Source organism: uncultured Serinicoccus sp. (assembly GCF_947487915.1).
In the GTDB taxonomy this organism is placed as follows: Bacteria; Actinomycetota; Actinomycetes; order Actinomycetales; family Dermatophilaceae; genus Ornithinicoccus.
In genome coordinates, this window is record NZ_CANKYH010000004.1 from 284,460 (window position 1) to 339,735 (window position 55,276).

At 72.7% G+C, this 55,276-nt stretch carries 53 protein-coding genes, 3 tRNA genes, 1 other RNA gene and 2 pseudogenes (2 of these 59 only partly in view); 28 read left to right on the forward strand and 31 right to left on the reverse strand.

Annotation, left to right across the window (positions count from 1 at the left end; all coding sequences use genetic code 11):
* Both Q0795_RS06705 and Q0795_RS06710 read right to left on the reverse strand, forming a co-directional pair.
* A protein-coding gene (locus tag Q0795_RS06705; protein ID WP_298888145.1) for a metal ABC transporter substrate-binding protein crosses the window boundary here: on the reverse strand, window positions 1-859 show its 5' portion. Its footprint begins 137 nt before the window's first position; only the first 859 of its 996 coding nucleotides appear in the window; the start codon lies at window positions 857-859; its stop codon lies off the left edge, out of view.
* Window positions 860-949: 90 nt separating this feature from the next.
* Window positions 950-1,291 (reverse strand): DUF6703 family protein, encoded by a 342-nt coding sequence (locus Q0795_RS06710; protein ID WP_298888147.1) that lies wholly within the window; start codon window positions 1,289-1,291, stop codon window positions 950-952.
* Window positions 1,292-1,346: 55 nt separating this feature from the next.
* Between Q0795_RS06710 and Q0795_RS06715 the strand changes: the two genes are divergently transcribed.
* Complete coding sequence (locus Q0795_RS06715) at window positions 1,347-2,744, forward strand: glycine--tRNA ligase (RefSeq protein ID WP_298888149.1); 1,398 nt, start codon at window positions 1,347-1,349, stop codon at window positions 2,742-2,744.
* A gap of 40 nt (window positions 2,745-2,784) precedes the next feature.
* Here Q0795_RS06715 and Q0795_RS06720 read toward each other — a convergent pair whose 3' ends face one another.
* Window positions 2,785-3,393 (reverse strand): LysE/ArgO family amino acid transporter, encoded by a 609-nt coding sequence (locus Q0795_RS06720; RefSeq protein ID WP_298888151.1) that lies wholly within the window; start codon window positions 3,391-3,393, stop codon window positions 2,785-2,787.
* A gap of 83 nt (window positions 3,394-3,476) precedes the next feature.
* Between Q0795_RS06720 and Q0795_RS06725 the strand changes: the two genes are divergently transcribed.
* Genes Q0795_RS06725 through Q0795_RS06735 form a run of 3 tightly spaced genes read left to right on the forward strand, consistent with a single transcriptional unit; the run spans window position 3,477 to window position 6,187 of the window.
* Window positions 3,477-4,421, forward strand: coding sequence for a LysR family transcriptional regulator ArgP (locus tag Q0795_RS06725; RefSeq protein WP_298888152.1), 945 nt, complete (start codon window positions 3,477-3,479; stop codon window positions 4,419-4,421).
* Window positions 4,418-5,617, forward strand: a complete 1,200-nt coding sequence (gene dusB, locus Q0795_RS06730) for a tRNA dihydrouridine synthase DusB (protein ID WP_298888154.1) — start codon at window positions 4,418-4,420, stop codon at window positions 5,615-5,617. Before Q0795_RS06725 ends, dusB begins: the two co-directional genes overlap by 4 nt.
* 45 nt (window positions 5,618-5,662) lie before the next feature.
* Window positions 5,663-6,187 carry a type 1 glutamine amidotransferase domain-containing protein gene (locus Q0795_RS06735; RefSeq protein ID WP_298888156.1) on the forward strand — a complete coding sequence of 175 codons (525 nt, stop codon included), beginning with the start codon at window positions 5,663-5,665 and terminating at the stop codon, window positions 6,185-6,187.
* On the opposite strand, the gene Q0795_RS06740 is transcribed toward Q0795_RS06735, so the two are convergent.
* On the reverse strand, window positions 6,188-7,066 hold the full coding sequence (locus tag Q0795_RS06740; RefSeq protein ID WP_298888158.1) for a sulfurtransferase: 879 nt from the start codon (window positions 7,064-7,066) through the stop codon (window positions 6,188-6,190).
* A 60-nt stretch (window positions 7,067-7,126) separates the two neighbouring features.
* On the opposite strand from Q0795_RS06740, the gene Q0795_RS06745 reads away from it, so the two are divergent.
* From Q0795_RS06745 to Q0795_RS06765, 5 genes are read left to right on the forward strand one after another with little or no spacing between them, the layout of a single operon-like run.
* Window positions 7,127-7,399, forward strand: a complete 273-nt coding sequence (locus Q0795_RS06745) for a DUF2277 domain-containing protein (RefSeq protein WP_298888160.1) — start codon at window positions 7,127-7,129, stop codon at window positions 7,397-7,399.
* Entirely contained in the window at window positions 7,399-7,896 is a 498-nt protein-coding gene (locus Q0795_RS06750) for a hypothetical protein (protein ID WP_298888162.1), read from the forward strand. Before Q0795_RS06745 ends, Q0795_RS06750 begins: the two co-directional genes overlap by 1 nt.
* Complete coding sequence (locus Q0795_RS06755) at window positions 7,893-9,167, forward strand: deoxyguanosinetriphosphate triphosphohydrolase (protein WP_298888164.1); 1,275 nt, start codon at window positions 7,893-7,895, stop codon at window positions 9,165-9,167. Before Q0795_RS06750 ends, Q0795_RS06755 begins: the two co-directional genes overlap by 4 nt.
* Window positions 9,164-10,183: a nitronate monooxygenase gene (locus Q0795_RS06760; protein WP_298888166.1), complete on the forward strand. Its 1,020-nt coding sequence runs from the start codon at window positions 9,164-9,166 to the stop codon at window positions 10,181-10,183. The genes Q0795_RS06755 and Q0795_RS06760 overlap by 4 nt, the downstream gene beginning before the upstream one ends.
* Entirely contained in the window at window positions 10,180-11,277 is a 1,098-nt protein-coding gene (locus Q0795_RS06765) for a hypothetical protein (protein WP_298888168.1), read from the forward strand. The genes Q0795_RS06760 and Q0795_RS06765 overlap by 4 nt, the downstream gene beginning before the upstream one ends.
* 20 nt (window positions 11,278-11,297) lie before the next feature.
* Here Q0795_RS06765 and Q0795_RS06770 read toward each other — a convergent pair whose 3' ends face one another.
* From Q0795_RS06770 to Q0795_RS06780, 3 genes are read right to left on the reverse strand one after another with little or no spacing between them, the layout of a single operon-like run.
* Window positions 11,298-12,539, reverse strand: coding sequence for a glucose-1-phosphate adenylyltransferase family protein (locus Q0795_RS06770; RefSeq protein WP_298888170.1), 1,242 nt, complete (start codon window positions 12,537-12,539; stop codon window positions 11,298-11,300).
* A gap of 52 nt (window positions 12,540-12,591) precedes the next feature.
* Entirely contained in the window at window positions 12,592-13,551 is a 960-nt protein-coding gene (gene ligD, locus Q0795_RS06775) for a non-homologous end-joining DNA ligase (protein WP_298888173.1), read from the reverse strand.
* A 4-nt stretch (window positions 13,552-13,555) separates the two neighbouring features.
* Window positions 13,556-15,091: an MDR family MFS transporter gene (locus Q0795_RS06780; protein WP_298888175.1), complete on the reverse strand. Its 1,536-nt coding sequence runs from the start codon at window positions 15,089-15,091 to the stop codon at window positions 13,556-13,558.
* Window positions 15,092-15,276: 185 nt separating this feature from the next.
* Between Q0795_RS06780 and dnaG the strand changes: the two genes are divergently transcribed.
* The 3 genes from dnaG to Q0795_RS06795 all read left to right on the forward strand — a co-directional run bounded on the left by dnaG (window position 15,277) and on the right by Q0795_RS06795 (window position 17,925).
* Window positions 15,277-17,211: a DNA primase gene (dnaG, locus tag Q0795_RS06785; protein ID WP_298888177.1), complete on the forward strand. Its 1,935-nt coding sequence runs from the start codon at window positions 15,277-15,279 to the stop codon at window positions 17,209-17,211.
* 3 nt (window positions 17,212-17,214) lie between these two features.
* The gene (locus Q0795_RS06790) at window positions 17,215-17,796 is read left to right on the forward strand and encodes a hypothetical protein (protein WP_298888178.1); all 582 of its coding nucleotides are present in this window, start codon (window positions 17,215-17,217) and stop codon (window positions 17,794-17,796) included.
* A 56-nt stretch (window positions 17,797-17,852) separates the two neighbouring features.
* Window positions 17,853-17,925 (forward strand) — tRNA-Asn (locus Q0795_RS06795).
* 639 nt (window positions 17,926-18,564) lie between these two features.
* On the opposite strand, the pseudogene Q0795_RS06800 reads toward Q0795_RS06795, so the two are convergent.
* Together Q0795_RS06800 and Q0795_RS17225 are read right to left on the reverse strand one after the other, a co-directional pair.
* A pseudogene (locus tag Q0795_RS06800) lies at window positions 18,565-19,630 on the reverse strand (IS30 family transposase).
* A 48-nt stretch (window positions 19,631-19,678) separates the two neighbouring features.
* Window positions 19,679-19,864, reverse strand: a pseudogene (locus tag Q0795_RS17225) (helix-turn-helix domain-containing protein); the annotation flags it as partial.
* A 237-nt stretch (window positions 19,865-20,101) separates the two neighbouring features.
* Here Q0795_RS17225 and Q0795_RS06810 point away from each other — a divergent pair.
* Entirely contained in the window at window positions 20,102-20,692 is a 591-nt protein-coding gene (locus tag Q0795_RS06810) for a hypothetical protein (protein ID WP_298888179.1), read from the forward strand.
* Between the two features lie 288 nt (window positions 20,693-20,980).
* Here Q0795_RS06810 and Q0795_RS06815 read toward each other — a convergent pair whose 3' ends face one another.
* From Q0795_RS06815 to Q0795_RS06850, 8 genes are all read right to left on the reverse strand, one after another.
* Entirely contained in the window at window positions 20,981-23,494 is a 2,514-nt protein-coding gene (locus Q0795_RS06815; RefSeq protein ID WP_298888180.1) for a LuxR C-terminal-related transcriptional regulator, read from the reverse strand.
* 213 nt (window positions 23,495-23,707) lie between these two features.
* A complete protein-coding gene (locus tag Q0795_RS06820) occupies window positions 23,708-24,376 on the reverse strand; it encodes a hypothetical protein (protein ID WP_298888182.1) in 669 nt (222 codons plus the stop codon).
* 879 nt (window positions 24,377-25,255) lie between these two features.
* A complete protein-coding gene (locus Q0795_RS06825; protein ID WP_298888184.1) occupies window positions 25,256-26,194 on the reverse strand; it encodes an amino acid ABC transporter permease in 939 nt (312 codons plus the stop codon).
* On the reverse strand, window positions 26,191-26,874 hold the full coding sequence (locus Q0795_RS06830) for an amino acid ABC transporter permease (protein WP_298888186.1): 684 nt from the start codon (window positions 26,872-26,874) through the stop codon (window positions 26,191-26,193). Before Q0795_RS06830 ends, Q0795_RS06825 begins: the two co-directional genes overlap by 4 nt.
* Window positions 26,875-26,961: 87 nt before the next feature.
* Window positions 26,962-27,834 (reverse strand): transporter substrate-binding domain-containing protein, encoded by an 873-nt coding sequence (locus Q0795_RS06835; protein WP_298888188.1) that lies wholly within the window; start codon window positions 27,832-27,834, stop codon window positions 26,962-26,964.
* Between the two features lie 26 nt (window positions 27,835-27,860).
* Window positions 27,861-28,634, reverse strand: coding sequence for an amino acid ABC transporter ATP-binding protein (locus Q0795_RS06840; RefSeq protein ID WP_298888189.1), 774 nt, complete (start codon window positions 28,632-28,634; stop codon window positions 27,861-27,863).
* A gap of 126 nt (window positions 28,635-28,760) precedes the next feature.
* Window positions 28,761-28,834 (reverse strand) — tRNA-Ile (locus Q0795_RS06845).
* Between the two features lie 73 nt (window positions 28,835-28,907).
* Entirely contained in the window at window positions 28,908-29,327 is a 420-nt protein-coding gene (locus Q0795_RS06850; RefSeq protein ID WP_298888190.1) for a CBS domain-containing protein, read from the reverse strand.
* A 224-nt stretch (window positions 29,328-29,551) separates the two neighbouring features.
* Here Q0795_RS06850 and Q0795_RS06855 point away from each other — a divergent pair, with 224 nt between their 5' ends.
* Window positions 29,552-30,067 (forward strand): DUF3145 domain-containing protein, encoded by a 516-nt coding sequence (locus Q0795_RS06855; RefSeq protein ID WP_201023288.1) that lies wholly within the window; start codon window positions 29,552-29,554, stop codon window positions 30,065-30,067.
* 43 nt (window positions 30,068-30,110) lie between these two features.
* Here Q0795_RS06855 and Q0795_RS06860 read toward each other — a convergent pair whose 3' ends face one another.
* The 6 genes from Q0795_RS06860 to Q0795_RS06885 form a co-directional block, all read right to left on the reverse strand.
* Window positions 30,111-31,226, reverse strand: coding sequence for a glycosyltransferase (locus Q0795_RS06860; protein ID WP_298888191.1), 1,116 nt, complete (start codon window positions 31,224-31,226; stop codon window positions 30,111-30,113).
* A 137-nt stretch (window positions 31,227-31,363) separates the two neighbouring features.
* Complete coding sequence (gene fabF, locus Q0795_RS06865; protein ID WP_298888193.1) at window positions 31,364-32,623, reverse strand: beta-ketoacyl-ACP synthase II; 1,260 nt, start codon at window positions 32,621-32,623, stop codon at window positions 31,364-31,366.
* Between the two features lie 126 nt (window positions 32,624-32,749).
* Window positions 32,750-32,998: an acyl carrier protein gene (locus Q0795_RS06870; RefSeq protein ID WP_298888194.1), complete on the reverse strand. Its 249-nt coding sequence runs from the start codon at window positions 32,996-32,998 to the stop codon at window positions 32,750-32,752.
* Between the two features lie 84 nt (window positions 32,999-33,082).
* Window positions 33,083-34,114 (reverse strand): beta-ketoacyl-ACP synthase III, encoded by a 1,032-nt coding sequence (locus tag Q0795_RS06875; protein WP_298888196.1) that lies wholly within the window; start codon window positions 34,112-34,114, stop codon window positions 33,083-33,085.
* Between the two features lie 47 nt (window positions 34,115-34,161).
* The gene (locus Q0795_RS06880; RefSeq protein WP_298888198.1) at window positions 34,162-35,091 is read right to left on the reverse strand and encodes an ACP S-malonyltransferase; all 930 of its coding nucleotides are present in this window, start codon (window positions 35,089-35,091) and stop codon (window positions 34,162-34,164) included.
* Window positions 35,092-35,218: 127 nt separating this feature from the next.
* On the reverse strand, window positions 35,219-36,376 hold the full coding sequence (locus Q0795_RS06885; RefSeq protein WP_298888200.1) for a CdaR family transcriptional regulator: 1,158 nt from the start codon (window positions 36,374-36,376) through the stop codon (window positions 35,219-35,221).
* Between the two features lie 37 nt (window positions 36,377-36,413).
* Between Q0795_RS06885 and Q0795_RS06890 the strand changes: the two genes are divergently transcribed.
* Window positions 36,414-37,478 carry a glycerophosphodiester phosphodiesterase family protein gene (locus Q0795_RS06890; protein ID WP_298888202.1) on the forward strand — a complete coding sequence of 355 codons (1,065 nt, stop codon included), beginning with the start codon at window positions 36,414-36,416 and terminating at the stop codon, window positions 37,476-37,478.
* A gap of 3 nt (window positions 37,479-37,481) precedes the next feature.
* On the opposite strand, the gene aceE is transcribed toward Q0795_RS06890, so the two are convergent.
* Window positions 37,482-40,235, reverse strand: coding sequence for a pyruvate dehydrogenase (acetyl-transferring), homodimeric type (aceE, locus tag Q0795_RS06895; RefSeq protein ID WP_298888204.1), 2,754 nt, complete (start codon window positions 40,233-40,235; stop codon window positions 37,482-37,484).
* A gap of 127 nt (window positions 40,236-40,362) precedes the next feature.
* Between aceE and Q0795_RS06900 the strand changes: the two genes are divergently transcribed.
* The 7 genes from Q0795_RS06900 to Q0795_RS06930 all read left to right on the forward strand — a co-directional run bounded on the left by Q0795_RS06900 (window position 40,363) and on the right by Q0795_RS06930 (window position 44,692).
* Entirely contained in the window at window positions 40,363-40,812 is a 450-nt protein-coding gene (locus tag Q0795_RS06900; protein WP_235585720.1) for a DUF3052 family protein, read from the forward strand.
* A complete protein-coding gene (locus tag Q0795_RS06905; RefSeq protein ID WP_298888207.1) occupies window positions 40,809-41,291 on the forward strand; it encodes a peroxiredoxin in 483 nt (160 codons plus the stop codon). The genes Q0795_RS06900 and Q0795_RS06905 overlap by 4 nt, the downstream gene beginning before the upstream one ends.
* A gap of 19 nt (window positions 41,292-41,310) precedes the next feature.
* Window positions 41,311-41,383 (forward strand) — tRNA-Val (locus Q0795_RS06910).
* Window position 41,384: 1 nt separating this feature from the next.
* Complete coding sequence (locus Q0795_RS06915) at window positions 41,385-42,284, forward strand: Nif3-like dinuclear metal center hexameric protein (RefSeq protein ID WP_298888208.1); 900 nt, start codon at window positions 41,385-41,387, stop codon at window positions 42,282-42,284.
* A complete protein-coding gene (locus tag Q0795_RS06920) occupies window positions 42,281-43,018 on the forward strand; it encodes a C4-type zinc ribbon domain-containing protein (RefSeq protein ID WP_298888211.1) in 738 nt (245 codons plus the stop codon). Before Q0795_RS06915 ends, Q0795_RS06920 begins: the two co-directional genes overlap by 4 nt.
* Window positions 43,015-43,758, forward strand: a complete 744-nt coding sequence (locus tag Q0795_RS06925; RefSeq protein ID WP_298888213.1) for a histidine phosphatase family protein — start codon at window positions 43,015-43,017, stop codon at window positions 43,756-43,758. The genes Q0795_RS06920 and Q0795_RS06925 overlap by 4 nt, the downstream gene beginning before the upstream one ends.
* A 10-nt stretch (window positions 43,759-43,768) precedes the next feature.
* Complete coding sequence (locus tag Q0795_RS06930) at window positions 43,769-44,692, forward strand: bifunctional 2-polyprenyl-6-hydroxyphenol methylase/3-demethylubiquinol 3-O-methyltransferase UbiG (protein WP_298888215.1); 924 nt, start codon at window positions 43,769-43,771, stop codon at window positions 44,690-44,692.
* A gap of 6 nt (window positions 44,693-44,698) precedes the next feature.
* On the opposite strand, the gene Q0795_RS06935 is transcribed toward Q0795_RS06930, so the two are convergent.
* Entirely contained in the window at window positions 44,699-45,451 is a 753-nt protein-coding gene (locus Q0795_RS06935) for a peroxide stress protein YaaA (protein ID WP_298888216.1), read from the reverse strand.
* A 48-nt stretch (window positions 45,452-45,499) separates the two neighbouring features.
* Between Q0795_RS06935 and Q0795_RS06940 the strand changes: the two genes are divergently transcribed.
* The 3 genes from Q0795_RS06940 to Q0795_RS06950 are packed head-to-tail and all read left to right on the forward strand — an operon-like array spanning window position 45,500 to window position 47,946.
* Entirely contained in the window at window positions 45,500-46,963 is a 1,464-nt protein-coding gene (locus tag Q0795_RS06940; RefSeq protein ID WP_298888217.1) for an RNB domain-containing ribonuclease, read from the forward strand.
* The gene (locus Q0795_RS06945) at window positions 46,960-47,790 is read left to right on the forward strand and encodes an HAD family hydrolase (RefSeq protein ID WP_298888218.1); all 831 of its coding nucleotides are present in this window, start codon (window positions 46,960-46,962) and stop codon (window positions 47,788-47,790) included. The genes Q0795_RS06940 and Q0795_RS06945 overlap by 4 nt, the downstream gene beginning before the upstream one ends.
* A gap of 12 nt (window positions 47,791-47,802) precedes the next feature.
* Entirely contained in the window at window positions 47,803-47,946 is a 144-nt protein-coding gene (locus tag Q0795_RS06950) for a hypothetical protein (RefSeq protein ID WP_298888220.1), read from the forward strand.
* 15 nt (window positions 47,947-47,961) lie between these two features.
* On the opposite strand, the gene rnpB is transcribed toward Q0795_RS06950, so the two are convergent.
* Window positions 47,962-48,347, reverse strand: an RNA gene (gene rnpB, locus Q0795_RS06955) — RNase P RNA component class A.
* A gap of 52 nt (window positions 48,348-48,399) precedes the next feature.
* On the opposite strand from rnpB, the gene Q0795_RS06960 reads away from it, so the two are divergent.
* Complete coding sequence (locus Q0795_RS06960; protein ID WP_298888222.1) at window positions 48,400-49,494, forward strand: VIT1/CCC1 family protein; 1,095 nt, start codon at window positions 48,400-48,402, stop codon at window positions 49,492-49,494.
* Window positions 49,495-49,535: 41 nt separating this feature from the next.
* Here the strand turns inward: Q0795_RS06960 and Q0795_RS06965 are convergent, their stop codons facing one another.
* Window positions 49,536-50,219 carry an MBL fold metallo-hydrolase gene (locus tag Q0795_RS06965; RefSeq protein WP_298888224.1) on the reverse strand — a complete coding sequence of 228 codons (684 nt, stop codon included), beginning with the start codon at window positions 50,217-50,219 and terminating at the stop codon, window positions 49,536-49,538.
* A gap of 38 nt (window positions 50,220-50,257) precedes the next feature.
* Here Q0795_RS06965 and Q0795_RS06970 point away from each other — a divergent pair, with 38 nt between their 5' ends.
* Entirely contained in the window at window positions 50,258-51,715 is a 1,458-nt protein-coding gene (locus Q0795_RS06970) for a GuaB1 family IMP dehydrogenase-related protein (RefSeq protein WP_298888226.1), read from the forward strand.
* 265 nt (window positions 51,716-51,980) lie between these two features.
* Here the strand turns inward: Q0795_RS06970 and Q0795_RS06975 are convergent, their stop codons facing one another.
* From Q0795_RS06975 to map, 3 genes are all read right to left on the reverse strand, one after another.
* Complete coding sequence (locus tag Q0795_RS06975; protein ID WP_298888228.1) at window positions 51,981-52,934, reverse strand: type IV toxin-antitoxin system AbiEi family antitoxin domain-containing protein; 954 nt, start codon at window positions 52,932-52,934, stop codon at window positions 51,981-51,983.
* A 200-nt stretch (window positions 52,935-53,134) separates the two neighbouring features.
* Window positions 53,135-53,896, reverse strand: a complete 762-nt coding sequence (gene ppgK, locus Q0795_RS06980) for a polyphosphate--glucose phosphotransferase (RefSeq protein ID WP_298888231.1) — start codon at window positions 53,894-53,896, stop codon at window positions 53,135-53,137.
* 76 nt (window positions 53,897-53,972) lie between these two features.
* On the reverse strand, window positions 53,973-54,833 hold the full coding sequence (gene map, locus Q0795_RS06985) for a type I methionyl aminopeptidase (RefSeq protein ID WP_298888233.1): 861 nt from the start codon (window positions 54,831-54,833) through the stop codon (window positions 53,973-53,975).
* Window positions 54,834-54,898: 65 nt separating this feature from the next.
* Here map and Q0795_RS06990 point away from each other — a divergent pair, with 65 nt between their 5' ends.
* Window positions 54,899-55,108, forward strand: a complete 210-nt coding sequence (locus tag Q0795_RS06990) for a methionine aminopeptidase (protein ID WP_298888234.1) — start codon at window positions 54,899-54,901, stop codon at window positions 55,106-55,108.
* An 86-nt stretch (window positions 55,109-55,194) separates the two neighbouring features.
* Here the strand turns inward: Q0795_RS06990 and Q0795_RS06995 are convergent, their stop codons facing one another.
* A protein-coding gene (locus Q0795_RS06995) for a TIGR03557 family F420-dependent LLM class oxidoreductase (protein ID WP_298888236.1) crosses the window boundary here: on the reverse strand, window positions 55,195-55,276 show its end. Its footprint extends 920 nt past the window's final position; 82 of the gene's 1,002 nt are visible here — the last part of the coding sequence; the start codon falls outside the window, past its right edge; it ends in the stop codon at window positions 55,195-55,197.

Consider the following 55,276-nt stretch of genomic DNA (forward strand, 5'->3'; position numbering starts at 1 on the left):
CCGTGCTGGCGATGGCGTCGCTGAGGATGGACTCGGCGTAGATCGTGCTGACGTCGAGGTCCTCGACCTGGGCGCTCACCTCGGCCAGCCGGGCGGGGGAGGGCTCGGAGTCCGGGGAGATCCCGGTGATGCCGAGCTGGTGCAGGTCGTAGCGGGCCGCGAGGTAGCCGAACGCCTCGTGCGTGGTGACCAGGTCGCGGCTCTCGCACTGCGCCAGACCAGCGGTGTAGTCCTCGTCCAGGGCGGCCAGGTCCTCGACCACGGCGGCGGCGTTGGCCTCGTAGGTGTCCGCCCCCTCGGGGTCGATCTCGGCCAGGCGGTCCGCGATCGCCTGGGCGACCTCGCCGTAGCGCTCGGTGTCCAGCCAGAAGTGCGGGTCCTCCCCCCCGTGGTCGTGGCCGTCGTCCCCCTCGGCGTGCCCGTCCTCGGCGTGCTCGTCCTCGTCCGCGTGGGCCGCGTGCTCCTCGGCGCCCTCTCCGACGGCCAGGAGATCGGCCACCGGGGTGACGTCGAGCGCGCTGTCCGGCGCCTGGGCGGCGACCGCGTCGTCGACGGCGGCCTGCAGACCGGAGGAGTAGACCACCAGGTCCGCGCCGCCGACGGTCCCCACCGCGCGAGGGCTCAGCTCGGCGTCGTGCGGGTCGGCGCCCGCTCCGGTGAGGACGGTGAGGTCGGCGCGGTCCCCGGCCACCCGCTCCACGAGGTACTCCAACGGGTAGAAGCTCGCGACCACCTCGAGCGAGGCCTGGTCGCCGGACCCCTCCTCACCAGCGCCGTCGCCACCGGAGGACGAGCCGCAGGCCCCGAGGGCGAGCGCGAGGCAGGAGGAGAGGAGCACGGCGGTGCGCAGACGAGGCATACCCCCAGTGTCAGGAGATTGATAATGATTGTCAAAACATGACGGGCGGCCGCGCAGCCCGCCCGATCCTCCCCAGGCCCTGCGCCCCCGTCAGCCGCGGGGTACCAGCTGGACGACCGTCACGGCGAGGAAGAGCAGCAGCACGGCCACCCGCATGAGCCGCTCGACCCCGGTCAGCCGCGGCCAGGAGAGGTAGAGCAGCCAGCCGACGAAGGCCAGGGCGACGCCGACGAGGATCCAGCCGGCGGTGCCCCCGAGGATGCCGCCCCCGAGGATGAGCAGCAGCAGCGCCAGGAAGGGCAGCCACACCGGCAGCCTGGCCAGCTGCAGCAGGGCCGGTCGGCTGGCCCGCTCGATGGCGCTGCGGACCGGCCCGGGCGCGGCCGTGGCGCCCGGTGCCTCGCGGTCGGGGGAGGGCTCGCTGGTGCTCACCGGACCAGCCTAAACCGGGTCCGGAGGCCCGCCGCACGCCGCTTAGACTGGGTGCATGGCTCCCTCCACCGTCGATACCGTCGTGTCCCTGTGCAAGCGCCGAGGCTTCGTGTTCCCGTCGGGAGACATCTACGGAGGCACCCGCTCGGCCTGGGACTACGGGCCCCTCGGCGTCGCCCTCAAGGAGAACATCAAGCGGCAGTGGTGGCGCTCGATGGTCCAGACCCGCGACGACGTCGTCGGACTCGACTCCTCGATCATCCTGCCGCGGCAGACCTGGGTGGCCTCCGGCCACGTGGGTGAGTTCTCCGACCCGCTCACCGAGTGCCAGTCCTGCCACAAGCGCTTCCGGGTGGACCACATGCAGGAGGCGGTGGCCGAGAAGGCGGCCCGCAAGGGCAAGGAGGTGGACCCCGACGACGTGTCGCTGGAGAACATCACCTGCCCCAACTGCGGCAACAAGGCGTGGACCGCCCCGCGCGAGTTCAACATGATGCTCAAGACCTACCTCGGGGTCATCGAGGACGAGTCCGGCCTGCACTACCTGCGCCCGGAGACCGCCCAGGGCATCTTCGTCAACTTCGCCAACGTCCTGGGGACCTCCCGCAAGAAGCCGCCGTTCGGCATCGCCCAGACCGGCAAGTCCTTCCGCAACGAGATCACGCCGGGCAACTTCATCTTCCGCACCCGCGAGTTCGAGCAGATGGAGATGGAGTTCTTCGTCAAGCCGGGCGAGGACGAGGAGTGGCACCAGTACTGGATCGACGAGCGCACCCGGTGGTACACCGACCTCGGCATCGACCCCGACAACCTGCGCCACCTCGAGCACCCGGCCGACAAGCTGTCGCACTACTCCAAGCGCACCGTCGACATCGAGTACCGCTTCAACTTCACCGGCAGCGAGTGGGGCGAGCTCGAGGGCATCGCCAACCGCACCGACTTCGACCTGTCCACGCACAGCGAGCACTCGGGTCAGGAGCTGTCCTACTTCGACCAGGCCAGCGGGGAGCGCTACGTCCCCTACGTCATCGAGCCGGCGGCCGGTCTGTCCCGCTCGCTCATGACCTTCCTCGTCGACGCCTACGCCGAGGACGAGGCGCCCAACACCAAGGGCGGCGTGGACAAGCGGGTCGTCCTGCGCCTCGACCCGCGGCTGGCCCCGGTCAAGGTGGCCGTGCTGCCGCTCTCACGCAACGCCGACCTCACGCCCAAGGCGAAGGACCTCGCCGCCCGCCTGCGCCAGCACTGGATGGTCGACGTCGACGACGCCGGGGCGATCGGCAAGCGCTACCGGCGCCAGGACGAGATCGGCACCCCCTACTGCGTCACCGTCGACTTCGACACCCTCGAGGACCAGGCGGTGACCATCCGCGACCGCGACTCGATGGGCCAGGAGCGGGTGTCGCTGGACCAGGTGGAGTCCTACCTCGCCCAGCGTCTCATCGGCTGCTGACGCCAGCCTCCCCGGGCAGCCGGTGGACCGGAGGTATGCCTCAGCCTCCGGTGAGCAGGGCGACACCGAGGCCCAGCATGACGAGCGCGATGAGCGCGTCGAGGACCTGCCAGGCCCGGGGCCGGGCCAGCAGCGGCGCCAGGCGCCGGGAGCCGAAGCCGAGCACGCTGAACCACAGGATGCTGGCGCCCACGAGCCCCGCGTAGTACCACCACCGGCCCTGCGGGCCGTGCGTGTTGGCGATGGACCCGAGCACGATGATGTCGAGGTAGAGGTGCGGGTTGAGCCAGGTCAGGGCGGCCATGGTGGTCAGCGCGCGCCGGAGCGACACCTGCCGACCCGCGCCGGCCACCAGGGTCTCCCCCGGGCGCAGGGCGCGCCAGCCCACGTGGAGTCCGTAGCCGATGACGAACAGTCCACCGCCCCAGCGCGCGAGGGTGAGGAAGGCCGGCCACTGCTGGACCGCCGCACCCACCCCCAGCACGGCCAGCCCGATGAGCACCACGTCGGAGGCGGCGCAGAGCGTGACGAGCGCGCCGACGTGCTGGCGGCGCAACCCCTGCCGCAGCAGGTAGGCGTTCTGCGCACCCACCGCGGCGATGAGGGCGATGCCGGTGACGAGGCCGGCGGCGATGAGCGGGAGGGGCATGGTCACCACGGTAGGCCGCTCCCGGCCGGACCCGGGCATCAAGCGCCATGAAGGATTCTGCAGAACCTGTAGCGTCTCTTCACATGGACCTCGACCCCGTCGCGCTGACGACCTTGAGCGCGGTCGTGCAGGAGGGGACCTTCGACCGGGCGGCCACCCGTCTGCGGGTCACGCCGTCGGCGGTGTCCCAGCGCGTCCGGGCGCTGGAGCAGGCGCTGGGCCGCGTCGTCGTGACCCGCACCAAGCCGACCCGGGCGACCCCGGCCGGCGAGGTGCTCCTGCGCCTGGCCGGCCAGTGGGAGGTCCTCCTGGGCGACGCGCTGGCCGAGCTCGTCCCCGAGACCCACGGCACGGCATACCCGACCGTCGCCGTGGTGGTGAACGCCGACTCCCTGGCCACCTGGCTGCTTCCCGCACTCGCCCGGGCCCAGGCCGAGCTGGGGGTGGTGCTCGAGCTGGTCCGGGAGGACGAGGAGTATGCCTCCGACCGCGTCCGTGCCGGGTCCGCGCTGGCAGCGGTGACCGCGGACCCGACCCCGGTGCCGGGCTGCCGGCTCACGTCGCTCGGTGCGATGCGCTACGTGGCCGTGTGCTCGCCCGCCTTCCACCAGCGGTGGTTCGCCGAGGGGCCGCGGGCCGCCTCGCTGGACTCGGCCCCGATCGTGCGCTTCGACGAGCGCGACCGGATGCAGCACCGGGTCGCCCGGCGGTGGGCACGCCGGGAGGTGGACCCACCGGCCCACGTGGTCGGGTCGAGCCACGGCTTCGCGGACGCGGTGGTCCTCGGCATGGGGTGGGGGATGCTGCCCGTCGGGTGGGCGGCCCCGCTCCTGGACGACGGGGCGCTGGTGGTCCTGGGTCCGCGCGCCGAGACCGAGGTGCCGCTGCACTGGCTCAGCGCCCGGCTGTCCTCGCGCACCCTCGACGTGCTCACCCGCTGCGTCACCGAGCAGGCGGCGCAGACGCTGACGCCGCACCGCGGCCGGCCCGCGGGGCCGCGGGGCGGTGGGACAATGGGCGGGCCATGACGATCACCGCCCCTGTCCTTCCGCCCCTGCAGATCGGCCCGCACACCATCGACTCCCCGGTGGTGCTCGCGCCCATGGCCGGCATCACCAACCGCGCCTTCCGACGCCTGTGCCGGGAGTACGGCCAGGAGGGCCTGGCGGCGGCCGGGTCCGCGGGCGGCTCGGACTGCCTCTACGTCAGCGAGATGATCACCTCCCGTGCCCTCGTCGAGCGCACCCCGATCTCGATGAAGCTCATCGAGCACGGCGAGGGGGAGTCGCCGCGCTCCATCCAGCTCTACGGCGTCGACCCCGCGACCGTCGGCGCGGCGGTCCGGATGCTGGTCGAGGAGGACCGCGCCGACCACGTCGACCTCAACTTCGGCTGCCCGGTGCCCAAGGTCACCCGCAAGGGCGGGGGAGCGGCGCTGCCGTGGAAGACCGAGCTCTTCCGGGGCATCGTGCGGGAGGCGGTCCGCGAGGCCACGCCCGCGGGCATCCCGGTGACGGTGAAGATGCGGGTCGGGATCGATGCGGAGCACGAGACCTTCCTCAACGCCGGGCGCATCGCCGAGGACGAGGGGGCGGCCGCCGTCGCCCTGCACGCCCGGACCGCCGCGCAGGCCTACTCCGGGCAGGCGGACTGGGGCCGCATCGCCGAGCTCAAGGCCGCCGTCACCTCCATCCCCGTCCTGGGCAACGGGGACATCTGGTCGGCCGAGGACGCGCTCGCCATGGTCGAGCGCACCGGCTGCGACGGCGTGGTGGTCGGGCGCGGTTGCCTCGGACGCCCGTGGCTGTTCACCGACCTGGCCGCGGCGTTCGCCGGGTCGTCGGTGCGGGTGGAGCCGACGCTGCGGGAGGTGTGCCGGGTGCTGCGGCGGCACGCCGAGCTGCTCGCCGACTTTCACGGCGACGAGGGCCACGGCTGCCGCGACATCCGCAAGCACATCGCGTGGTACACCAAGGGCTTCCGCGTCGGGGGGCAGCTGCGCCACCAGCTCGGGCTCGTGCACACCCTGGCCGACCTCGACCGCCTCATCGACAGCCTCGACCTCGACCAGCCCTGGCCCGGCGAGGCCGCCGAGGGGCAGCGGGGCCGAGCGGGGTCTCCCCGGGTCGTGGCCCTGCCGGAGCGGTGGCTGCAGGGCCGCGACCTCGACGGCGGCCAGCGGGAAGCCGTCGCCCAGGCCGAGCTGTCGGTGAGCGGCGGCTGACGGCTCACCCTGCAGGAGCGGCGCCAGGCTCCTACCGTGGTGGGTATGGCAAATCTTGATGGAAAGACCGTAGCCTTCCTGCTCACCGACGACTTCGAGGACAGTGAGCTCACCAGCCCCTGGGACGCCGTGGTCGAGGCCGGCGGGACGCCCCACCTCATCGCCCCCGAGTCCGGCACCGTCACCGGCAAGAACGGGCACACCCAGGAGGTCGACGTCGTCGTGGCCGACGCCGACCCCGCCTCCTACGACGCGCTCGTCCTCCCCGGCGGCGTCGGCAACGCCGACAACCTGCGCCTGGACCAGGGCGCCGTGGCCTTCGCCCGGCACTTCGGGGAGCAGGCCAAGCCGGTGTCGGTCATCTGCCACGGTGCGTGGATCCTCACCGACGCGGCCGTGCTCGACGGGCGCACCATGACCTCCTTCCCCTCGCTGCAGACGGACCTGCGCAACGCGGGTGTCACCTGGGTCGACCAGGAGGTCGTCGTGGACGACTGGCTGGTCTCCAGCCGCACCCCGGCGGACCTCTCCGCCTTCAACCGCGAGCTGGTGCGCTCCGTCGGCGGCTGATCACCGCTCCACCGGGCGGTCGGGGTCGCTGACCCAGTCGCTCCACGACCCGGCGTAGACCGCCGGGCGCGGGCCCACCCCGCGCGCCTCCAGGGCGAGCGCGAGGTGGGCCGCCTGCACCCCGGACCCGCAGTAGACCGCGGTCGGGAGGTCCGTGCGTCCGCCTGCGTCGGTGAGCGCCTGCACGACGTGCTCGGCGTCGACGAAGCGGCCCTCTGGGCCCAGCAGCGTCAGCGCGGGCAGGCTCACGGCTCCCGGGACGTGTCCCGCCACCGGGTCGATGGTCTCGTTCTCGCCCCGGTAGCGGTCGGCAGGCCGGGCGTCGAGCACCTGGCCCCCCGCGGTCTGGTGGGCGACCAGCCCGTCGGCGTCGAGCAGCTCGCGACCTGGCGCGTTCCCCGGCAGGCGGATGTCGCCGTCCGGGATGTCGACCGGTCCGGTGGCGGTGGGCAACCCGGCTGCACGCCAGGCGGCCAGCCCCCCGTCGAGCACGGAGCCCTCGAGGCCGTGGTGGGCGGCGACCCACCATGCGCGGGCCGCGCCCAGACCGGGACCGGCGTCGTAGAAGACCACCGGGCGCCCCGCCCGCACCCCCGCGGCCCGCAGCCCCCGCTCGACGGCCTCGCGCGGCGGCATCGGGTGTCGCCCGCCGCTGCCGTCGGGGGCGGGCGGAGCGGACAGGGCCGACTCCAGGTCGAGGAAGGCCGCACCGGGGAGGTGCTGCTCGAGGTAGGCCGCGTGGTTGGCCTCCCGTCCTGCGCCCAGCGACCAGCGGACGTCCACGAGGACGGGCCGTGAGCCGGGTGGGCCGACGAGTGCGGTCTGCAGCTCGTCGACGGTGACCAGCGGACCGGCGAGGGGGGTGCTCAGGGTGCCCATGCCGCGCACCCTAGCGCCGATGCCGGACAGGTCCGACCCCGACGTGGCACAGTGAGGGCCATGTGCCGCAACATCCGCCCGCTCCACAACTTCGAGCCCCCGGCCACCCGCTCGGAGGTCCAGGCCGCCGCGCTGCAGTACGTCCGCAAGGTGGGCGGCGCCAGCAAGCCGTCCCGGGCCAACGAGCAGGCCTATGCCACGGCGGTCGCCGAGATCACCCGGGTGACCGAGGAGCTGCTGGAGTCGTTGGTGACCAGCGCCCCGCCCAAGGACCGGGAGACCGAGGCTGCCAAGGCCCGCGCGCGCGCCGCCCAGCGCTACGCTACGACCTGATGGCCACCCGGGCCGACCTCGGGCGCCACCTGCTCAACTGGGTCAACCTGTCGACGCCCCTGGGCCTGGCCGTGGCCGCCCTCGGCGGGGCCAGGGTCCGCCGAGGTCCGTCCCGGTGCTACCTCGCCGACCACTACCGCTGGTCCTTCCCGGCCGCCGGCGCCTTCACCATCGGCGACGTGGTCATCTCCCGCCACGACCTGGACCGGCTGGCGGCGTACCGTCCCGGGCTGCTGGACCACGAGCTCACCCACTCCCGGCAGTGGGCGGCCTGTCTCGGGCTGCCCTTCCTCCCGCTCTACGTCGCGTCGATGGGATGGTCGTGGCTGCGGACCGGGGACCGTGCGGCCCGCAGCGTGTTCGAGCGGCACGCCGGACTGGAGCGCGGCGGCTACGTCGACGTCCCGGCCCGTCCGCTCGGCCCGGTGCTGGCCCAGGGTGCGCGGCGGGTGCGCGACCGCGCCCGCGGGCGCGACCGCATACCCTCGGCGGTGTGAGCGTCCAGCCGACCGGTGCGTATGCCGTCTCCGCGCGCGAACGGTGGGTGGCCGAGGACCCGGCGCAGAAGCGCTCGGACCGCCAGGACTTCGCCCGCGACCGGGCCCGGGTCGTGCACTCCGCGGCCCTGCGGCGGCTGGCGGCCACCACCCAGGTGCTGGCGCCGACGACCGACGACTTCGTCCGCAACCGGCTGACCCACTCCCTGGAGGTCGCGCAGATCGGCCGGGAGTTCGGCGCCGCCCTGGGGTGCGACGCGGACGTCGTCGACACCGCCTGTCTCGCCCACGACATCGGGCACCCACCCTTCGGGCACAACGGGGAGGCCGTGCTGGACGCCCTGGCCGGGCCCGCGGGCGGCTTCGAGGGCAACGCCCAGACCCTGCGCGTGCTCACCCGGCTGGAGGCCAAGCGCAGCCACGAGGACGGCCGCCCGGCGGGGCTGAACCTCACCCGGGCCAGCCTGGACGCCGCGACGAAGTACCCGTGGCCGCGCGGCGGGGGGCCTTCCGGGGTGGGAGCGGCCAAGTTCGGGGTCTACGACGACGACAGGGACGTCTTCGCCTGGGTACGGGACGGCGCCCCGCTCGACGAGCCACGGCGGCGCTGCCTGGAGGCGCAGGTCATGGACTGGTCGGACGATGTCGCCTACTGCGTCCATGACGTCGAGGACGCGATCGCCTCGGGACGGGTGGACCCGCGCGCCCTGCGGGACGAGGACGTGCAGGCCACCGTGGCCGCGCTGGCGCGGGACTGGTATGCCGCGGACCTCGCCGTCGAGGACCTGCGGGCCGCGCTGGGCGACATCCTCGCCACCGGATGGGTGCCGACCGTCCACACCGGCACCCGCGCCGACCTCGCCGCCCTCAAGGACATGACCTCCCGGCTCATCGGGCACTTCGTCCACACCGTCGAGCTCGCCACCCGGGAGCGGCACGGGCCGGGGCCGCTGACGCGCTACGCGGCGGACCTCGTGGTGCCGGACCGGGTGCGGGCTCAGGCCGCCGTGCTCAAGGCGGTCGCCGCGCACTTCGTCATGCTCAGCGAGGAGCGCCGCTCGACGATGGAGCGCGAGCAGCGCATCCTCACCCGGTTGGTGGAGCACTACTCCGGCGACGCGCGCCGGCTGGACCCGCTGCACGCGGAGGCCGCGCGCGCGGCCGAGCGGGCCGGGGACGACGTGGCGCGGCTGCGGGCGGTGGTCGACCAGGTGGCGAGCCTCTCGGACGCCCGGGCCCTCGCCGTCCACGCCCGGCTGGGGTCCCGGTGAGCGTGCTGGCTTCGACGGACCGGCCGGTGGTCGGCGCGCCCATGGCGGGCGGCGTGACGACCCCGCTGCTCGTCGCGGCCGTGAGCGACGCCGGGGGCCTGGGCATGCTCGCGGCCGGCTACCAGACGCCGGAGCGGCTCGCCGCCGACCTCGTCCACGTGCGCGACCTGACCACGAGGCCGTTCGGCGTCAACCTCTTCGTGCCGCAGCGCCTGGACCGGGAGGCCCTCGGGGCCGAGGTGGAGGCGTTCGCCCGGCGCATCGCACCCGAGGCGGCCGACCTCGGGGTCCGGCCCGGCACGGTGAGCTGGCACGACACGGACCACTGGGCGGACAAGGTGCAGCTCGTGGAGACCCTGGCGCCGCCGGTCGTCTCGTGCACCTTCGGGGTCCCGGACGCCGAGGTGGTCGAGCGCTGGCGGCGCGCCGGGTGCGAGGTCCAGGTCACCGTCACCTCGGCGGCGGAGGCCCGGGCGGCGGCAGCAGGCGGAGCGGACGTGCTCGTGCTCCAGGGGCAGGAGGCCGGGGGTCACCGGGGCACGCACGACCCGGCGGCCGATCCCGAGCCGGTGGACCACGTCGGGCTGCTGGAGCTGGTCCGCCCGGAGACCGACCTGCCGTTGGTGGTCGCCGGGGGCGTCACCACGGCCGGCGACGTGCGGAGGGCACGGTCCGGGGGCGCGGCGGCGGTGCAGGTCGGGACCGCTCTGCTCCTGGCCCCCGAGTCCGGCGCCGGCCGCAGCTACCGCGAGGCGCTGCGCGACCCGCGGCGGGGCGAGCGGGTGCTGACCCGGGCCTACTCGGGCCGGGTGGCCGGTGCCCTGGCCACCGGGTGGACGCGTCGGTATGCCGACGCGCCCCGGGCCTTCCCCGTCGTCGACCAGCTCACCCGGCCGCTGCGGCGGGCCGCCGCGGAGCGCGGTGACGTCGAGCGGCTCCACCTCTGGGCGGGGAGCGGGTGGCGCGCGGCGCAGGAGCGTCCGGCGGGGGAGATCGTGCGCGAGCTCGCCGGGTGAGCCTCGGTCGGGCGGTGCTACCCGCCGGGGTGCAGCTCGGGCGGGTGGACCCGCTGGGCGGGTCGGCGCGCTCGCAGGTGCACCGCTGCCAGGTGCTCGTCGCGCCGGACGGGTGGGGGGCCTCGGTGGTGGTCAATCGGTTCCTGCCGCAGCCCGAGGGGCGCGGCGCGGCCCTGGGGTGGCGCCGTGAGGCCGCCGGGCTGCGGCACCTGCGTGGCTCGCCCCGTCTCCTCGCCCTGGACGAGGGCACGCAGACCGTCGTCATGGAGGACCTCGGCCGCCACCCGACCCTCGCCGACGCCCTGCTCGGGGCGGACGCGGACGGTGCGTGGCGGCATACCGTGGCGTGGGCGGGGGCTCTCGGCGCAGCGGTCGCGGGTGGGGTGACCCTGGAGGCGGCCCGCCGCGACCTCGGCGGCGCGCTGGCCGCCGAGGACCGGCGCTGGCAGGTGGACTACCCACGGCGCGGGCTGGGACACCTCGCCGAGGTGGCCGGGATCCGCGCCGGGCGGGCTGCCGCGGCGCAGGCCCGAGACCTGGTCGACGAGCTGCAGCACGACACGGCCAGGCACGTCCTCGGGCCCGGCGACGCGTGCCCGGACAACGCCCTGCTCACCCCGGCCGGCGTCCGGCTGCTCGACCTCGAGGGGACCGGGGTGCGCCACGTGGCCTACGAGGCCGCCTACGCCGCCGAGCCGTTCAGCACCTGCTGGTGCGTCTTCACCCCGCCCACCGGCCTGACCGGGGCGACGCTGGTCGCCTTCACCGCAGCGGCGTCCGGGGCCGTCCCGGGCCTGGCGGAGGACGCGGACTGGCCCCGACAGGTGCGCGGCGCGGTCGCGCTCTGGGTGCTCGCCGGCACCTTGTGGCTCCTCGACGGTGCGATGGCGGACCGGACGATGGCCCCGGAGGGTCGCACCGGACCGGCGTTCCGGGCGCTGCTCGTCTCGCGCTGGGGCTGGGTCGTCCGCGAGTGCGCCGACGAGCTGCCCGACGTCGCGGCGGCCTGCGAGGAGGCGCTCGCCTGGGCGCGGCGGACCTGGCGGCGCAGCGACCTGGTGCTGCCGCCCTACCCGGCCTTCGGGGGAGGCTGAGCCCTGGTGCGGCTCAGGTCTCAGGTCGTGCTGCCGGGCTCCAGCCGGGCGCCCGGCTCCACCGTGGTGCCGCCCCGCACCCGGCAGTCCTGCCCCACCAGGGTGACGGTCTCGTCGCGCAGCCGCGTGCCCGGCGGGCAGGCGCCGACGGTGGCGTGGCGGCCGACCCGCGTCCCCCGGTCGAGGACGCTCGTGCGCACGCGCGCCCCGGCCTCGACGAGCACGTCGTCGAGCAGCACGCTGTCCTCCACCACGGCGCCGGCCTGGACCTGGACCCCGCGACCCAGCACCGAGCGGACGACCCGGCCGCGGACGCGGGAGCCGGGGCCGACCATGGCGTCCACGAGCTCGCCCTCCTCACCCACCCAGCCCGGGGGTCCGGGAACGGTCTGGCCGAGGACCGGGCGGTCCGGGTGCCCGAAGACGTCGACCGTGCCGGTGAGCAGGTCGCGGTGCGCCTGCAGGTAGGTCTGCGGCCGGCCCACGTCCTTCCAGTAGCCGGTCATCGGCGTGGCGTGGACGTGGCCGCGCCGCACCAGGGCGGGCAGCAGGTGGTCGCCGAAGTCGCCGAGCCCGGTGTCCTCGCCGTCGGCGGCGGCCTGCAGCTCGGCGTGCAGCCGCTCGAGCTCGGCCAGCAGGGTCGGCGGGTGGTAGAGGAAGATCTCGGTGGCGACGGTGCCCGAGTCGGTCGACGGCGGCTTGGCGCGGACGCCGGTGACCCGGCCGTCGGCGTCGTGCTCCACCACGACCTTCTCGGTGGCCTCCTGCACCCCGATCTCGGCGGTGACGAGGGTGCACTCGGCCTCGCGGGCCAGGTGCTCGGCCACCACCGGACGCAGGTCGAGGTTGAAGACGTGGTCCGCGGACAGGACGAGGAGCACGTCCGGGTCGGCGACCCGGATGGCCTCGCGCATCCGGAACAGACCGTCGGCGTTGCCGTGGCTGAAGCCCTCCTCGTGCGCCGGGCCGGTGCCCTCCTCGGGGGTGAGCCGTCGGAAGCCGCCCCGGGTCCGGTCCAGGTCCCACGGTCGCCCGCCGGCGAGGTAGCCGTCGAGGGAGGAGGACTGGAACTGGACCGACACCCACACGTCGCTCACCCCGGCGGCCGCCAGCACCGACAGCGGGAAGTCGATGAGCGCGTGGGTGCCGGCGAAGGGGAGGGCGGGCTTGGCCCGCTCGCGGGTGAGCACGTCCATCCGGCTCCCCTGCCCCCCGGCCTGCACCACGGCGAGGGTCCGCAGGTCGACGGGTATCGAGGTCACGCTGGCCACGGTAGTGCCGAACCCGACGGCGCGCCGGGCGGACGGGCGGGCCTCAATCGGGCTCGTCCGGGGTCGCGGCTCCCTCGGCCTCGTCGCGCGCGGCCCACTCCAGCAGCGGCGAGAGCTCGAAGACGGCGTCGTCGATGCCGGCGTGCAGGTCGCCGAGCTCGGCATACCGGTGGGGCATCGTGCGCACGGTGAAGTCGCCCGGCTCGCAGTCGGCGACCTCCTCCCAGCGCAGCGGCGCGGAGACCCTCGCGTCCGGCGTCGCCCGGACGGAGTAGGCCGCGGCGATGGTGTGGTCACGGGCGTTCTGGTTGAAGTCGACGAAGACCCGGCGCGGGTCGCGGTCCTTGCGCCACCACACCGTCGTCGCCTCCTGGGTCCGCCGCTCCACCTCCCGGGCGAACGCGAGGGCCGCCCGACGGACGTCGCCGAAGCCGTGCTCGGGCGGGATCCGGACGTAGACGTGGATCCCCTTGGACCCGGTCGTCTTCGGCCAGCCCACCGCACCCAGCTCGGCCAGGACCTCCTGGACCACCCCGGCGACGCGGCGCACGGTGGCGAAGTCGCACTCGTCACCGGGGTCCAGGTCGATGCGCCACTCGTCCGGCTGCTCCACATGCCCACGTCGACTGTTCCACGGGTGGAACTCCACGCAGCTCATCTGGACCGACCAGATGACGTGCGCCAGCTCGGTGACGCACAGCTCGTCGGCCGTGCGGTTCCACCGCGGGAAGGTGACGTGCACCGTCTCCATCCAGTCCGGGGCGCCGCGGGGCAGCCGCTTCTGGTGCACCCGCTCGCCCGCGATGCCCTCGGGGAAGCGGTGCATCATGCACGGCCGCTCGCGCAGCGCGGTGACGATCCCCTCGCCGACGGACCGGTAGTAGTGCGCCAGGTCGAGCTTGGTCAGCCCCAGCTCGGGGAAGTAGACGCGGTCCGGGTGGGAGATACGGACGGTGCGCCCGCCCACCTCGAGCTCGGTGGACGGGCTGCTCGCCGGGGACATGGGCTCAGGCTACGGGCTCGGAGTATGCCGTGCCCGTCGCCGCGACCCTTTGGCCGCGCTCGCGCGCGGGCTCAGCGGGTGGCTCCGAGCGACCGTCCGTGGTCTTGGGTGCCGGGCGGACGAAGAAGCTGAGGACGAAGACACCCACGGTGATGCCGGTGGCGACGAGCAGGGCGGTGCCGATGCCGCCCTCCAGGGCCTCCCGCTCGCCCAGGCCCGAGGCCCCGAGCTGCAACGCCCGGGTCTCCATGACGGTGACGACCAGCGCGGTACCGGCGGCGGCCGCCACCTGCTGGCCGGTGCCGACCATGGCGCTGCCGTGCGAGTAGAGCCGCCCGGGCAGCGAGCTCAGGCCGGTGGTGAAGCACGGTGTGAAGACGCAGGCCAGCGACAGGCTCACGACCACGTGCAGACCCACCAGCCCCCACCAGGGCACCTGGTCAGCGAGCAGGGCCATGCCGGCCATACCGGCCACCAGCCCGGCTCCGCCCGGGATGACGAGCGGCCGGGGGCCCACGCGGTCGTAGATGCGCCCGACGGTCGGCCCGAGCAGGCCCATGGCCAGCCCCCCGGGCATGAGCATGAGCCCGGAGGCGAGGGTGCCGAAGCCGCGCACCTGCTGCAGCAGGATCGGCAGCAGCAGCATCGCCCCGATGAGCGACATGAAGCCCAGGCAGAGCAGGGCGAGGGGAACGACATACCTCGTGATGCGCAGGGCGCGCAGGTCGAGGAAGACGAGGGACTCGTCCCGGCGGGCGAGCCACAGCTGACGCCACACGAAGACCGCGAGGGCGCCCACCCCGACCCCGAGCGACCAGGCGGGGCCGACCGGGCCCGCAGCGCCTTCACCCAGGGCGGACAGGCCGTAGACGAGACCACCGAAGCCCAGCGCGGTGAGCAGGGCGCTGAGCACGTCGAGCCGGGCGGCGCGGCCGGGTTCGTCGCCGCGCAGCAGGCGGCCCCCGGCGAGGGTCATGAGGATGGCGATGGGCAGCACCAGGCCGAACAGCCAGCGCCAGGAGGCGAACTCCAGGATCAGGCCGGAGACGGGCGGGCCCATCGCGGGCGCGACCGAGATGGCGAGGGTGAGGTTGCCCATGACGCCGCCGCGTCGCTCCGCCGGCACGAGGGTCATGATCGTCGTCATGAGCAGCGGCATCATCACCGCCGTGCCGCTGGCCTGGACCACCCGGGCCAGCAGCAGCACCTCGAAGGTCGGCGCGAGGGCGGCGAGAGCGGTGCCCGTGATGAAGACCCCCATGGCCAGCAGGTAGGCCGTGCGCAGGCTGAGCCGCTGCAGCAACCAGCCGGTCATCGGGATGACCACGGCCATGGTGAGCAGGAAGCCGGTCGTGAGCCACTGACCGGTGCCCGCGTCCACCCCGAAGGCGTCCATGAGCGGCGGGAGCGCGTTGAGCATCAGCGTCTCGTTGAGGATGACGACGAACGCCGAGGCCGTGAGCACCCGCAGCACCAGCCGCACGCGCGCCTCGTCCGGGGGTGCGGCGGCGGTGGTGGTGCGCTCGGGCGCTGTCGACACAGGGGTCTCCTCGCAGGTCATGGTGGGTAGGACGGCCGTCGCCGGAACAACTCATCGGCGGGCCGTCGCATTCCATCCTCGGCGTGGGCCTACCTCGTCGTCCCCAGGTGCTCGACCGGCCCGGAGGGCGTCGGTGGTGCGACCTAGACTCGGGTCAGGCGGCGCGCGGAGCGGAGGAGGTGACGGTGCCCAGGATCAAGGACGAGGACGTCAAGGCGGTCAAGGAGCGGGCCTCCATCGAGGAGGTCGTGCGCGAGCACGTGACCCTGCGCACCGCCGGGGTGGGCGCCATGAAGGGGCTGTGCCCGTTCCACGACGAGAAGACGCCCTCCTTCCAGATCCGCACGACGGTCGGCAGCTACCACTGCTTCGGCTGCGGGGTGGGCGGGGACGTCATCTCCTTCCTCATGGAGATCGACCACCTCACCTTCTCCGAGGCGGTGGAGCGCCTCGCGGACAAGCTGGGGATCACCCTGCGCTACGAGGAGACCGGTCCGGGCGGGGGCGGGCGTGGGGAGCAGGCGCCGGTCGGGCAGCGGACCCGGCTCATGGAGGCGCACCGGGTGGCCGAGGAGTTCTACCACGAGGCGCTGCTGCGCTCGGGGGAGGGACGCAAGGGCCGGGACTTCTTGCGCGACAAGGGGTTCACCGGGGGGCACGCTGCGCAGTTCATGGTGGGGTATGCCCCGCGTGAGGGCACCGCGCTCGTCTCCCACCTGCGGCTCAAGGGGTTCACCGAGGAGGAGCTGGTGCTGGGGGGTCTGGCCAACCGGCGCGGACGCGGTCTCTCGGACCGCTTCCAGGGGCGGGTCCTGTGGCCGATCCGGGCCATCACCGGCGACACCGTGGGCTTCGGCGCGCGACGGCTCTACGACGACGACTGGAGCCCGGCGAAGTACCTCAACACCTCCGAGACGCCGATCTACAAGAAGACCGGCGTGCTCTACGGCCTCGACCTGGCCAAGAAGGCCATCGCCACCGAGCGGACGGCGGTGGTGGTCGAGGGCTACACCGATGTCATGGCGGCCCATCTGGCGGGGGTGGGCACGGCCGTGGCGACCTGCGGCACCGCCTTCGGCAGCGACCACATCTCCATCCTGCGGCGGATCCTGCGCGACGAGGCCGGCCGTGCCCCGGCCAAGGTCATCTTCACCTTCGACGGCGACGCCGCCGGGCAGAAGGCGGCGATGAAGGCCTTCGAGCAGGACCAGCGCTGGGCGGCGCAGTCCTACGTCGCGGTCGCTGCCGACGGGCAGGACCCCAACGACCTGTGGATCGCCACGAAGGACGACGAGGGGGAGGACCAGGGGCGGGCCGTCCGGGAGCTCGTGGCCTCGGCCACCCCGCTCTTCGAGTTCGCGGTCCGCACCACCCTGGCGCCCTACGACCTCTCCGAGGCGGCCCAGCGGGTGCAGGCCGTGCGGGCCGTCGCGCCCATCCTCGCCCAGATCAAGGACCGCACCCTGCGCCCCGAGGTCGTCCGGGACGTCTCCGGATGGATGGGGATCGACCCAGACCTGCTGACCACCGAGGTCGCCCGGGCCGCCAACCGACCGCCGCCCACGGCGCCTGCAGCCCGCCAGCAGATCTCCCCGGCGGAGGAGGGTCCTCCCGCACCGACCCTCCCGCAGCCGGACCTGCGAGACCCGGTCCAGGTCGCGGAGCGGCAGCTGGTGCAGGTGGCGCTGCAGTATCCCCTCGCCGTCGTGCCCGAGGACATGGACGAGCTGGAGCCTGAGGCGTTGCGCGCGCCCATGCACCGGGCGGTCTGGCACGCCATGCGCCAGGCCGGAGGCATCGAGGGCGCGGCGCAGCGCAGCGTGCGGGGCTGGGTGGAGGCGGTGCTCGTCGGCACGCCACCGCCGGTCCACCCGCTCGTGCACGAGCTGTCGGTGGCGACGCTGCCCGACCGCCTCGACCCCGAGTCCGGCATGCCCCGCGAGGCGTTCGTCGACTGGCTGGTCCTGCGGGTGCGGTTGGCCGGCGTCGAGCAGGAGGTGGGCGACCTGCTGGGGCAGCAGTCCCGGGCGCCGGAGGGCAGCCCGGACAAGCGCCGACTGGACGAGCGGCTCATGGAGCTGCACCGCGAACGGGCCCGGCTACGGTCCAGGATGGAGTGAGACATGAGATGGTTCCGGACCCGCACGATCGGCGCGACCCCCAAGCCGGAGGGTGACCCCACCGATGTGCCCGCTGCGGTCAGGCCGGAGCTGGCCGCGGGTGAGCAGGTGCTCGCCAGCGCCCAGGAGGACGGCGCCGGCCACTGGGTGCTGCTGACGACCTTCCGGCTCCTGGAGGTCGCTGAGGGTGGCCAGATCCTGGTCGAGCGTCCCTGGCACGAGGTCGACACCGGCGCCTGGGATCCCGACCTGTGGGCGCTCGCCGTGTCCTTCGTCGACCAGCTCGGCGGGCGCCAGTGGGTGCTGCAGCGGCGCACCGGACCGGGAATGGTGCCGCAGGTCTTCCGGGAGCGCACGTCGGCGAGCGTGGTGCTGCTGCGTGCGGTCGACCTCGGGCCGCGCCGCAGCGCGCGGGTCTGCATCCGCAAGGTGCTCCCGACCCGCGAGCTGGTCGAGCAGGTCCTGTGGGGCCGCGGGGCGGGGGAGTCCGACGCCGAGCTGGCCGCCGCCGTCCGGGCCGCGCGCGTCGACCTGCGCGACCAGGTGGGCCTGCCGCCGCAGCCCCCCGAGGACCGGGCGAGCTGAGCCGCGCGAGGATTTCGGCGCGAGGCCTCGGTCTTGCTAGAGTGCCTGCTGCACGATCCCCTGTAGCTCAATTGGCAGAGCAGCCGGCTGTTAACCGGCAGGTTACTGGTTCGAGTCCAGTCGGGGGAGCGCATCCACACCCCCTCTGACCAGCAGTGATAGGTCAGAGGGGGTTTTTCTGTGGGGGCTACGTGGGAAATGACAGCACTCCGACACGAGACGGGGCAATCCCTTTCGTGAGGGAGGTCCCGTTGGAGGCTGTCGCGCGATGGCCGCGGGTAAGAAGTCCCGCGGAGTGGTGGGGTGCGGGGAGTGGGCGTGCCTCTCTGACGTAGGGAGGTCATCGGCGAGATGCGCCCCCGCAAGCGGGGGGTGCCCCCAGGTGTGTACCGCCAAGTACTCACCAGAGGAGACCTCACCGATGACCCATTCCCAGTCTGCCGTGTCCGACCTGCTGGACGTGCTGGCGCAGCCGCTCAGCGGCAAGGCAAGAGATGTGGGCATGCCGCCACGCTCCCGGAACCACCGACTCCCGGCCGCCTGCACGGCGCCGACCGCCAGTGCTGCCTCCTCGCCGATCAGCTCCTTGGCGGCTTCGACCCAGAACAACCGCTCCACGTCCCGACGCAACGAAGCCTTGCGGGGTGACGTCATCGGTGACCTGCCCGTCAGCTCGGTCATCCGCACTGCTGGCCCTCCTTCACACCTCCACGCTCGGGTGTCGGCGACGGTTGAAGACTGTCCACTGATCGACGGGGTGGGTTCCACTCAACGTCGCAACACCGGTGGACTTTCGGAGGCTAGCAGCGCGGTGAACAGCTGGTGCGGTGTGCGGTCGCCGAGGACCATCCGGGGGCGGTTGTTCAGCTCGTGCTCGACAAGCGAGCAGGTGCTCGAGGGTATGGATGCCGAGGTCGGTCCCCTTGGGGAAGTAGTCGCGCAGCAGCCCGTTGGTGTTCTCGTTCGACCCGCGCTGCCAGGGTGAGTGGGAGTCACAGAAGTAGACCGAGGCACCCACGTTCCGGGTGATGCTCAGGTGTCTGGCCATCTCGGTGCCCTGGTCCCAGGTGATCGAGCGCCGCAGGTGCGGGGGGAGGTCTCCCAGGCGGGCGGCCAGCGCCTGGTGCAGTGCCTCACCGTCTCGGTAGGGCAGGTGCAGCAGGCGCACCATCCGGGTCTGGCGCTCCACCAGGGTGCCGATCGCTGAGCGCTGCTCCCGGCCAATGATGAGGTCGCCCTCCCAGTGCCCCGCCACAGTGCGGTCGGCGGGCTGGAAGGGTCGTTGGTGCACGGTCAGCATGGGTTGTTCGAACCGTGGCCGCCGTCGCTCGACGCGCTGTTGCGCGCGCCGGTGCTCTCGCCCCGTCCGCAGCGGCGATCGGCGGTGTGGCGCCAGCGGTGAGGGCCGCAGCAACGCAGATCCCGGCTGGTAGATGGCCTGGTAGATGCTCTCGTGGCATAGCCGCATGCCAGGGTCGTCGGGGAACCGGGTACGCAGGTGCCGGCTGATCTGTTGGGGGCTCCACCGCTGGGCAAGCAGCTCCCCGACCACGCGTCGCAGCTCGGCGTTGCTCTCCACGCGCCGACGATGGTGGCGACCGCGTCGGGCGGTGGCGGTCCGGTGTGCCTCGAAGGGGCGGTACCCCTGCTTGCCGGCGTTGCGGCGCAGCTCTCGAGAGATCGTCGACTTGTCCCGCCCGACTTGCACCGCGATGGCGGTGACGGTCAGGCCCGCCTGGTGCAGGTCGGCGATCTCGATCCGCTCCTCTTGCGAGAGGTAGCGGGCGCTGATCTGTCGCACTGCCAGCCGCTCCAGCGGCGGCACGAAGCCGATGACCTCACCGCGGCGATAGACCTTGGTCCCGAAGGCCCAGTTGTTGCCGGCGCTGCGCGAGACCCCGACCTCACGGGCCGCGGCGGTGATGCTCCACCCCCTCTCGCGCAGCTGCACGAATCGGGCACGTTTGGCCGACAACGGACGTCGTCCCGGCCCCTTCTTCACACGTCGCGACAACGACCTCACACTCCCGGACTCTAGGGAGGCGTTGCGACAGTGCCTGGAAACCACCCCGTCGAAACCTGGTCACTTTTCAGCCGCCGTTGACATCGGGGTGGTGCGACACCGCTAGTTGCCGCCAACCCCCGTGCTGCCTGGTCCTCGCACCCGAGCAGACCTCGGACGAGACCGGGGCGTTCCCCACTTACTCAGGCGAGGCAGCAGGATTACTCAATCTCTACCGGTCAGTCAACGCGGCATGGCTTCGCCCTCCGTCACGCGGCAATATGGGAAGAGAAATAGGGCCGCATGATCGAGCTGGTCCAGCAGTTGAGGAACGACAAAGGAGGAAATGCCATGCGCAAGTCTGCTTCTGTCCTTGGGGCCTTGGCGCTCGTCGTGACGATGTCGCCAGCCGCTGTGGCCAGCCCTGACAGCAAGCCCCAGGTCGTGGTGGACGACACGTTCGAGGTCAACATCACGTGGCCGTTCGAGTTCGCACCCGGCGAGTTCGACCCGGGCCCTTGCGACTTCGAAGGTCTCAACCTGTCGGACGTCGTCACGGTGAGGGAGACCGAGTTCTACAACCCAGACGGCACCTTCAAGAAGGCAACGGCCCATTACCACGGCACGGCGGTGTGGACCGGGCCAGACGGCAAGACTGTGACTGGGCACTACGCGTGGCACGCGACCACCGAGACCGAGGCGAGGGACGTGTGGGTCGAGACCGGCAGCTTCTGGAACGAGCACCAGCCAGGTAGTGGTGTCATCCTGCACGAGAAGGGCAGGCACATTCTGGTGGACCGTCCGGGTGGCTTCACCTATGAAGACATCAGTGGCCCGCATGAGGTGTATGAGGACGGTTTTGGTGCGCTGTGCTCTGCCGTGGCTCCTGACTAGGTCCGTGCCACAGGTCGTCCTGCCCGTGCTGCTGCCGCGTGGCCCAGTTTGGCGCCACACCTGCGTGGCCCCGGGCTCGCGGACCTCATCGACTATGACGGCGTCGGGTTCACCCACGTGTTCTCCACCGCGCAGACGCAGTGCACCACGGGCTACGAGCTCGACCCGGCAGGCCCGGACGCTGCGGATGATCTGCGGGCACGAGACCGGGTCCGACTCGCCGCGGACGACCGGTTGTCGTGATCTTGCTGGTACCGCACGCCGACCGCGGTGGACGCAGGGAGCGCGTCAGCGGTTCGGTGGGGAGTAGAGGGAATGCCCGAGTTCTGTCCGTGAGTGCACGTGGAGGTAGTCGTAGACGTGCTGGAGGTGGTTCTCGACGGTGCGGCGGGACAGGCCAAGAGTGTCTGCGAGGTCCGCGGTGCTGGCGCCGGCGGCAAGGTTGGTGGCGATCTCGCGTTGGCGCGGGGTCGGGACTTCCTCCAGCCACCATGGCTCCGACCCGTCCCAACGATCGAGGAGCCGCAGGATGCCCGCTCGGGCGGGTGTGATGATCGTCATGTCGTTTCGTGCCAGGCGCACAGCGTCGGTGAGGACACGCATGGAGGCCGGGACCAGGGATGCGGCCTCGAGCTGCAGACCGTAGTCGAGCAAGGGCGCGGCTCGACGTTCGTGGCGGGCTCGGAAGCAGCGCCCGGCCAGGGCAATGAGGCCGAGGCCCTGCGTGGGGAGCGTTGCGGCCAGCGCTTCGACGGCGGTCTCGCCGGCGGCGAGGTCGACAGTCTCCAGGGAGACCTGCGCGAGGTAGATCAGCTGGGGGCGCGCACGGGTGCGCTCCAGCGCTTCGATAACCCGTGCGCTGCCGTTGCGGTCGTGGGTCTCGTCGACCAGCTGGCCCAGGCGCAGCAGGAGCATTGCGATGGGCATAGGACCGTCGCGGGCTCCGCCGTCCTCCAAGGCTTGGAGTTCGTCGGCGGCGTGGGTGGACTCTCCCGCGTAACAGAGAGCCGCGGCGTGGACTGCGCGGCGCAGCTCGTCCATCCGCATCCACCCGGGACCGTGTGGATCGCCGGCGGGGGCTGCGCTGCAGTTCAGGGCCGCGGTGACCTGTCCGGTCAGTGCCTGGCTCAGGCCGGCGTTGCCGCCCAGCGAGAGCACGCACTCGTAGTCGTGCTGGCGGCGGGCCTGGTGGTAGGCCTCTGTGTGCGTTGCCGCTCCGCGCCCTGCGCGTAGTCTGAGGATGTAGAAACAGCCGAGGGCCAGTCGTCCCCGCAGCCGCTCGGACGGCCAGTCGATGAATCGTTCGTCCGCGGCGCTGAGTTCCTCCACCAGTGGATCGGTGGCGTGTTGACCTCGGGCGTTGCCGATGACCGCGAGGAGTGCCGCGAGCATCTCGCACCGCTCCGGAGACTCGCTCATCGCGGTCACCTTGCGAGCTGCCGCATCGAGATCGGCATCCGGTGCGGCCCCCCGGAAGGCCCACAGCCACAACCGGGCCCGCAACAGCAACTGCTCGCTGACCTCCCCGCCCTCGTCCCGCTCGACCGCAGCCAGCATCTCCTCGGCGCGTTCGACACGCCCCAGGGCAAGGCCGTGGTGCCGGACCGACCACCACAGCGCCTCGAGCCGGAGCGGGCCCTTAGCGCCGAGGGCGATGTGGTCGAGGCGCTCGAGGCCTCCGTCCACGTCACCGTCGATGACGTGAGCCTGGGCTCGAAGGAGCTTGGCCACATCACCATCAAGCCGAGCGGCCACTCGCTCGGCCTCGCCCGACCGTCCCTGGGCAATCGCCGTCCGCGCGGCCCGCTCGAGCAATGCCCGCCCCGCCGGTCGACGTGCGCCGTCAGTCCAGCGCAGCAGGGTCAGCGCGTCCGGGGCAAGATCGGGTGACCGGTGCACTTCGTCCAGCAGGGTCCCCAGGACGTCGCGTTGATGTGGCCCGAGCTCCCGTAGCAGCCACGCCCGCCGAAGCGGGTGGTCGGTGCGGATCGTGTCGTCGCCATGAGGTTCGATGAGCCCAGCGGACCGGAGGCGTGCCAGCTCGTCACGAACACCGCTGAACAACCCCAGGGGTGCAGGCTCGACCACCGCGACCATGTCGAGAACCCGGCGTGCAAGTGGGTCCAGGTCCAGCACCGCGCGGCCGACGAGCAAGTCGAGGGCCGGCCCCTTCGCGACGTCGCGATCTCCTCGGGCTGCGGCCCACGCGAGTTCGCGCAGGTACAGCGGATTCCCTCCCGCCAGCGCGACGATCGAGCGCAACTGCGCCGACGCCAAACGGTGTGGTGCCACTGTGGCCTGGGCCAGGCGGATGGCGTCGGGACGACCCAGCGGAGGGATCACCCGCCTCTGAACGAGCCCCTCGGTCACCAGAGCCTCGAGGTCCTCAGGCAGGTCACGGTGCGGTCGTTGGGTGCCGACCAGACGCAGATTCCGGCCTGTGACGCCGCTCCGGACCAAGGCTGCCGTCGCGGCGTCGGTGTGGTGGGCGTCATCCAGCCAGAGAAGCACGGACCCGGCAGAACCTCCTCGCTCAGCCCACCTACGGAGGAAAACCCCAAACGCCTTGACCGGGTTCTCGTCATCGGCGACCACCCCCAACGGTGCGAGTGTGCCCAGGGGGCGGGCGGTGGTCTCCCTGGTCGCGAGGACCCGCTCCACGCCACCACCGCCAGCTGTTTCGATTCGACACAACTCACGGGCCAGTCGCGTCTTCCCGATCCCGGCCGGCCCGGCCAGCAACACCGAACCGCCCGTGCCGAGCACATCGGCGAGACCCCGCACCACGCCGGCGCGTCCCACCAGCGGCGGCTCCCGCGCCCCCATCAGCTCAGCCCAACAGACTTCACCATCAGTCGAGCGTACCGCGGAGTCCAGCCGGACTACCCGGGTGCATCTTTTCTGCCAGCTCAGACCTTCGGGCACGCGTTCCCACTCGATACCCCGACCGCAAAGTTCCTCCCACCCGCTCCGGCGTCGAGCCGGCACGAGGCGCGACGTCGAGAGCATGACTGCTCAATCGTGGTCGTCACCCACCGTCGCGGCAGGCTGCGGCCACCGCCGTACAAGTATCGCGAGACCACCGAAGAAGACCGGGGCAACCGTGAGCGCGCCGACGGCCGCGACGACCGACGTCCAGGTTCCCTCGAACACAGCGACGGTGAGGAAGACGGCGGCGACCAGGACACCGCAACCCACCAGCCACATCGGCAACGACGTACGCAGCAGCAGGGATGTCACCAACACCCAGAGCCCGACCGCACCAAAGGTGAGCAGGCCGTAGCGATCCGTGAGGTTCACGAACGACAGGTTGGCCATCTCACGGGCCCTATCGGGACTGGCCGCGACCGCCCGGACGAGTCCGGGCACGTGAGAGATGAGCCTCACCTGTTCGACAGCCACCACAACGAACCCGAGCCCTCCGACCGCGGCTGACCAGTCACCCATAGCCGCGCGGTCAGGAGGCACCACCCGCCTGAACCCGACGACAAGACCCAGCCCGAACAGCGACGTCGCTAAGAAAAGCCACCGAGCAATCAGCCACCACCCGGTGCCATGCTCGACCAGAGCATCCAGCGCGCCAGGGCCGGCCGACGATGTCAGACCAAAAGGAAGAAGCACGGCCAAGGCCAGAACACCGAGAAGGGCGTAGGCCACTGCTAAACCCCCGGCAGCAATCGTCACGACACGCACCGTGCCTCGACGAGCCGCGGGAAGATCGCCCACCCATTCACCGTCCCACACCATCGAGGGAATTGCTATGGCATTGGAGGCTCGTCTCGTGCCCGGACACGGCAGCTCTGTCGCGCAGACGGATGCCGTGAATGTTCCATCAGCTGAGACCTTGGGACACTCGGTCCGGCAGGCTGAGATCGATGGTGGTGCCCGACCCGGCACCTCGACCAACGACTCGCAGCGCGTGGCCTAACTCGAGCGGTCCGGTCGGGTGCGCTCCGTTCCCGCTGCTGCGGCGGACCTTGTCGTTGGCTGCTCGCCCGATGTGCGGCTCGGCCGGATGCCCTGGCCATCGGGTGTAGCGTGGCTTGCTGGGAGCCTGCTCCGGGCTGGGTTGAGGCGTGCCCGCCGCACCCGGCGATCAGGACGTCATTCCAGGATCGGCCCGGGGGTCCACGGCCATGGTGATGATTGGCACCGACTCCCACAAACGCACGCACGCCTTCGTCGCCCTCGACGACGTCGGCCGGCGCCTGGGTGAGCGCACCCTGCGGGTCAACACTGACGGGCACCTGCAGCTGCTGACCTGGGCGGCACATGTCGAGGACGTCGCATGCGTCCTGGAGGACTGCCGGTCGCCGAGCTCGACGGCCCCGCGCGTCAGGTCAGTCAGAGTGCCGCGGAGTGGTGGGGTGGGGAGATGGTGCGGCAACGTGTGTCCCTCGGGGCCCTATCAAGTCACAGGTGACTCTTCTGCATAAGGGATGGTCATACCCTCTCTACGCAGGTCAGGTCTAGTCACCTCGGAAGTGCGGGTTACTGGTCGTCGTGCTCGGGCGGGCCCGGACCCTCCCTTCGGACGAGCGTCCGGTGCGGGCGGGCGGGGCGCTAACGCTGGGCGCCGCCGGCCTCGAGCGTCGCGCCGTCGGCGCGCTGGCCGGCCTGCTCCTCGTCCTCGGTCTGCGCGCCGCCTCCGGTGGGGCCACGGCGCTTGCGCCGTTGCCGGCCCTCGATCCACTCGGCGAGCTTGCTGATCGCATAGTTGATGAGGATGAAGATGACGGCGGCGACGAGGTAGGCGGCCAGCGTGTTGGCATTGGCCGAGCCGAGCTGGCGGGTCCGGCTCAGCAGTTCGGGATAGGTGATGATGTAGCCCAGCGCCGAGTCCTTGGTGATGACGACGATCTGGCTGACGAGGGCGGGCAGCATCGAGGTCAGCGCCTGTGGCACCAGGATCGAGCGGCGCACCTGGGCCGAGCTCAGACCGATGGACAGCCCCGCCTCACGCTGGCCGCCGGGCAGCGAGCCCACGCCGTTGCGGACGATCTCGCAGATGACCGAGGCGTTGTAGAGGACCAGGCCGACCACGACTGCGATGAACGTCGCGTTGGCACCGGTGAGCCCGAGGGAGTCCATGAGGCGGACCATCGTCGGGTTCTTCACCAGCATCTGCCAGGTGAAGATCATCATGATGAGCACCGGGACGGCCCGGAAGAACTCGACGAAGACGCCACTGGCCCACCGGACCGGCGCGAGGTCGGACATGCGCAGCATGGCCAGGCCGATGCCGAACACCATGGACAGCACAACGGCGACCGCTGCCGCCTGCAGGGTCGTGACCAGCCCGGGCAGCAGGTAGAAGGTCCAGGTGTTGCTCTCCAGGAACGGCGTCCATTTCGCCGCCTCGAACTGGCCCCGGTTCGCCATCCGGATGAGGACGAGCACCAGCAGACCCAGGAGCACGAGGGTGCCGAGGACGCCGTAGAGGAGGTGCCGCGCCCGGGCCTTCGGCCCGGGGATGTCGAAGAGCACCTGCTGAGCGCTCATCGCTTCACCGCCAGCTTGGAGGAGAGCCAGCTCGTGCCGAGGCCGACCGGCAGCGTGAGGATGACGAAGCCGATGGCGACGATGAGGAAGATGAGGATGCCGGCGTCCGGCCGGAACTCCATCATGTTGCGCATCTGGTAGGCGATCTCTCGGTTGCCGATGGCCACCGCCACGGTGGTGTTCTTGATGAGCGCGATGAGCACGTTGCCGATCGGCGTGATGCCGCCGCGGAAGGCCTGGGGGAGGATGACCTCGCGCAGGCTCTGGCCGAAGCCCAGGCCGATGGAGCGGGCGGCCTCGCTCTGCCCCACCGGGATGGTGTTGACGCCGGACCGGATCGCCTCGCAGATGAACGCCGCGTGGTAGACGGTGAGCCCGAGGACGGCGAGCCAGAAGTTGTTCTCGAGGATGAAGTTGGGGTTCCCCTCCCGGGGCACGAACTCGATGCCCAGCTGCAGCCACAGCCCGAGGTTGGCGAAGACGATGATGAGGGTCAGCGGGGTGTTGCGCAGGAGGGTGACGTAGGTGGCGCCGAACCAGTTGAGCACCGAGACCGGAGCCAGGCGCAGGATCGCAATGACGGTCCCCAGGACCATCGCCAGCACGAAGGACACGGCCGCGAGCCGGATGTTGAGCCAGAACGCCCCGAGGACGTTGAACTGCTCGATGAGCTCCAGCACGGGCTACTCCCTCCAGGGTGGTGGCTGCGCCGGGGCCCAGACGGGCCTCGGCCCCGGCGCAGCGGGACGGATCAGGACGACCAGGTCTCAGGCGCAGTGCCCGCCGGCCTCCGGCGGGTTGAGGTCCGCGTTGGGCGTGTAGTCCGCGGCGCCGAGGTTGTCCTCGATGATCTGGTCCATGGTGCCGTCCTCCCAGAGGCCGTTGAGGATCTCGTTGATCTCCTCGCAGCGGTCGGAGTCCTGCGGCAGGCCGACACCGTAGTTCTCCTCCGAGAAGGTGTTGCCGACGACCCGGAACTGGCCGGCGTACTCCTCCTGCGCGGCGAAGCCGGCGAGGATCGTGTCGTCGGTGGTCAGTGCGCCGATCTGACCAGAGGCCATGGCCTCCATGCACTCGGAGTAGCTGCCGTACTCCTGCAGCGCGACGCCGTACTCCTCGTTGACCCGGGCGGCCGAGGTCGACCCGGTCACCGAGCACAGGATGGCATCGCCCATGGAGTCCGGGCCCTCGATGTCGCTGTCGGTCGGCACGAGGAGGTCTTGGCCGGCGACGAAGTACGGGCCGGCGAACTGCACCCGCTCCTTGCGCTCGTCGGTGATGGAGTAGGTCGCGAAGATCATGTCGACCTGGTCGGACTCCAGCAGGTCCTCACGCTGGGCGGAGATCGCCTCGGTCCACTCGATCTGGTCCTCGGTGTAACCGAGCTCCTCGGCGACCGCCTTGGCGACGTCGACGTCCATACCGGTCGGGTCGCCACCCTCGTTGAGGCCCAGACCCGGCTGGTCGAACTTGATGCCGATGGTGACGGTCTCGCCGTCGGTGCCGCCCTCGGCGGCGCCCTCCTCGCTGGACTCGCCACCGCCGGCGTCGGCCTCCCCGCCGTCGTCACCGCCGCAGGCCGTGAGGGTCAGGGCGGTGGCGGCTGCGAGCGCCGCGATCCTGAAGGTGGTGGTACGCATGGGGATCTCCTTGTGTCGTGTGCTGTTCAGTGGGTGAGAAGCTTGCCGAGGAAGTCCTTGGCACGGTCGGACTGCGGGTTGGTGAAGAACTCCTCGGGGGTGTTCTCCTCGACGATGGCCCCGTCGGACATGAAGACCACGCGGTCGGCGGCCTTGCGGGCGAAGCCCATCTCGTGGGTGACGACGATCATCGTCATGCCGCTCTTGGCCAGGCTGGTCATGACGTCGAGGACCTCGTTGATCATCTCCGGGTCGAGCGCGGAGGTGGGCTCGTCGAAGAGCATCACGGTCGGGTCCATCGCCAGCGACCGCGCGATGGCGACGCGCTGCTGCTGGCCGCCGGAGAGCTGGGCGGGGTACTTCTCCGCCTGGTGCTCGACACCGACCCGCGTGAGCAGCTCCATCGCGCGTTGCTTGGCCTCGGCGGCCTTCTTCCTGCGCACCTTGATCGGGCCCAGGGTGACGTTCTCGAGGATCGTCTTGTGGCTGAAGAGGTTGAAGCTCTGGAAGACCATGCCGACGTCGGCGCGCAGCGTGGCCAGCGCCTTGCCCTCGCTGGGCAGCTCGTCGCCGTGGATGGTGATGGTGCCGGACTCGTAGGACTCCAGCCGGTTGATGGTGCGGCAGAGCGTGGACTTGCCGGAGCCGGAGGGCCCGATGACGACGACCACCTCGCCCTCGTGCACGGTGAGGTTGATGTCCTTGAGGACGTGCAGGTCGCCGAAGTGCTTGTTGACGTCCTCGAGCACGACGAGCGGCGCGCCCAGGCCGGTGCCGGGCGACTCACGGGAGTCGGTCATGTCGCGCACCCTAGACGGGTATGGCGTCGCCGGGCAGCAAGTTCGCGCTGTTGTCACCGCATTGTGACCTTCGGCGGGGCGCGGCGACCGGGCGACCGAGGCGGGCCGACGAGCGGAGCGGGGGAGTGGGCCAGGCGGGGCTTGAACCCGCGACCGACGGATTATGAGTCCGCTGCTCTGACCGGCTGAGCTACTGGCCCTCGAGCGCCGAGTCTAGTGAGCGGGCGGAGGGCTCCGGACGCCGGGCCGCAGCTCCTCAGCCGCGGGCGGCGCTCACTGGCGCAGGTAGGACTCCAGGTGGTCGCGCTCGGCCTCGAGGGCGTCCAGCCGGGCCTTGACGACGTCGCCGATGGAGATGATCCCCAGCAGCCGGCCGTCCTCCACGACGGGGAGGTGGCGGAACCGGCCCTGCGTCATCGTGGTCGCCAGGTGGGTCAGGTCATCACCCATGGTGCAGGTCTGCACCGAGGTGGTCATGAGGTCGCTCAGCGCCGCCCCGCTCCCGGCGCCTCCGCGCAGGTGGTGCACGACGTCGCGCTCCGAGACGATGCCGGCCACCGCCTCGCCGTCCAGCACCACGACGGCGCCGATCTTCTGGTCGTCGAGTACCTCCAGCAGCTCGGCGAGCGTGGCCGTGGCGGGCAGGGTGGCGACCGTGCTGCCCTTCTTCTTGATGAGGTCGGCGACGCGCATGGCGCGAAACTAGCAGACCGCCTGACGTCGCGTCACGCATCGGCGCCGGCGGTCCGGCGGATGCGACGGTGACCGCTGGGGCTGGTGGGATGCAGAAAGTTCACCGTGGCACTTGCTCCCTGCGGGACGAGAGAGCACAATGAGACCCAGCACGCGGCATACCGCGGTCGCCTGGCAGGTCGAGGTCGTTGGGGAAGACGTCCCTCACCACACAGGAGGCCAGGATGTCCGTCGTCATGCCACGAGTCATGACTCGCGGGGTGGTGTTCATTCACTCCACCCCGACTGCGCTGTGCCCGCACATCGCCTGGGCGCTCGAGGGCGTCCTCGACACCCGGGTCGCGCTGGACTGGGTCGGCCAGCCGGCCGAGCCCGGGACCATGCGCACCGAGTTCGCCTGGACCGGCGAGGCCGGCACGGGTGCCACGATCGCCAGCGCGATGCGCGGCTGGGACGGCCTGCGGTACGAGGTCGTCGAGGAAGCCAGCCGCGGGAGCGACGGCGTGCGGTGGACCCACACGCCCGGTCTCGGGATCCACACCGCCCGGCTGTCGGCCAACGGCGACGTCGTCGTCAACGAGGACCGGCTGCGGCAGATCATGGAGTCCGCGGCCGGCTCGGCAGCCACGCTGACCGTCGAGCTGGACCGCGCGCTCGGTGCGGCCTGGGACGCCGAGCTGGAGGTCTACCGCCACGCCGGGGAGGGCGCTCCGGCGACCTGGCTGCACAAGGTCGGCTGACACGACGCGGACCGCCGGTCACCTGTGAGGCCGGCGGCTCGCCTCATCGTGTCGTGGCCTGCGCGGCGACCCGCTCGTGCACGTCGAGCATGCGCCGCGCGCTCACCGGCCAGCTGAACCCCTCCGCTGCCGCCCGTGCCCGCGCGCGGGCGGAGCGGCGACCGAGCAGTTCCTCGATGCCGTCGGCGAAGGCCGTGGGGGTCGAGGGGGCCACCACACCGCCGTCCCCGACGACCTCCTGCAGGGCTCCCTCGTCGCAGCAGACGACGGGGATGCCGCAGGCCAGCAGCTCGAGGGCCGCCAGCCCGAAGGTCTCCAGCGGTCCGGGGGAGATCGCGACGTCCGCGCGCCCGAGCTCGACCGCGAGCTCGCGGCGGTCGGTGACGTAGGAGTGGAAGGTGACCGGGAGGTTCTGGGCCCGGCGCACGAGGTCCTCCAGCATCGGACCCGCCCCGAACACGGTGAGCTCGACGTCGTGCCCGCGGCGGACGAGCTCGCGCACGGTCTCGATCGACAGCGCCGGGTTCTTCTCCGGCGACAGGCGGCTGCAGTGCGCGATCCGCAGGGGCCCGTCCGTACCGGGCGCCGGCCCGTCGGCGAGGTCCCGGGTCGGCACGAAGGTCTCCAGGTCCACCCCGAGCGGCACGACGTCGGCGGCCAGGCCGTTGCGGTGGAACTCCTGCGCCGCGAACGCGCTGGGGCAGACGATCGCGTCGTAGTCCGCCGCACTGAGCCGGTTGATGCCGTCGGCCGCCCAGTGCGCCGGACGCTCGGGGAGCGGCGTGCGCCGGACCAGGATCCCGGTCATGTTCTCGTGGCTGATCATCACCGACCCGATGCCGCGACGGCGCGCCCAGCGACCCATCCACCGGGTCGTCGACCGGTCGGACACCTCGATGACGTCGGGCGCGATCGCGTCCATGAGCCGGGACAGCCCAACCCTGCTCCACATGAGGGAGTAGCCGGTGCCCGGCACGGGGGTCGCGGGCACGCGGTAGACCAGCCCCTGGCTCTCCTCGGTGATCTCCGGCCCGGGCCCCGGGACGATGAGCGAGGCCCGGTGACCGGCCTCCTGGTAGAGCTCGCCCCAGTGCCGCAGCGCGGTCTTGATACCGCCGGACGTCGGGCTCACGAAGTTGGCGACGCGCAGGATGTGCATGAGGGGGCGAGCCTACCCGCCGGCGCTCGACCGCTGTGCGGCGCGGCGACCGCACTCGTGCCCAGTTGGTGTTCGAGTGCGCTGACGCATCACGACGCCGGGACAGCTGCTGCGTACGAGTCGAGCTCGCCCGCGGCTCAGGAGGCCGAGGTGAAGGTCAGCGCGACGTTGACACCGCCGAAGCCGAAGGCGTTGTTGACCGCGGCCAGCTGACCCTCGGGCAGCGCGCGCGCCGACCCGGTGACGACGTCGAGATCGATCTCCGGATCCTGCTGGTCCAGGTTGAGGGTCGGGGGCACCTGCCGGTGGTAGAGCGCGAGCACGGTGAGCAGCGCCTCGAGCGCGCCGGCGGCTCCGAGCAGGTGACCGGTCATCGACTTGGTCGCGGTCACGGCGATGTTGCCGGTATGCCCGCCGAAGGCCCGGTGGATCGCCCGGGTCTCGGCGACGTCCCCGACCGGGGTGGAGGTCGCGTGGGCGTTGATGTGGGCGATGTCGGTGGTGGCCAGGCCGGCGTCGGAGATGGCCTCCTCCATGGCCCGGGCGGCCCCGGCGCCCTCGGGCTCACCGGCGGTGATGTGGTAGGCGTCGGAGGACATGCCGAGCCCGTCCAGGTAGGCATAGATCCGCGCGCCGCGGGCCCGGGCGTGCTCCTCGGACTCCAGGACCATGACGCCGGCGCCCTCACCCATGACGAAGCCGTCGCGGTCGACGTCGTAGGGCCGCGAGGCGGCCTGGGGGTCGTCGTTGCGGCCGGACAGGGCGGTCATCGCCGCGAAGGCCGCGATGCACACCGGGTGGATGGCCGCCTCGGTGCCGCCCGCGACCACGACGTCGGCGCGGCCGGCCCGGATCATGGTGAGGGCCTGGCCCATCCCCTCGGCGCCGGAGGCGCAGGCGCTGACCGGGCAGTGCGCCCCCGCCCGCGCACCCAGGTCGAGCGAGACGGCCGCGGCCGGTCCGTTGGGCATGAGCATGGGCACGGTCAGGGGGAAGACGCGCCGCGGCCCCTTCTCCTTGAGGGTGTCCCACTGGCTCAGCAGCGTGTGCACCCCGCCGATGCCGGAGCCGATGGCGACGCCGAGCCGCTCGGGCTCGACCTCCGGCGCGCCGGCGTCGGCCCACGCCTCGCGGGCCGCGATCAGGGCGTACTGACCCGAGGGGTCGTTGCGGCGCACCTCGACCTTCTTGAGCACCTCGAGCGGGTCGGTGTGGATCGGCGCCGCGAAGGTCACCGGCAGCTCGTGCTCGGCGACCCAGTCCTGCTCCAGGGTCCGGACACCGCTGCGGCCGGCCACGATCGCCTCCCACGTCTGCGGCGCCGTCCCCCCGACGGGCGTGGTGGCGCCGAGGCCGGTCACGACGACGCGGCGCGAGGTCTGGGTGGTGTCGGTCATGGGTGGCGGCCTCCTGGGGACGAGGGGACGGGACGTGCGTGGTCAGGTCGACGACATCAGGGTATGCCGTCGGGCTGGGCCCGGCCCGGTGCGGCGCGGTCCGCGCGGCACCGGGCCGGTGCGGGGTCAGCCCTGGTGGGTGGCGATGTAGGACACCGCGTCCTTGACGTGGGTGAGGTTCTTGACCTCGTCGTCGGGGATGCGGACGCCGAACTTGTCCTCGGCGTTGACGACGATCGTCATCATCGACAGGGAGTCGATGTCGAGGTCCTCGGTGAAGGACTTGTCCATCTGGACCTCCTCCGCCTCCAGCCCGGTCTCCTCGTTGACGATCTCGGCCAGACCCGCGAGGATCTCCTGCTCGCTCAGTGCCATGGTGCGTTCTCTCCTAGCGTGGACAACAGTTGCCGACCCGGGATCCTGCTCACCCGCCGGGTCACGGGAGTCTTCGTGCGGCGCTCAGGGCATCTCGACGACCTGGGCGGCGTAGACCAGCCCGGCGCCGAAACCGATCTGCAGGGCCAGGCCGCCGTGCGGCGCCTCCCCCTCCTCGAGCATGCGGCTCATCGCCAGCGGGATGGAGGCCGCCGAGGTGTTGCCGGTCTCGGCGATGTCGCGCGCGACCGGGACGTGCTCGGGCAGCTCCAGGGCCTTGACCATCGCGTCGGTGATCCGCATGTTGGCCTGGTGGGGCACGAAGGCGTCCAGGTCGGCCGGGGTGATGCCGGCGGCCTCGACGGCCCGGCGCGCGACCGGGGCCATCGAGAAGACCGCCCAGCGGAAGACGGTCTGGCCCTGCATGGTGAAGGCCGGCCAGTCGACCCCCTCGGTGCGGCCCGGGTCCTCCATGGCGGGGCGCAGGTCGGTCCAGGACTCTCGCTGGGTGATGGCGTCGGCCCGCTCGCCGAGGCTGCCCCAGATGGTCGGCCCGATGCCGGGCCGGTCGGCGACACCCACGACGGCGGCGCCCGCGCCGTCGCCGAAGATGAAGGCCGACCCGCGGTCGTGCTTGTCGGTGAAGTCCGAGAGCTTCTCCACCCCGACGACGAGGACGGTGTCGGCGCTGCCGGCCCGGATCATGTCGTTCGCCTGGGCGATGGCGTAGCAGTAGCCCGCGCACGCGGCCGAGATGTCGAAGGCGGCCGGGTCGGTCATGCCCAGCCGGTCCGCCAGGACCGGCGCGGCGGCCGGCGTCTGGAAGGGGTGGGTGACGGTGGCCATGATGACGGCGTCGACCTGACCGGTCTCGACGCCGGCACGCTCCATCGCCTGGCGGGATGCGGCCTCGGCCATGTCGACGACGGTCTCGTCCTCCCGGGCGAAGCGCCGGGTGACGATGCCCGAGCGCTGCCGGATCCACTCGTCGCTGGAGTCGATGAACTGGATGATCTCCTCGTTGGTCACCACGCGCTCGGGCCGGTAGGCCCCCAGGCCCAGGATCCGGGCGTGACGCAGCGTGGTGGGTGCCGAGAGGGCGGGTCGCGTGCTCACGGGCGGGCCTCCTGAGATGGGCGGGGACGGTTCACGGGACAGGTGGGTCAGGCAGCGCCGTGCTCGCGCACCATGCGCGCGGCGGCGTCCAGGTCGTCCGGGGTCTTGAGCGCCAGGGTCTCCACGCCCCGCATGCCCCGCTTGGCGAGACCGACGAGGGTGCCGGCCGGGGGGAGCTCGATCAGCCCGGTCACGCCCATCGAGACGAGGGCCTCCATGGTGAGATCCCACCGCACCGGGCCGGCGACCTGCGCGATGAGCCGGCGCAGGACCTCGCTGCCGTCGGCCACCACCTGACCGTCGGCGTTGGACAACAGCGGCACCCGCGGGTCCTGCGGCGCGAGCGACTCGGCGTGCCGGGTGAGCCGGTCGACGGCCGGCTGCATGTGCTGGGTGTGGAAGGCGCCGGCGACCGGCAGCGGGACCACCCGGGCGCGCGTCGGCGGCTCCTGCTCCAGGGCGGCCAGCTGCTCCATGGTCCCGGCGGCCACGACCTGCCCGGCGCCGTTCATGTTGGCCGGGGTGAGGCCGTGCCGCTCCAGGGACGCGGCGACCTCGGTGGGGTCACCGCCCACGACCGCGGACATGCCGGTCGGGGTGAGCGCGGCGGCCTCCGCCATGCCCAGCCCGCGCTCGCGGACGAAGCTCATCGCGTCGTCCGGGGCCAGGACCCCCGCGATGGCGGCCGCGGTGATCTCCCCGACCGAGTGGCCGGCGGTCGCGGACACGTGCTGCGGCAGCTGGTCGTGGTCCAGCACCAGGGGGAGGGTCGCCAGCCCGGCGCTGACGATGAGCGGCTGGGCGACGGCGGTGTCCTTGATGGTCTCGGCGTCCGAGGTCGTGCCGTGGGTGACCAGGTCGAGCGAGGCGGCGGCGGCCAGCGCCTCCAGGCGCTCCCGCACGGCCGGCTGCTCGAGCCAGGGGGTGAGGAAGCCGGGGGTCTGGGAGCCCTGTCCGGGCGCGACGATGACGAGCACGCCCCCTACTGTGCCGGTGAGACCCTCCAGGACGCGACTGCGCGACGCACGATAATGCCGGGGGAAGTTTGGAGGAACCCTCCAAAGACCGTGTCCGGCGGTCGCCGACAGGGGAGGTGCCGCCCGGTCAGCGGCTCCCGCGCCACAGCCGGGGGCCGGTGCCCATCCGTCCCAGCGCCAGCGCCACCTGGAGCACCCACGCGTCGCGGGCGTCGTGCGGGTCCAGGCCCACGACCTCGCCGACCCGCCGCAGCCGGTAGCGCACCGTGTTGGGGTGCAGGAAGAGCAGCCGGGCGGTCGCCTCGAGCACCATCCCGTGGTCGAGATAGGCCTGGACCGTGTCCAGCAGCGCGGACGGGTGGTCCCGCAGCGGGGCGTAGACCCGGTCGACCAGCATCCGGCGCGCGGGCCCCTCGCCCAGCAGCGAGCGCTCCGCCAGCAGCTCGTCGGCGGCCACCGGCCGGGGCGCGTCGCCCCACGCCGGTGCGGCGTCCACCCCGGAGAGCGCGGCCCGGGCCGACCGCCCGGCCGCGAAGAGGTGGGGCACCCGCGGGCCGACGACCAGCGGGCCCTCGCCGAAGCAGTCGCCCAGCCTCGCGGCGTCGCCCAGCGGGTCGGTGCTCCCACCGAGCACGCAGACGAGCCGGCGGTCGTGGGCGGCGCCGAGTGCGGAGCGCCCCAGCGTGCGGGCCGCGGTCCGCAGCGCCTCGACGGCCGTGGCCTGGTCGCCCTCGGGCAGCAGCCCGGCCACCACGGTGACGTCGGTCACCCCCTCCCACCCGAGCTCGGCGGCCCGGGAGGCCATCGCGTCGTTGGCCTCGCCCCGGACGACGGCGTGGACGACGAGGGTCTCCAGGCGGCTGTCCCAGCCGCCCCGGTGGTCCGCGGACCGGGCGTAGACGTCGGCGGCCGCGAAGGCCAGGTCACGGGAGTAGCGCAGCACCGCCTCCCGCAGCGCCTGCGTCTCGGCCTCCTCGACCAGCTCGGGCACCGCCGCCTCGACCGTGGCGATCGCCGTCCGGGTGAGGTCCAGGGTCTGGCGCAGGGTGATCGTCGCGGCCAGGCTCGGGGGCGCCGCCGCGAAGATCTGACCCGGCGGGGGTCCGGGGCGCGCGCCGTCGGCATACCAGGTCAGCAGGGCGCCGATGCCTGCCTGCGCGACGAGCCGCACCCAGGCGCGGTCGGCGGCACCCAGCTCCCGGAACCACGCGTGCTCGGCCTCCATCCGACCGGCGGCGCGGCCGGCCAGGTCGGCGGCGTGGCGGGAGAGGTCGCGGTCGGGCACCCTCGCGAGCCTAGTCGGCGGCTGACAGGATCGAGGTATGCCGACCGCGTCCCCGCTCGTCCTCGCCCACCGCGGAGCCTCCGGGCGGCTGCCCGAGCACACCCTCGCCGCCTACGAGCTCGCGGCCCGGCAGGGTGCCGACTACCTCGAGCTCGACCTCGTCGCGACGAGGGACGGCGCGCTGGTGGCCCGGCACGAGAACGACGTCTGGGGGACGACCGACGTGGCCGACCACCCCGGCCTCGCGGCGCGTCGGCGTCGGGAGGTGGTCGACGGCACCCCGGTGGAGGGCGTCTTCACCGAGGACCTCGACCTCGAGGAGCTGCGGACCCTGCGCGCCAGGGAGCGGCTGCCCCAGCTGCGCGGGACCGACCGGGACGGGGAGTGGCCGGTCCCGACCTTCGCGGAGATCGTCGCCCTCCGTGCGGCGCTCAGCCACGAGCTGGGGCGCGAGCTCGGGCTCTACGTCGAGCTCAAGCACCCCACCCACTTCGCCCGGCTGGGGCTGTCTCTGGAGGAGCGGATGCTGGCTGACCTGGAGGCCGGTGGCCTGCTGTCGAGGGACGCGCCGGTCTTCGTCCAGTGCTTCGAGCCGGGCAGCCTGCGGCGGCTGCGCGACGAGCTCGGCTGCCGGCTGCGCCAGGTGCTGCTCGCGACCGCGCCGCAGGACGTGCCCGCCGACCTCGGCGCCTCCTCCGAGCCGCGCACCTATGCCGAGCTGTTGTCACCGCCGGGGCTGCAGGAGCTGGCCGGCGCCGTCGACGGGATCGGCCCGCGCAAGCAGATGGTGCTGCCCTGGGCGCAGGACGGGACCCTGGGGGATGCCACGCCGCTGGTCTCCGACGCGCACGCGGCCGGGATGGTGGTGCACGCCTGGACGTTCCGGGCGGAGAACCAGTTCCTGCCGCCCGCGCTGCGCCGCGGCCCCGCCAGGAACGTCACCCGAGGGGCCGACGCCGAGCCCGGCCCGGAGCCGGCTGCCCACGGCGACCTCGCCGCCGAGGTGCTGGCGCACCTCGCGGCCGGGGTGGACGGCATCTTCACCGACCACCCCGACCTCGTGGTGCAGGCCCTGCGGGAGGGTCCCCCGGACGCGGGCTGACCCTCAGGCGTCCCCGCCGGTGGTGCCGGAGGTCCCCGCGGTGACGTCGAGGAGGCGGTACTTCTCCGCCGCGTCCCGCGGCACCTGCGGGTCCAGCTCGCCCCGGTCGGCCAGCATCTGCAGCGCCTTGACCGCCATCGACGGGCCGTCGATGTGGAAGAAGCGGCGCGCGGCCGGACGGGTGTCCGCGAAGCCGAAGCCGTCCGCACCCAGGGCGAAGTAGTCCTCCGGGACCCAGGGGGCGATCTGGTCCTGGACGGCGCGCATGTAGTCGCTCGTGGCCACGACCGGCCCGTCGCCCTCGGAGAGGCGGCGGGTGACGTAGGGCACCCGCCGCTCCTGCTCGGGGTGCAGGAAGGCGTCGGTGTCGCACGCCATCGCCTCCCGGCGCAGCTCCGACCACGACGTCACCGACCAGACGTCGGAGCTGACGCCCCAGTCCTCCCGCAGGAGGTCGGCGGCCTCGAGCGCCCAGGGCACCCCGACCCCCGAGGCGAGGAGGCGCACGTGCTTGCCCCCCTGCTGCTCGCCGGCGGCGATGCGGTGCATCCCCTGGAGGATCCCCTCGACGTCGACGTCGTCCGGCTGCGCGGGCTGGCGCATCGGCTCGTTGTAGACGGTGAGGTAGTAGATGACGTTCTCGGGGTCCTCGCCGTACATCCGCTCCAGGGCGCGGGGCAGGATGTGCGCCATCTCGTAGGCGTAGGCCGGGTCGTAGGCGACGACCGCCGGGTTGGTCGAGGCCAGCAGGGGGGAGTGCCCGTCGGCGTGCTGGAGCCCCTCGCCGGCGAGCGTCGTGCGCCCGGCCGTCGCGCCGATCATGAAGCCGCGGGCGAGCTGGTCCGCCGCGGCCCAGATGCTGTCACCGGTGCGCTGGAAGCCGAACATCGAGTAGAAGATGTAGAACGGCACCATCGGCACCTGGTGGGTGTCGTAGGACGTGCCGGCAGCGCTGAACGCACCGACCGACCCGGCCTCGTTGATCCCGACGTGCAGGATCTGACCCTGCTCGGACTCCTTGTAGGCGAGCATGAGGTCGGCGTCGACCGAGGTGTAGTTCTGCCCGTGGACGTTGTAGATCTTCGCCGTCGGGAAGAAGCTGTCCATGCCGAAGGTCCGCGCCTCGTCCGGGATGATCGGCACGACGTGCTTGCCGAACTCCTTGTCGCGCATCCACTCCTTGAAGATGCGCACGAGGGCCATCGTGGTGGCGACCTCCTGCTTGCCGGACCCCTTCTTGGCCACGTCGTAGACCTTGGTGTCGGGCAGCCGCAGGGAGGTGCCCCCCGGCTGGCGCTTGGGCAGGTAGCCGCCCAGCGTGCGACGCCGCTCCTTGAGGTACTGGATCGCCGGGTCGTCCTCACCCGGGTGGTAGTACGGCGGGGCGTAGGGGTCGGCCTCGAGCTGCTCGTCGGTGATGGGGATCTGCAGGCTGTCGCGGAACGCCTTGAGGTCGTCCAGGGTCAGCTTCTTCATCTGGTGCGTGGCGTTGCGCCCGGCGAAGCTCTTGCCCAGGGAGTAGCCCTTGATCGTGTGCGCCAGGATCACCGTCGGCTGACCCGTGTGGTTCATCGCGGCCTGGTATGCCGCGAACACCTTGCGGTAGTCGTGCCCGCCGCGCTTGAGCTTCCACCAGATGTCGTCGTCGCTCCAGTCCTTGACCAGCTCCTTGGTGCGCGGGTCGCGCCCGAAGAAGTGGTCGCGGATCCACGCGCCGTCGTTGGCCCGGAAGGTCTGGAAGTCCCCGTCCGGGGTGGTGTTGAAGAGGTTGACCAGGGCGCCGGAGGTGTCCTTGGCGATGAGGTCGTCCCAGCCGCGGCCCCAGAGGACCTTGACGACGTTCCACCCCGCGCCGCGGAAGAAGCTCTCCAGCTCCTGCACGATCTTGCCGTTGCCGCGTACCGGGCCGTCGAGGCGCTGCAGGTTGCAGTTGACGACGAAGGTGAGGTTGTCGAGCTCCTCGTTGGCCGCCACCTGCAGCAGGCCGCGCGACTCCGGCTCGTCCATCTCGCCGTCGCCGAGGAAGGCCCACACGTGCTGCTGGCTGGTGTCCTTGAGGCCGCGGTTGTGGAGGTACTTGTTGAACGACGCCTGGTAGATGGCGTTCATCGGCCCGATGCCCATGGACACGGTCGGGAACTGCCAGAAGTCCGGCATCGACCGGGGGTGCGGGTAGGACGGGACGGCCGTGACGTCGTCCTGCAGGCCCTTGCTCTTCTCCTGGCGGAAGCCGTCGAGCTCGGTCTCGCTCAACCGGCCCTCGAGGTAGGCGCGGGCGTAAATGCCCGGGGACGCGTGGCCCTGGAAGAAGACCTGGTCGCCCCCGCCCTCGTGGTCACGACCGCGCCAGAAGTGGTTGAAGCCGACCTCGGTGAGGGTGGCCTGCGACGCATACGTCGAGATGTGCCCGCCGACCGCGATGTCGGGGTGCTGCGCGCGGTGCACCATGACCGCGGCGTTCCACCGGATCCAGGCGCGGTACCGACGCTCCATGTCCTCGTCGCCCGGGAACCACGGCTCCTGCTCGGGGGAGATGGTGTTGAGGTAGTCGGTCGTGGTCAGCGAGGGGATGCCGACCTGCGAGTCCCTCGCCCGCTCCAGCATGCGCAGCATGAGGTAGCGGGCCCGCTGGCGCCCGCCGGTGCTGATCGCGGAGTCCAGCGATTCCAGCCACTCCTGCGTCTCCTCGGGGTCCGTGTCGGGGACCTGGCTGGGCAGACCGTTCAGGATGGGGCCGGTGGAGCGCTCCTGGGCCATCAGGGTGGATCCTTCCTGCAAGGGGGTGTCCTGCCCAGTCTGTCACGTCCCTGACGCCGCGTCCGTGGTGGCCGACCCGGGGGCCGCCTTTACGTCACCCGCGCCACTCTGCTTGTCTTGTTCCACCATGGACGGGCAGAAGAGGACGGAGCAGCAGGACGTGACCGACGACGCGCAGGGGGAGGCACCCCTCGCGGGTATGGTGCGCAAGCTCGGCCTTCGCGAGGGTCAGGTGGTCGTCGAGTACGGCTACGACGACGACGTCGAGGAGGCCGTGCGGCAGGCCGCCGCCGCGGTGAGCGGGGCGCCGCTGGAGGCGGACGACTACGACGGCGTCGTCGACGTCGTGCTGCTGTGGTGGCGCGACGGGGAGGGCGACCTCGCCGACGAGCTCATGGACGCCCTGACGACCATGGAGGAGGGCGGCTGCATCGTGCTGCTCACCCCGGGTGCCGGGCGGGAGGACCGCGTTCCCGCCGCGGACGTGCAGGATGCGTGCACCACCTGCTCGATGACGGCCTCCGGCGCGGTCAACCTCGGGGAGTGGCTGGGCCAGCGCCTGGTGGGTCGCAAGTGAACGCTGCACCACCCGCCCCGGTGGAGGTGGGCCAGCGCGCCCCCGACCTCACGCTCACCGACCAGGCGGGGGAGCGGCATACCCTCTCCGCGGCCGTGGCCGACCGGCACGCCCTGCTCGTGTTCTACCCCTTCGCCTTCTCCTCGATCTGCACCGGCGAGCTGCTGGAGATCCAGCTCAACATCGACGAGTTCGTCAACGACCGGGTGCAGGTCTTCGGCCTGTCCTGCGACCCCGCACCGACCCTGCGGGCGTGGGCGGCCCACGAGGGCTACCGCTTCCCGCTGCTCTCCGACTTCTGGCCGCACGGGCAGGTGGCGCGCGACTACGGCGTCTTCGACGAGGACTCCGGTATGGCCGTGCGCGGCACCTTCCTCGTCGACCCCGACATGCGGGTGCGGTGGTCGCTCGTGCACGGACCGGGGGAGGCGCGGCAGATCGGTGCGCTGCACGAGGCGGTACGCCACCTGCAACAATGACGCACACCCACCACAACAGGGGCCTGTAGCTCAGCTGGTAGAGCGCCGCGTTTACACCGCGTAGGTCGTCGGTTCGAGCCCGGCCGGGCCCACGTGAACGCCAGCACCCAGCAGACCGGTGTCGCCCTGGCCGACGTCGTCGCCACCCTCGAGGAGCTCTACCCCACCGCGACCGCGCAGTCGTGGGACCGCGTGGGTCTCGTCGCCGGGGACCCGGAGCAGCGCGTCCACCGCGTGCTGCTCGCGGTCGACCCGACGCTGGAGGTCGTGGCCGAGGCCGTGCGCACCGGCGCGGATCTGGTCATCACCCACCACCCGCTGCTGCTGCGCGGGATCCACTCCGTGGCGACGACGTCGGCGAAGGGGGCGACGGTGACCGAGCTGGTGGTCAACGACGTGGCGCTCTACTGCGCCCACACCAACGCCGACGTCGCCGACCCCGGCGTCGGCCAGGCGCTGGCCGCGGCGTGCGGTCTCGCGGCCACGCAGGCGCTGACCCTCGCCGAGGACCAGGAGCTCGGCCGGGTCGGCGAGCTGCCCGAGGCGGTCACGCTGAGGGCGCTGGCGCAGCGGCTCGCCGAGGCCCTGCCACCCACGGCCGGCGGGGTGCGGGTCAGCGGCGACCCCGATGCGCCGGTGCGCCGGGTCGCCGTGCTCGGGGGTGCCGGGGACGGCGAGTTCGAGGCGGTGCGACGCGCCGGTGCCGACGTCTACGTCACCTCCGACCTGCGGCACCACCCGGCGCTCGAGGCCCGGGAGGAGGCGCGGGCCGCCGCCCGCGCGGGTGGCGCCGCGACGCCCTACCTCCTCGACGCCGGCCACTACGCCACCGAGTGGCTGTGGCTGCCCGGGCTGCGCGAGCTGCTGCTCGGCCGCCTCGACGTCGAGGTCGAGATCTCGCAGGTCTGCACCGACCCCTGGGACCTCGTCGTCGGTGCCCGGCCGGACCACGACCGCACGACCGACCACCCCGTCGAAGGAGACCACCCGTGAAGGCAAGCCCCCAGATGCAGGCCCGGCTGCTCGAGCTCCAGGAGCTGGACACGCACATCTCCCAGCTGGAGCACCGCCTGCGCTCGGTCCCCGAGCTCATCGACATCTCCCGCATGGAGGGCGAGCAGCCCGGGCTGGAGGCCGAGGTGGTGCGGACCAGCACCGAGGTCAGCGACCTCGAGCGGGAGGTGGCCCGGGCCGAGGCGGCCGTCCAGCTCGTCCGCGACCGGGCGGCCCGCGACCGGCAGCGCCTGGAGGCCGGCACCGGCAGCGCCAAGGACCTCCAGGGCCTGCAGCACGAGCTGGAGTCGCTGGCCCGGCGGCAGGGCGTCCTGGAGGACGAGGAGCTGGAGGTCATGGAGCGCGTCGAGCAGGCCCAGGGGGCCCAGCAGGCGGCGACCTCCGCCCTGCAGCAGCACGAGGCCCGGCTCGGGGAGCTGCGCGAGGCCCGGGACGAGAAGGTCGCGGCGGTCGTCGCCGAGCGCGAGGAGGTGGCTGCGGGACGCGACGCCATCGTCGCCGACGTGTCGGCCGAGCTGCTCGCGCTGTACGAGCGGCTGCGGGCCCAGACCGGCTCCGGCGCGGCGCCGCTGCAGCAGCGGCGGTGCGGAGGGTGCCGCCTCGAGCTCAACGCCGTCGACCTCGGGCGCATCCGGGCGGCCGCCGAGGACGAGGTCGTGCGCTGCGAGGAGTGTGGCCGCATCCTGGTCCGGACGGCGGAGTCCGGCCTGTGACCGACGGGGCGCCGACCCCCGGGAGCGGTCCGGCGCCCGGGAGCGGTCCGGTCGGGGACCCGGCCGAGACCTACCTCTCGGACGAGACGCTGCCCGTCCTCGAGGGCAGCACCCGGCTGGTGCTCGTGCGCCACGGCGTCACCGACTTCACGCAGGCGCGCCGGATGGACGGACGAGGTGGCGCCGACCCGGCGCTCAACGCCACCGGCCGGGCGCAGGCACGGGCCGCCTCGGGGGCCGTCGCCGAGCTCCTGGCCCGTGCCACGCCCGCGCCGGTCCGCGTTGTCTCCTCGTCCCTGGCCAGGGCGCGGGAGACCGGGCGGCTGCTCGCCGACCGCCTCGGGGTCGAGCGCGAGGAGGACCGGGACTGGGACGAGCAGGGCTTCGGCGACTGGGACGGGCAGGCCATGCCCGAGCTCGCGGCGCGGGAGCCCGACGAGCTCGCGCGGCTGCGCACCGACCTGGACTACGCCCGTCCCGGCGGGGAGTCCCGTCGGGACCTCGACGCCCGGGTCGGCGTGGCCCTGCAGCGGGCGGTGGGCTCGGGGGGCACGGTCGTCGTGGCCACCCACCGGGTCGCCATCATGTCCGTCCTGTGCCGGGTCCTGGGGGTCGACCACGACCGGGGCTGGAGCATCGCGACCGGCCCGGCCTCGCTGAGCGCCGTCGAGATGTGGCCCGACGGCGGGGTGCAGGTGACCTTCGTCAACGACACCCACCACCTGCGCGGCCTGGCCTAGGGTCGGGGCCATGAGCGCGGCACCGGACGACCTCACCCCCATGGAGCGCGCCCGGGTGGCCCCGGAGGAGGGGTATGCCCTCAACCGGTCCAACTGGGACGGCCGGGCGCAGGTGCACGCGGCCAGCGCGCACTACGACCTGGAGGGCTGGGTGGCCGACCCCACCCGGGTGGGCGCGGTCGTGCGCCGCGACCTGCAGATCCTCGCCCCGCACCTGCCGGAGGCGCTGCGGGACGGGGGCGACGGCATACCTCGCCTCGACGGGCTCGACGTCTGCCACCTGCAGTGCCACCTGGGGACCGACACCCTCGGGCTGGCGCGGCGCGGAGCCCGCTGCACCGGGGTCGACCTGTCGCCGGAGTCCCTCCGGGTCGCCCGCGACCTCGCGGCGCGCGCCGGGGCGGACATCCGCTACGTCGAGGCCAACGTCCTGGACGCCGCGGCCGCCGTGGGCGCGACCTTCGACCACGTGCACACCTCGATCGGGACCCTCTGCTGGCTGCAGGACCTGGCGGCGTGGGGCCGCCAGGTCGCCGCGCTGCTGCGCCCCGGCGGAACCTTCCTGCTGCGCGACAGCCACCCCATGATCAACGTCATGGGGGACACCGACCCGACCACGATGAGCCCGGCCTACGCCTACTTCCCGCTGCCGGCGGGCGAGGGCTTCACCTACGCCGACGGCTCGACCTACACCGACGGCGACAGCGCGCTGATCTCCCAGCCGCGCAACGTCGAGTGGCCCCACCCGCTCAGCGAGATCCTCGGGGCGCTGCTGGACGCCGGGCTCACCGTCGAGCACCTCGGCGAGCACCAGGACCTGCCCTGGCCGGCCCACCCCGCGATGACCCCCGAGGGCGAGGACTGGGTGCTGCCCGAGCCGTGGCGCTCGCAGGTGCCGGTGGCGCTGAGCGTCGTCGCGCGCCGCCCGGGGTGAGTGCGCTCAGGAGGGCAGGGCGTCGAGGACCCAGGGTGAGCCGGGCCGCCGAGGCTCGTGCAGCTCGACGTCGAAGGCGCCGCCGAGCAGCTCGGTCAGGGCTCGCGGGTTCCTCGGGTCGGACGGGTTCTGGCAGAGCGCCCGCGCGACCAGGCCCCGGGTGTGCTTGGCCATGTGGGTGGCGCCGGGCACCCGCACCTGCACCCAGCGCCGGGCCAGGTCGGAGGTCGCGGCGGGGGCCCAGGCCGCGGCATACGTGCTGGAGCGGCAGTCCACGACCAGCCCGCGCCCGGCCGCCCCGGCGAGCACCGGGTCCAGGTGCTCCCGCCAGAAGCCCGCGAGCGGACCGACCCCGGGGAGGTTGACGCCCATCGACAGGCGGTAGGGCGCGAGCCGGTCGGTCATCCGCACCACGCCGTAGAGCGCGGAGACCACCCGCAGCCGCGACGTGGCCCGCCGCCCCGCGCCGGGGTCCAGGGAGGCCAGGTCCAGCGCCTCGTAGAGCACGCCTGAGTAGAGCTCGCGGGCCGGGAGCGTCGGCGCGGTGCGCAACCGGGTGTTCCTGGCGATCTCGGCCGTGAGGTTCGGGCTGACCCCGAGCGCCGTCGCGGCGTCCGGGCCGCCACTGACCTGTGCCAACGCCGTGGCCACGCGGTCCCGTGCCGACGTCAGCTCGGGGGCCGAGAGGGACTCCGGGCGCAGCGCCGAGCCGCGGGTGCGGGTCTGCTTGGACTCGGACGGCGGGAGCAGGATGAGCACCGCGTCAGCGTAGGTCAGGTGTCGGTGCCTCGACGTAGGGTGGGTCTCATGGTGGAGCGTGCGACGAGCCTGGCCTGCGACCCGACCGCGTCCGAGACCGGCCGGCTGCTGGCCCGGGCGTTCCAGCAGGTCCGCGACGACCTCGAGGTGCGCCAGACCTTCCCGGACGCGGCGCTGGCCGAGGTCGAGCAGGGGGTCGCCGCCCCGGACCTGCCCGGTCGCGACGAGACCGGGGTGGAGCTCATCACCGTCGACCCGCCCGGCTCCATGGACCTCGACCAGGCCATGCACCTGGAGCGCGACGGGTCGGGCTTCCGGGTCCGCTACGCCATCGCCGACGTCCCCGCGTTCCTGGCCGAGGGGGGTGCGCTCGACGCGGAGACGCGGTTGCGTGGGCAGACGATCTACTGCCCGGACGCCCGCGTGCCGCTGCACCCGCCGGCGCTCAGCGAGGAGGCGGCGAGCCTGCTCCCCGACGCCGTGCGCCCGGCATACGTCTGGGACATCCGGCTCACCGCCGACGGCACGCGGCACAGCGCGGAGGTCTACCGGGCGATGGTGCGCTCCCGGCGCCGCTACACCTACGAGCAGGTGCAGGAGCTCGTCGACGGCGGGGAGGCGGAGCAGACCCTGGTGCTGCTCAAGGAGGTGGGGGAGCTGCGCGCCGCCCGAGAGATCGCCCGCGGGGGCGCGAGCCTGCCGATGCCGGAGCAGGAGGTGGGGACCGGTGACGAGGAGGGGGGCGACTACACGTTGCGCCTGCGCCCGCTGCTGGCCGCCGAGGACTGGAACGCGCAGATCTCGCTGCTCACCGGGATGGTCGCCGCCCGGATGATGCTCGAGGGTGGGGTCGGCATCCTGCGGACCATGCCGGAGCCCGGGGAGGGGGCGGTGGCGCGCTTCCGCCGCGAGGTCGAGGCACTCGGCGCCCACTGGCCGGACGGTATGCCGTACGGCGAGTTCCTCCGCACGCTCGACCGGGCGGACACACGGCACCTGGCGATCGTCAACGCCGCGACGTTCCTCTTCCGCGGAGCGGGCTACACCGCCTTCGACGGCGAGCTGCCGCCGGAGAAGGACCGCGTCCAGGCCGCCGTGGCGGCGCCCTATGCGCACGTGACGGCGCCGCTGCGTCGCCTGGTCGACCGGTTCGGGCTGGCGGTCTGCGAGGCGCTCTGCTCCGGGAGCGAGGTCCCCGCCTGGGCCCGCGAGGCCCTGCCGGGGCTGCCGGGCGTCATGGAGGAGACCGGTCGGCGGGCCCGGGCCGTCGACCGGGGCTGCCTGGCGGCGGTCGAGGCGGCCGTGCTGCACGACCGCGTGGGCGAGGACTTCGAGGCGGTCGTCGTCGACGGGGTCGACGGCGACCGGGTGCAGGTGCAGCTCCTGGACCCACCGGTCAGCGACGTCGCGACCGGCAGTGCCCGGCTGGGCGGCGCCGTCACGGTGCGGGTGGAGCGGGCCGACATCCTGGCGGGCGAGGTCGACCTGCGGATCGTGGGGCAGGACGGATGAGAGCATCCCCGCCGCGGCCCGACGGGGTGCGCGTCGTCGCCTCCGACTGCGACGGCACGCTGCTGCGCTCGGACGGCACGGTGTCGGGGCGCACCCGCGCGGTGCTGGACCGCTGCGCGTCCTCCGGGGTCCGGGTCGTGCTGGTCACCGCGCGCCCTCCCCGGTGGATGGACGAGCTCGGGGACCTCGGGGTCGAGGCGGTGGCGCTGTGCGGCAACGGCGCCTTCACCTATGACGTGTCGCGCCGCGAGATCATCGGCCACCGACTCATGCCCGCCGAGCTCGTGGGCACGCTGCTGGCCGAGCTCAAGGAGGCCCTGCCCGGGGCGGCGCTGGCCACCGAGTCGGTGCGCGGCTTCGCCCGCGAGCCGCACTTCCACCGGGCCAACGACCGGACCGACGGCCAGTGGCTGGTCGGCGACATCGGGCAGCTGGCCCAGGAGCCCGCCGGCAAGATCCTCGTGCGCCACGGCGACTGGTCCACCGAGCAGATCAGCGCCCGGGTCAAACAGGTCGTGGGGGAGCGTGCCGAGGTGGCCGACTCCGGGGCGGTGCAGCTGGGGGAGGTCACCGGTCGGGGCGTCACCAAGGCGCTGGCGCTCCTGACCTGGTGCGCCGAGCAGGACCCACCCGTGGCGCCGCACGAGGTGTGGGCGTTCGGGGACATGCTCAACGACATACCGATGCTGGAGTGGGCCGGGCGCGCCCACGCCGTCGCCAACGCCCACCCGCAGGTCCTGGCGCTCGCCGACGAGGTGGTGCCCAGCAACGACGAGGACGGGGTGGCGAACCGCGTCGCCGCGCTCCTGGACGCGCGCACGGTATGACAGGATCAGGGTATGACGGACAGCAAGCAGACCACCCCGGCCAGCACCCGACGCGGCAGCTTCGGCGGCATGCTGACCGCCTTCATCATCGGTGTGCTGGCGGTGACCGCGATCTTCGTCGTCGTCGACCTGGCGACGGGCGCGCTGCACCTCTGAGTCACCCGGCGGGGGTGGATGAGCCGGCCGGTACGCCGGGTTCTGTCCCCTCGCGCCGTCACCGGCACCGCGGAGGGTGGCGACCATCCATCTCGGGTGCGCGTTGCCGCACACCTCCAGCGACCTACCCGTGCGCTCGGGCGGGCAGCCCTCGGACGCGCACTGTCTGGTCTTGCTCCAGGTGGGGTTTACCGAGCCACGTCAGTCACCTGACGTGCTGGTGGTCTCTTACACCACCGTTTCACCCTGACCCACCGCCGAGGCGGCGGGCGGTCTGTTCTCTGTGGCACTGTCCCGCGGGTCACCCCGGGTGGCTGTTGGCCACCACCTTGCCCTGTGGAGCCCGGACGTTCCTCGGCGGGACACCCGAAGGTGCCCGACGCGGCCGCCTGGCCGACTCATCCACGCCCGTCAGGATAGCGGTCCGGGACGCACGCCGTAGACTCCACCCACGTGACGACGACGGAACCCACGCCGGCCGACCTGCGTCGCTGGCGGCGCCATCTGGCGGACGAGCACGCCAACATGCGTGCCTTCCGTGACCTCGCGGCCCGCCGCCAGGGCGAGGAGCGGGCGATCCTCACCGGGCTGGCGGACGCCGAGCAACGGCACGCCGAGCACTGGGAGCGGCTGCTGGGGGAGCGAGCGCACCCCGCGCCCCACCCCACGCTCGCCCACCGGCTGCAGACCTGGCTGGCCCGGCGCTTCGGCATGGTCTTCGTGCTCGCGCTGCTCCAGCGGTCCAAGTCGGACAACCAGTACGCCGGCGAGACCGACGCGGCCTCCTCCATGGCGGCCGACGAGCAGGTGCACGAGGAGGTCCTGCGGGGTCTGGCGGCGCGCGGCCGGCTGCAGCTGTCCGGCAACTTCCGGGCGGCCGTCTTCGGCGCGAACGACGGGCTGGTGTCCAACCTGGCGCTCATCATGGGGATGGCCGGCACCGGTGTGTCGGGCGCGGTCGTCCTGGCGGCGGGGATGGCGGGCCTGCTCGCGGGGGCGCTGTCCATGGGTGCCGGCGAGTACATCTCGGTGCGGTCGGCCCGCGAGCTGCTCGCCGCCTCCCAGCCCGCCCAGGGCACCCAGGACGCCCTGGGCGCCCTCGACCTGCAGGCCAACGAGCTGGAGCTGGTCTACCGGGCCCGGGGTCTGGACCGTGACCAGGCGCGGTCGCGTGCCGCGAGCGTCCTGGGCCAGGTGGAGGCGGCCGGCCGGGCACCGCGCGACGCCGTGCCGGTCGCCGCGACCGACGCCGACGAGCAGGACGCCGTGCTCAACCCCTGGGGGGCGGCGCTGGCCAGCTTCGGGTTCTTCGCCTCGGGCGCGCTCATCCCGGTGCTGCCCTACCTGCTCGGTCTGACCGGGTATGCCGCGGCCGGGGTCGCCATGCTCGCCGTGGGGATCGCCCTGCTGGTGACCGGCGGCGTCGTGGGGGTGCTGTCCGGCGCCTCGCCCCTGGGCCGGGGTGTGCGCCAGCTGCTCATCGGCTACGGGGCCGCCGTCGCGACCTACCTCCTCGGCCTGGCCTTCGGGGCCGCCGGGATCGGCTGACGCCGAGCGCTCTGCTGGGCCTTCGGCGCGTCCGGTGCGGGCTAGCGGGGGAAGGTCGTGGCGCCGGCGTCCCGCAGGTCGTGGACCGGGACCCCGCCGTCCGCCCCGAAGTCACCGATGTGCTGCAGGTACATCCCGCGGCCGCGGTCGTTGAGCAGCCCGTCGTGGATCGGGACGACCCCCTGGGCGGGGGCGATCCGCCGCACGAAGGCGATGGCCTCGGCGACCTTGCCCCAGGGCGCGCTCACCGGCACGCCGAGCAGGTCGACGGGTCCCGGGTCGCCGTCCAGGGCGTCACCGGGGTGGTAGAGCACCGGCTCGCCCTCGGCCCGGACCACCACGCCGGTGTTGCCGATCCGCGGGACGTAGGGGTGGATGTCGGCGTGCCTCTCACCGACCCCGGTCAGCGTCACCCTGCCCGAGGAATCGCCAGAGCCGAGTTCCACCGACCCGCCGGCCGGCAGCGTCTCGACGCGGTCGGCATACCCGGACTCGGCGACCGACTGCGCGGTCTGCGCCTCCATGAGCACCCGGGCGTGCGGGTTCGCGACCAGCAGGGGGCCGGTGCGCTCGGGGTCCAGGTGGTCGGGGTGCTGGTGCGTCACGACCACGGCCGTGAGGTCGGTGACGTCTGCGACGGAGGAGAACACCCCTGGGTCGAGGAGGATGCGCTGGTCGGCGACCTCGACGAGGAGGCAGGCATGTCCGAGGTGGGTGATCTGCATACCGCCACCCTAGGGGTGGCCACGTAGCCTTGCTCCTCGTGGAGTTCCTCAACGGCACCGAGCCGGTGCACGACCTGACCTACAACGACGTCTTCATGGTGCCGTCCCGCTCGTCGGTGACCTCCAGGCTGGACGTCGACCTGTCGACCGCCGACGGCACGGGCACCACGCTGCCGCTCGTCGTCGCCAACATGACCGCGGTCGCCGGGCGCCGCATGGCCGAGACCGTGGCCCGCCGGGGTGGCATCGCGGTCCTGCCGCAGGACATCCCGCTGCCGCAGGTGCGCGCGACGATCGGGGCGGTCAAGGACAGCCACCCGCTCTACGAGACGCCGATCACCATCGAGCCCGGCGCCCCCGTCGCGCAGCTGCTGTCGGTGATGTCCAAGCGGGCGCACCAGGCCGCGGTCGTCGTCGAGGACGGCTCCCCGGTCGGCATCGTGCTGGAGTCCGACACCGAGGGCGTCGACCGGTTCTCCTCGGTCCGGGACGTCATGCAGCCCCCGCGGGTCGTGCTCGAGGAGGGCGTCGAGCTGCGCGCGGCCTTCGACCTGCTGGAGGAGACGCGTGCCGGGATGGCCCCCGTCGTCGTCGACGGGCACCTGGCCGGCGTGCTGACCCGCACCGGGATCCTGCGGTCCGGGATCTACGCGCCCGCCCTGGACGCCTCGGGCCGGCTCCGGGTCGGTGCGGCCGTCGGCATCAACGGCGACGTCGCCGGGCGGGCGGGCGAGCTGCTGGCCGCCGGCGCGGACGTGCTCGTCGTCGACACCGCCCACGGTCACCAGGACAAGATGATCGACGTCCTCCCGGCCGTGGTCCGGGCGCGCGACGACCACGAGGCCGCTACCGGCGTACGGGTGGTCATCGCCGCGGGCAACGTCGTCTCCCGCGCCGGCACCCTCGAGCTGGTCGAGGCAGGGGCCGACATCGTCAAGGTCGGGGTCGGCCCCGGGGCGATGTGCACGACCCGGATGATGACCGGCGTGGGTCGGCCGCAGTTCTCCGCGGTGCTCGAGTGCGCGGACGCCGCCCGCGAGGTCGGCGCCCACGTCTGGGCCGACGGCGGCGTGAAGTACCCCCGGGACGTCGCCCTGGCCCTCGCGTCCGGCGCCGGCTCGGTCATGGTGGGCTCGTGGTTCGCCGGGACGCTGGAGTCGCCCGGTGACCTCATCCGCGACGCCGACGGCCGGCTCTACAAGGAGTCCTTCGGTATGGCGTCCGCGCGCGCGGTCCGGAACCGCACCCGGGAGATGTCGGCCTTCGACCGCGCCCGGGCCGCCCTCTTCGAGGAGGGCATCTCCTCGGGCCGGATGTTCGTCGACCCGGCCCGGCCCGGGGTGGAGGACCTCATCGACCAGATCGTCTCCGGGGTCCGCTCGGCCTTCACCTATGCGGGGGCGCGCACCATCGGGGAGTTCCACACCCGTGCCGTCGTGGGCCTGCAGGGCGCCGCCGGCTACGACGAGGGGCGGCCACGGCATACCTCCTGGTGAGGCCGCGGCCACGGCATACCTCCTGGTGAGGCCGCGGCCGCCACGGTCCCGTCTCCGGCATACCTCCTGGCCTGGAGCGTCGGCCGGGCCCCCACTGTCGGCCGGTTCGTCATCTCTCGTCCTCCGGGTCAACCTTCGGCCCCGTCGAGGGGGACGAGAGATGACCACGAGGACGAGGGTTGACGTGGCGGCTGATGGACGGCCGGCCGAGCCCCCGCCCGCGCCGGGTGCTCAGGAGGCCCGGGTATTCAGGAGGCCCGGGTGCTCAGGAGGCCCGGGCGGCGATGAGGTGCGGGCTGGCGCTGCGAGCGGCCCGCGCGACCACCCCGGACACCACGGCGGGCTGCGTGAGGCAGTCCCAGGTGAGCCGGCCGACCCCGTAGCCGAGGGCCCGGATCCGGTCCTCGCGGTGCTTCTCGGCGGCCAGGGCCTGCCGGCCCTCGTGTCCGGCGTACTTCAGCCGCCCGTCGAACTCCAGGACCACCCCCAGCTCGGGCAGGTAGAAGTCGACCCGGGCCACGACGACGTCCCCGTCGCGCACGACGTGCTGCGGGATGACCGTCAGACCCAGGTCGAGAAGGATGAGCCGCAGCAGCGACTCACCCGGGGACTCGCTGCGGCCGTCGGCCCGCGCGACAGCCAGCCTGGCCCCGAGGATGCCGGGGACGTGCGCCCGGGTGTCGAGCTGTTCCAGGAGGTCGGCGGGGGAGACGAGCCCGCGGTGCAGGGCGGCGTCCATCGCTGCCACGGCCGGCCCGTGCGGCACCTGCAGAGCGGTCCCGACCACGGCCGTCGTGGCCGCGACGACCGGCAGGCCCTCCAGCCTGGTGATCCGCTGCTCGCCCGGGCACAGGTGCACGCTGTAGTCGGAGCGCCTGCGGCTGGTCCCGACCGGACGGGCGTGGCACACGTGCAGCCGGTCGAGGGGCACCTGAGGCACCGGCAGCCCCCACAGCAACGCCGCCGACAGGTGGCTGGCGGCCCAGTCCTCGGGCCGGCTGCGCACGAGCGCGTGGACCCGCAGCACATGCCGCCCGGCGTCGTGCGCCTCACGGTCCAGCGCACTGGTCTGCACGTAGGCCCCCCGGCCCACCCGGGTCAGGACCTTGCGGGCGACGAGCAGTCGCAGCACCTCGCGCGAGATACCGATGGAGGCCGCCTCGGCCGTGGTGATGGCGAAGTGATGGGTGTGGAGGAAGCCCTCCAGAGCCGGTGTCATGACCGTCAGGCTGGCAGGTTCCGCGGGGAGTCAGGGGCGTACGGTCGGCACCTGTGGACAACCGTGGTTGGCGACGGGACTTTCGTCCGGCACGTCAACCAACAGCCCCCTCGACGAGGCCGAAAGCTGACGAACCGGCCGACGGTTGACCATCCGGCTGAGAGATGGGTGGAAGGAGGGGCATACCCCGGCGACCCGGGTCAGCCCAGGTGCACGGCCTGCCAGGCGGCGCCGATGATGCCGGCGTCGTTCTTGAGCATGGCGGGGACGATGGGGGCCCGGGTGTGCAGGAGCGGGAGGTACTTGTCCGCCTTCTTCGACACGCCCCCGCCCACGATGATGAGGTCGGGCCACAGCAGGTCCTCGACGTGGGAGTAGTAGCGCTGCAGCCGCTCGGCCCACTCCTCCCAGGAGAGGTCCTCGTCCTCCCGGGCGCTGCTGGCGGCGCGGGTCTCGGCGTCGTGACCGTCCAGCTCCAGGTGCCCCAGCTCGGTGTTCGGCAGCAGCTCGCCGTCCATGAACAGGGCGGTCCCGATCCCGGTGCCGAGGGTGGTGAGCAGGACCACGCCGTCGTTGCCGCGGCCGGCGCCGTAGTGCATCTCCGCGACCCCGGCCGCGTCGGCGTCGTTCATGACGTGCACCCGGCGGCCCACCGCCTTGCTGAAGAGGTGGTCGGCGTCGGTGCCGATCCAGGACGGGTCGATGTTGGCGGCCGTCCGGACGGTGCCGTGGTGCACGACGGCGGGCACGGTGATGCCGAGCGGGGCGTGCTTGTCGAGGTCGCCGTCGAACTTCTCGACGATCTCGGCCACCACCTCCGCCACGGCGTCCGGCGTCGACTCCTCCGGCGTCGGGATGCGCTGGCGGTCGGTGGCGAACTCGCCGGCCTCGAGGTCGACCGGAGCCCCCTTGATGCCGCTGCCGCCGATGTCGATCCCGAGGACGTCGTGCTTCTTGCCCATGCTTCCTCCCACGTGGTGACGGAGCACCGAGTATGCCGTGCTGCGGGTCGGCGCGGTTCGGGGACCGGCGCCGGGGTCAGGGGAGGGTGAGGATCTCGGCGCCGTCGTCGGTGATGAGCAGCGTGTGCTCGAACTGGGCCGAGGGCCGGCCGTCCGCGGTGAGGATCGTCCAGCCGTCCTCCCACTCCGTCCACTCGGGAGTGCCGAGGTTGAGCATCGGCTCGATGGTGAAGGTCATCCCGGGCTCGATGAGGGTGTCGTGGTCCGGGGCCGCGTCGTAGTGGGGGATCACCAGCCCGGAGTGGAAGGCCTCACCGACGCCGTGCCCGGTGTAGTCGCGGACGACGCCGTAGCCGAACCGGCCGGCATAGCTCTCGATGACCCGGCCGATGACGTTGACCTCGCGCCCCGGCCGCGCCGCGCGGATGGCGCGCGCCAGCGCCTCCTGCGTCCGCTCGACCAGGAGCCGGGTCTCCTCGGCCACCTCCCCGCACAGGAACGTCGCGTTGTTGTCGCCGTGCACCCCGCCGATGTATGCCGTGATGTCGATGTTGCAGATGTCACCCTCGCGCAGCTCCCGGTCGTCCGGGATGCCGTGGCAGATGACCTCGTTGACGGAGGTGCACAGCGACTTGGGGAACCCGCGGTAGCCCAGGGTCGAGGGGTAGGCCCCGTGGTCGAGGAGGAACTCGTGGCCCGCCCGGTCGATGGCGTCGGTGGTCACCCCGGGGCGCACCATCTCGCCGCAGAGCGCCAGCGCCTGGGCCGCCAGCCGCCCGGCGTGCCGCATCGCCTCGATGGTCTGCGCGTCCTTGACCTCCGAGCCGCGGAACGGCGTCGGAGCCGTCCGGTCGACGTACTCCGGGCGGTCGATGGAGGCGGGCACCGGCAGGCGCGGGCTGACGCGTCCGGGGGCGATCGGGGCGAGCGTGGGCATAGGGTCCAGTCTAGGTGCCGTGCTCACGACCGGAGCACGGAGTCGAGGCCAGACGGAGGCGACGGATGCAGTACTGGTACAACACCAAGACCGGCCAGGTGGAGTCCGAGGTCGACGACCAGCGGGCCCGCAGCGCCGACCTGCTCGGCCCCTACGCCAGCGAGGACGAGGCCTCGCGCGCGCTCGAGATCGCCCGGGAGAAGACCGAGCGCTGGGACGAGGAGGAGCGCGAGGACGACAACTGGGACAACAACCCGTTCAACGACCAGGGCTGACCCCGGGCGGGTGAGCCGGACCGAGCTCGGGGGGGGCCGACCGGGTGCGTCGACACGTCCCGGACGGGGCTGCAGCCGCCGGCGCCTCAGCGGTGCAGCTGCGGCAGCACCTCGCGGCCGAACACCTCGAGCCACTCCTGCTGGTTGCGCCCGACGTTGTGCAGGTAG

Excerpts from the sequence above, each read along its gene's own strand:
- Q0795_RS06945 (WP_298888218.1), top strand. The coding sequence starts at position 46,960 with ATGAGAGCATCCCCGCCGCGGCCCGACGGGGTGCGCGTCGTCGCCTCC.
- Q0795_RS06855 (WP_201023288.1), top strand. The coding sequence starts at position 29,552 with ATGTCCGTCGTCATGCCACGAGTCATGACTCGCGGGGTGGTGTTCATT.
- Q0795_RS06745 (WP_298888160.1), top strand. The coding sequence starts at position 7,127 with ATGTGCCGCAACATCCGCCCGCTCCACAACTTCGAGCCCCCGGCCACC.
- Q0795_RS06725 (WP_298888152.1), top strand. The coding sequence starts at position 3,477 with ATGGACCTCGACCCCGTCGCGCTGACGACCTTGAGCGCGGTCGTGCAG.
- Q0795_RS06750 (WP_298888162.1), top strand. The coding sequence starts at position 7,399 with ATGGCCACCCGGGCCGACCTCGGGCGCCACCTGCTCAACTGGGTCAAC.
- fabF (WP_298888193.1), bottom strand. The coding sequence starts at position 32,623 with ATGACCGACACCACCCAGACCTCGCGCCGCGTCGTCGTGACCGGCCTC.
- Q0795_RS06840 (WP_298888189.1), bottom strand. The coding sequence starts at position 28,634 with ATGACCGACTCCCGTGAGTCGCCCGGCACCGGCCTGGGCGCGCCGCTC.
- Q0795_RS06965 (WP_298888224.1), bottom strand. The coding sequence starts at position 50,219 with ATGCAGATCACCCACCTCGGACATGCCTGCCTCCTCGTCGAGGTCGCC.
- Q0795_RS06790 (WP_298888178.1), top strand. The coding sequence starts at position 17,215 with ATGAGATGGTTCCGGACCCGCACGATCGGCGCGACCCCCAAGCCGGAG.
- Q0795_RS06930 (WP_298888215.1), top strand. The coding sequence starts at position 43,769 with ATGAGCGCGGCACCGGACGACCTCACCCCCATGGAGCGCGCCCGGGTG.
- Q0795_RS06975 (WP_298888228.1), bottom strand. The coding sequence starts at position 52,934 with ATGACACCGGCTCTGGAGGGCTTCCTCCACACCCATCACTTCGCCATC.
- Q0795_RS06890 (WP_298888202.1), top strand. The coding sequence starts at position 36,414 with ATGCCGACCGCGTCCCCGCTCGTCCTCGCCCACCGCGGAGCCTCCGGG.
- Q0795_RS06940 (WP_298888217.1), top strand. The coding sequence starts at position 45,500 with ATGGTGGAGCGTGCGACGAGCCTGGCCTGCGACCCGACCGCGTCCGAG.
- Q0795_RS06950 (WP_298888220.1), top strand. The coding sequence starts at position 47,803 with ATGACGGACAGCAAGCAGACCACCCCGGCCAGCACCCGACGCGGCAGC.
- Q0795_RS06860 (WP_298888191.1), bottom strand. The coding sequence starts at position 31,226 with ATGCACATCCTGCGCGTCGCCAACTTCGTGAGCCCGACGTCCGGCGGT.
- map (WP_298888233.1), bottom strand. The coding sequence starts at position 54,833 with ATGCCCACGCTCGCCCCGATCGCCCCCGGACGCGTCAGCCCGCGCCTG.
- Q0795_RS06990 (WP_298888234.1), top strand. The coding sequence starts at position 54,899 with ATGCAGTACTGGTACAACACCAAGACCGGCCAGGTGGAGTCCGAGGTC.
- Q0795_RS06740 (WP_298888158.1), bottom strand. The coding sequence starts at position 7,066 with ATGGGCACCCTGAGCACCCCCCTCGCCGGTCCGCTGGTCACCGTCGAC.
- Q0795_RS06850 (WP_298888190.1), bottom strand. The coding sequence starts at position 29,327 with ATGCGCGTCGCCGACCTCATCAAGAAGAAGGGCAGCACGGTCGCCACC.
- ligD (WP_298888173.1), bottom strand. The coding sequence starts at position 13,551 with ATGTCCCCGGCGAGCAGCCCGTCCACCGAGCTCGAGGTGGGCGGGCGC.
- aceE (WP_298888204.1), bottom strand. The coding sequence starts at position 40,235 with ATGGCCCAGGAGCGCTCCACCGGCCCCATCCTGAACGGTCTGCCCAGC.
- Q0795_RS06715 (WP_298888149.1), top strand. The coding sequence starts at position 1,347 with ATGGCTCCCTCCACCGTCGATACCGTCGTGTCCCTGTGCAAGCGCCGA.
- Q0795_RS06825 (WP_298888184.1), bottom strand. The coding sequence starts at position 26,194 with ATGAGCGCTCAGCAGGTGCTCTTCGACATCCCCGGGCCGAAGGCCCGG.
- ppgK (WP_298888231.1), bottom strand. The coding sequence starts at position 53,896 with ATGGGCAAGAAGCACGACGTCCTCGGGATCGACATCGGCGGCAGCGGC.
- Q0795_RS06900 (WP_235585720.1), top strand. The coding sequence starts at position 40,363 with ATGGACGGGCAGAAGAGGACGGAGCAGCAGGACGTGACCGACGACGCG.
- Q0795_RS06810 (WP_298888179.1), top strand. The coding sequence starts at position 20,102 with ATGATCGAGCTGGTCCAGCAGTTGAGGAACGACAAAGGAGGAAATGCC.
- dusB (WP_298888154.1), top strand. The coding sequence starts at position 4,418 with ATGACGATCACCGCCCCTGTCCTTCCGCCCCTGCAGATCGGCCCGCAC.
- Q0795_RS06835 (WP_298888188.1), bottom strand. The coding sequence starts at position 27,834 with ATGCGTACCACCACCTTCAGGATCGCGGCGCTCGCAGCCGCCACCGCC.
- Q0795_RS06870 (WP_298888194.1), bottom strand. The coding sequence starts at position 32,998 with ATGGCACTGAGCGAGCAGGAGATCCTCGCGGGTCTGGCCGAGATCGTC.
- Q0795_RS06720 (WP_298888151.1), bottom strand. The coding sequence starts at position 3,393 with ATGCCCCTCCCGCTCATCGCCGCCGGCCTCGTCACCGGCATCGCCCTC.
- Q0795_RS06735 (WP_298888156.1), top strand. The coding sequence starts at position 5,663 with ATGGCAAATCTTGATGGAAAGACCGTAGCCTTCCTGCTCACCGACGAC.